Below are 46,688 nucleotides of genomic sequence, written 5' to 3'. Positions count from 1 at the left end.
CGCCGTTATGGTAAATATTCCTGCTACATTATGTCGATTTGAAGGTGTTTTGAGAGGGTTTTTGCACCGGAATCATGTGTCCCTTAAATATATTTTTATCTACTTTGGTATTCATATATAAACGGCACCTTTAAATTCTACGAACCTGAGAACAATGCTAATTTTCCAGTTTGTACAGGAGAGGTGTAGGTTATGTCGACAGGCAAAGTTATCGGTGTTAATCTTAGTGCGCGGAGAGGAATAAAGAAAATTAACGTTGGTTCAGGTTATTTGCTGGCTGATTACGGTTTGCAAGGGGACGCCCATGCGGGAACAAGCCGGCAGGTGAGCGTTTTTATGGCTGAAAGGGCTGAAGAACTGGCCGGGGCCTTAGGCCTTCCCTTTCAACCGGGTGATTTTGCCGAAAACATTACCGTCCAGGGCATTAATTTAGAGGGAGTTGGGGTAGGGGCTAGACTTTTAGTAGGAGAAGCAATGGTTGAGGTTACACAAATCGGTAAGCAGGAAGATGAACCTTCAAGCCTCTTTTTTCCGGGGCCGGCGCCTTTGAAGACCGAAGGTATTTATTGCCGGGTGATAAAAAGTGGCTGGGTAAAAGAAGGTGACCGGGTGACTTTAAACGGGGATGCGGGAGAATAAGAATTTTATGCCGACAGGCAGGAGTTTTAGAGCGCATGTTGAATATGGTTAATTAGACTTAAGGTCATAAAATAAAATATTGACATCTCCGAGCCGGACTAACCTAAGGAGCGATCTATGGTGGCCGGCCTGGGCTGCGAGGCCCACGGGGTATACCGGGAAACTGGCATACCTTCCCAGGTTTGAGTATAAGGAGGTGGCTGATTAGTGGCTGTTTATGGCTTTTATTAGCCCCACCTTCTTGCAGGTGGGGCTTTAGTTTTGAGCGGTGCCTTGCGTTATGGGCGCCTCCTACCAGATGGTAGAGCCAAATTAAGGGGGCATAGTTATGTGGGCGATCTATGATGAGTTAATCGCTGGTGTGCCGCCGGATTTGGAGGTAGAAGATTGTCTCGTCGGCCTTAACTGGGTCTTGGTCCGTTCCCGGGCTACCGGCCTGGTGATGACGCCCCTGGAGGGCCATCCGCGCATTAAGCTGGCCGGGAAAATAAAAGGGATGCCAGTGCGAGAACTAGCGGTGCACATCAAGTCTTGGAATAATTTTGAAGCCGCTCTGGGCTTGGCGGCTATAAATTCGGTTTTGAACACGCCGGAGCAAGTAGAGAGTCTTTGCGGCCGGCCTTTAAGCAGCCAGCCCCAGGTGAGCGCCTTTACCTACTTTCAGGAACAGGTTAAGGGCAAAAAGGTAACCATCATCGGCCATTTCCCCGACCTGGAACCCCTGGCGCGGAACTGCAGGTTAACTATTCTTGAACGCCGTCCCGGTCCCGGAGATTTACCCGACCCTGCCTGTGAGTATATCCTCCCGGTGCAGGATTATGTCTTTATAACTGCTACCACCCTGATCAATAAAACCTTCCCCCGCCTTGTGGAGCTCAGCCGCCAGGCGCGGGTGATCCTGGTGGGCCCCAGCACGCCTATGACTCCCGCGTTGTTTCATTACGGTATTGATACCCTGGCGGGGACCGTGGTTATGGAACCGGAGTTGATACGGCGGGTGGTGCAGGAAGGCGGCTGCCTGGAGATATTCAAGGGCGGCGGCCGCATGGTTCAGGTGAGCCGGGATGAAGGGCTTGCTGGAGCGAGGAACAGGCAGAGCCGGGAACAGGCCGTTCAGATAATGATGGGGAGGGGGTTTAGTGCGATTGGCGCTGGCTAGGAAAACTTCGCCTGATATACCCCTGGCCAGGGGGTACCGCTGGAGAGAAGTCGCTTTGCCGGCCCTACCGCTGCTGGTATTCCTGCTCTCTTTTCCCCTGGGCCGTTATGCCATATCCCCCGGGCAACTCCTAACCATCCTGGCGGCAAAGGTATTTCCGATCGAACCCACCTGGCCGGCCACAATGGCAACAGTAGTCTTCCAGGTACGCCTGCCGCGCATTATCGCTGCCATGCTGGTCGGTGCCTCCCTGGCGACCGCCGGCGCCGCTTACCAGGGGATGTTTAAAAACCCCCTGGTCTCACCGGACATCTTGGGCGCCTCGGCCGGCGCCGGTTTCGGCGCCGCCCTGGCCATCTATTTCTCCCTGGGGGTAATCGGCATCCAGGTCAGCGCCTTCCTCTGCGGCCTCCTGGCCGTATTTTTGGCTTACACCTTAAGCAGCAGGATTCGCCACGACCCTTCCCTGGTCCTGGTCCTAGCCGGTATCCTCACCGGTACCCTGTTTTCTGCCGGTACTTCCTTAATTAAGTACCTGGCTGATCCCTACGATAAATTACCAGCCATTACCTTTTGGCTCATGGGCAGCCTGGCGTCGATTTCGCCGCGGGACGTTTATGCGGCCCTGGTGCCGGTGCTGCTGGGAATAATACCCCTCTACCTCCTGCGCTGGCGCCTTAACGTCCTTTCCCTGGGGGAAGAGGAAGCCCGGGCCCTGGGCCTGGAAACCGCCAGGTTAAGGTTGATTGTCATCCTGTGCTCCACCCTGATGACCGCAGCCTGCGTCTCCATCAGCGGCATCATTGGGTGGGTGGGGTTACTGGTTCCCCATCTGGCTCGCATGGTGGTAGGGCCCAATTATAAGGTTTTATTGCCGGCCACCATCCTGATGGGGAGCGCCTACCTGCTGTTGGTTGACGACCTGGCGCGGGTGCTGGCAACGGTGGAAATCCCCCTGGGTATCCTCACTGCTTTGATTGGCGCTCCCTTTTTCCTGTATTTGTTACAGCATACCCGGAGGGGATGGTCATGAAGCTGGAGCTTAAAGGTGTGATCTGTGGCTACTGGGGCCGGGCGGTCGTCAGCGGGGTATCTATGGCGGTAGAGTCCGGGGAAATAATGTGCCTGCTGGGGCCCAACGGTTCGGGGAAGACGACACTTTTCAAAACTATCCTGGGTCTGATAAAACCTCAGGCGGGAGAGATCCTCCTCGGTGGTGAAAATATCTGCGGCTGGCCGCAGGCCCGGATAGCCAGGGTGATGGGCTATATCCCCCAGGCCCATACCCCACCCTTCCCCTTTAAAGTCCTGGATGTGGTCCTCATGGGCCGGACGGTTCACCTGGGAATTTTCGCCGCGCCATCGCCTGAGGATAAGGAGATCGTTCAAGAGGCCATGGCCGCTTTAAATATCTCCCATCTCCAGGACCGGGTTTACACCGAGATCAGCGGCGGTGAGAGGCAACTGGTACTTATCGCCCGCGCGCTAGCCCAGCAGCCTCAAGTGTTAATTATGGATGAACCCACTTCCAGTCTGGATTTTGGCAACCAGGTGATGGTCCTGAGCCACATCAAGAGGCTGGCGCAGATGGGGCTGGCCATAATCATGGCTTCCCACTTTCCCGACCACGCCCTCCTCTATGCCAGTAAAGTAATGCTTCTGAAGAAAGGTCAGGTCTATAGCCTGGGCCGGCCGGAGGAAACGTTGACCGAAGAAAGCCTGAAAAGCCTGTACGGCGTAGACGTAAAAATAATCCGGGTCGAATTACCGGGTTGCAATGAGACCCGGGTATGCATTCCGGTGAGCAAATGAATGTTACAAAAAAATTAACGGGAGGGAAAAATCATGTTGAAGCGTTTTACCTGTAAATGGGTCAGCCTGCTCCTGGCCATTCTGATCTTGACTGTCGTCCTGGCGGGTTGCGGCTCGCAAGGGAGTGGCCGGAAAGCAACCGGCCAGGCTCCTGCCGGTCAAGGAGCAGCTAATAGGTCTATAGTTGATATGGCCGGTCGCCAGGTCAGCCTTCCAACCCACGTCAACAAGGTCTTCGCCACCAGCCCGGTGGGGAGCATCATGGTTTATACCCTGGCGCCGGAGAAACTGGCGGGGTGGAATTATAACTTAAATGAGGTAGAGAGAAAGTTTATTTTACCCGGGTACCAGAAATTGCCTAACCTGGGGGGTTGGTATGCTAAAAACACGGCCAATATCGAGGAGATCTTAAAAATCCACCCCCAGGTCATCCTTTCCATGGGCTACATGGACAACACGGCCCTTTCCCAGGCAGAACAGATCCAGCAGCAGTTGCAGATACCGGTGGTGATGGTTGACGGCGAACTCACGAAGCTGGCTCAAGCCTATGAATTCATGGGCGACTTGCTGGGCGAGAAGCAACGGGCCCAGGAGTTGGCGGCTTACTGCCGGGACACTCTCAACGAAGTGGCCGCTAAAGTTAAGGCAATACCTCCGGATAGGAAGGTACGGGTTTATTACGCCGAAGGGGCTAGCGGCCTGCAGACGGATCCCGCCACTTCCCAGCATACCCAGGTACTAGACTTTGTCGGCGGCATCAACGTGGCGGCCATTCCACCCCAGCGCGGTCCGGGGGGCATGGGTATGAGCTCCGTATCCATGGAGCAAGTGCTATCCTGGAACCCTGACCTTATCCTCTCCTGGAACGTAGCCCAGGGAGGCGCTTACGAAACTATCCTTAAAGACCCTAAATGGCAGAGCCTTAGAGCTGTGCAAAACCACCGCGTTTACCAGGTCCCCCACGGGCCCTTCAACTGGTTCGACCGACCGCCTTCCGTCAACCGCCTCATTGGGGTGAAGTGGCTGGCCAACCTCCTTTACCCGGATGTCTTTAATTATGATCTGGTGGCAACGGTTAAGGATTTTTATGCCAAGTTCTACCACTACAACTTGTCCAACCAGGAAGTAGGAGCCCTTTTAGCCGGGGCCAGATAAAATTAGAAAAGGGGGCGGGGTTACCCGTCCCTTAGGTCTCCGGCCGAAACATGACGTTGCTATCGTTGCTATATGGAAAGCGGGGGTATTAAAGTGGAAATTAATATTGAAGAATTTGATCAGGTCGCCCGGGAGGTATTTGCCCCAATTTATCCCGTTATTGCTGAACAAATAAAACAAAAAACAGGCATAACCCGGGGGACCTGCCTTGATGCCGGTTGCGGTGGCGGTTATCTGGGGATTGCCCTGGCTGGTATTACCGAGTTGTTTATCTATTTATTTGACAAGTCACCTGAAATGCTGGAAATAGCGGCTCGAAATATCGCCGCTCATGGTTTGCAACAAAGAGCCAGAACGTTGCGTGGTGATATCCACGAAATCCCGTTAAAAGATCAATCAGTGGATCTTGTAATAAGTAGAGGTTCAGTGTTTTTTTGGGAAAACCAGCAAAGGGCGTTCCAAGAAATATACAGGGTGCTAGCTCCGCAAGGAGCAGCTTTTATTGGCGGGGGCTTTGGTAATGCCGAACTAAAAAAGCTAATTGACGCCAGGATGGCGCAAAAAGATAGAAACTGGCAGGAAAGAATCAACAAAAATATTGGTAAAAATGCAGTGGAAATTTTTGTGAAAACAATAGAGGCAGCGGGAATCTCTAAATTTGAAATAGATAAGGGTGAAGCCGGACTATGGATATTAATATGGAAGTAAGATCTATGAAGTGTACTATTTGCGAAAGAGCTTGCCTAATTCCAGAAGGCAAAACAGGGGCGTGCGGCCTTTATAAAAATAACGGGCAAGAAATAACGGAACTTTATCCCGATAACTATCTCGTTGTTTGTCCGATTTCGATCGAAACAATGCCTATACTGCATTTTTACCCGGGAGGTAAATTCCTCCAAATTAGCACTGCCGGGTGCAATTTTAATTGTAGTGGGTGCATTGCCACAGTCATCGCCAGAGAAATGGATCCTGCCAGCAGGGCACTGCGTAAACTAGCGCCGGAAAAAGTGGTAAACGAAGCAATAAAAAACGATTGTATCGGAATTGCTTTTCTAATGAACGATCCCCTGGCTTCATTGCCAACCTTTATTAGAGTCGCCAGAGTTGCCAAAAGCTGCGGCCTGCTGGTAGGTTGTTCTACAAACGCTTATTTCACTGAAACCTCATTAGCTCAAATAATTGATGATTTGGATTTTATCAATGTTGGTATTAAAGGCCTGTCTGACCAAGCTTATCGTGGCTGTGGCGGCAGCACGGTGAAGCCGGTTTGGCGCAACCTAAAAAAACTTTATGCAAGCGGTATTCATGTTGAGATCTCGTGTATCTATCAACACCATAATGAAGAAGAAATTTTAAATCTCGCCCGGCATATAGCGCAAATATCCAAGGATATACCCCTACAGATAATGCGCTTTATACCGTTGGAAGATGCCAATCCTAAATTGGAGCCTTCAATACGGGAGGCAGAAAAACTTTGCCAGCGCTTGCAAAAATATCTCAAACATGTATACCTTTTCAATTCTCCCGGCACTGATTACCTGAATACCTTTTGTCCCAATTGCGGGGAAATCATTTATAAGCGGGATTTTTACGGGCCAATGGGGGCCAAACTGAGATTGGCAGATATAGGTTTCAGCAGGGTCAATACGTGCCTCGGGTGTGGGCAAGAATTAAAAAGTATTAGGGGAACCTTAGCAAAAACAAAGTACCAGGAAGGTGATTTTCAGGGTGGCTATCCTTTTACCAGGGCTTTAGAAATGATGGAAGCAATATTAATTACCATGGGTGTTAGCGATAAAAAGAGAATATTACAGGTTTGGGAAGAGGTACTTGGTAATCATATGTTGGCGCAACTACATCGTGACCTGCAAAACCTGGAAACATATATGCAAACAATCAGGTATTTCGGCAGGGTAATCCGGCTAGAGAACAAAGCTGAAGAACTGGCCTCCTACCTGGAAGAAAAGGTTTCATTGGTTACAACAGGATTGCGTTTTAGCAGCAATAAACCCCGGGTCTATTACGCCATGGGCAAACCGCTTTTTTGCATTAAAGGGGAACGTTTTGAAAATCAATTAGTTGAAGCGGCGGGCGGAATTAGCGTTAATAAAGAAATAGAAGGCAACGGTAGGCCGGGCAGGAAAATTTCAGTTGAAAAACTAAATGCCCTCAACCCGCAAATTATATTTATCTCAGCATTTATATCTGCACCTGTTGAAGATTTTTATGCCGATTGTTGCGCGGCCGGTGTGGACGTCGAAGCGGTAAGAAACAAAAGAATATATAATCACCCGGCTCCGGGTTGGGATTTCGGGAGTCCCAGGTGGATATTGGGTTTGCTGTATATGGCCAATATACTTCATCCCGAAATATTTAATTTTGATGTTTTTGCCACAGCAGAAGAGTTTTATCAGAGATTTTATAAGACGAAATTCAGGATAGGCGACCTCAATCGTTCTTTTGGTAAACCAAGCACAAAATGGATGTGGCAATAGGCGGGAGCCATTAATGAGCCGCTAGTGTGGTTAACCATTCCGATAAGGTTTGGTAAAGGTGCGTTGAAGGGCGAGATAATTCGCCCTTTATTTTTGTGGCTGCAGAAATAGTAAAGGCGGAAGAAACAGTAAAGAAAGAGTTTACCCTTATGGCATGCAGGGCCATTGGTAAAAATTTTTTTATGATTGGCAGGGAAATTGAAGGCAGGAGCGTATTATATTATATGTACTTGATAGACGTAAGTACAAGTATAACCGATTTTTTAGATTTATTAAAGAGCCAGGGGCGGTTGCCGCGGGTGGTCCACGGGGATTTAAGGCGTACCAATAACTTTTCCCCTGAAGCCAAGGAAACATTGGGGTTGGTCGATGGGGAAGAAATTGATGTTTCAACGCCGCTTTTATGGTGGGAGGAGAAATGGTTGACTTTAGAGGATGAGCCTGCCTGCTACGCCAGTATTTACTTTAATCCGGGGACAACCTCCATAGCCATGGTGGTTAATCTGGTTTAGATGGGGAGGTAGAGATGGAAATTACAGTTAAATATTACAATTTAGTTGCCGCTGCCACGGGAAAAACGTCCGAGAAAATCTCATGGTCGGAGGTGGGGCGGCAAGGTGAAGGGATAACTTTAAAGGAGATCCTAAATTTTCTTACCCGGAAGTATGGTGCGGCATTGGCCAGGCTTGTTTTCCGCGCCCCGGGGGAGCTTAATACCGGCCTGCTCATCCTAGCTGACGGCCGACTTCTTACTCAGGAAGGGGGGGAGGTCCTAAACCAGGTTATTCCTGCGGGGGCGGAACTAGTTCTGCTTTTGGCTGTAGCTGGTGGTTAATCAATTGGGTTTAGTAAGTATTTAACTGAGATCTGGCCCTTTACCGGAAAGGAGGAAAAACTTTTGTACCTGGATATTAACCCGGAAGTTTGTACCGGTTGCCGTCTTTGCGAGATTTTTTGTTCTTACCGGAGAGAAAAAGCCATCTGGCCGAGTAAATCCTGCATCTCAGTCCTCAAGTATGAAGAAGAAATCCTTTATATCCCCTTTACTTGTCAGCAGTGCGAGAAAGCCGTCTGCGCTGAAGTATGCCCTGTCCAGGCCATCAAACGCAATCCTGCAACCGGGGCCTGGGAAATTGATACCGGCCGGTGCATGGGTTGCAAGATGTGCGTGGCTTCATGTCCTTTCGGCGGCGTGGCCTTTGATCCCTGGCGCGGCCAGGCGTTTAAGTGCGATCTTTGCGGCGGGGACCCGGAGTGTGTCAAGATTTGCCCGACAGGGGCCATTAAGCTGGTGCAAGGACCGGAGGCGGTCCTGGCCAAACGGCGCCGGGCGGTGGCCCATCTGGCTGAATCGCTTAAAGTTTTGCGGGAGGTGGAACAAAGTGTTTAAATACAAGGGCTATGCCGGCAACATATTACAGGTCGATCTTACCACCGCGAAGATCAAGATCATCCCTCTGGAGGAAAACCTGGCGGAAAAATATTTGGGCGGCAACGGTTTTGGCAGCCGCCTTCTATGGGAAAAGGTGCCTCCTACAGTCGACCCCCTTTCCCCTGACAATTTATTTATCCTGGCCACAGGGCCCCTGGGAGGCACCCTCATCCCGAACAGCGGCCGGGTCGAAGCCATCGCCAGGTCGCCGCTGACAAACATTTACGGTGATTCCAATGCCGGCGGTTTCCTGGGGCCGGAACTTAAATTCGCAGGCTATGATATGATAGTTTTCCAGGGGCGAGCTTCCCAACCGGTATACCTGTATATTGAAGATAATCTGGTAGAGATTCGCGACGCCTCTCATCTTTGGGGCAAAGATACCATTGAGACCGAGAAGGCCTTGAAAGCAGAAATGCGCGACCCTGATATCAAAACGGCGTGCATCGGCCCGGCAGGAGAGAACCTAGTGCGTTACGCCTGTATTCAAGTTACCCCCCAGCGTTCGTTAGGCAGGGGCGGTATGGGCGCGGTGATGGGTTCTAAGAATTTGAAAGCAGTGGTAGTCCGGGGGACTAAAGGAGTGGCTATCGCTTACCCGGCCGAGTTTTACAACCTGGCTTTGGAATTGCACCGGCGCCTGCGGGCCAATGAAATTTACCCGGCTGTCTCTAAATACGGGACGCCCGGAATTGTTTCCATAATGAATATGATCGGGCGCTTCCCCACTAAAAATTTCCAATACGGCGCCTATGAACGGGCCGACGACATCAATGCCGAGACCCTGCACCAAAAGTATTTTGTCAAGCACCTGGCCTGTTACGCTTGCCCGGTCGCCTGCGATAAATTGTTCAGGGTAAACGAGGGGACTTACCAAGGGCTGGCCGGCCGGAGTTTTGAATACGAAGCCTTGAATGGCTTTGGTGCCAATATTTTAAATAGTGATTTGGCTGCCATCCTCAAGGCCAACGATATGACAGACCGGTTGGGGCTTGATAACATTTCCGCAAGTCGGGCCATTTCGTTCGCCATGGAATTGTGGGAGAAAGGGCTTCTTACCAAAAAAGAAGTTGAAGGTCTGGATCTTTCCTGGGGTAATATGGACACTACTTTTAAGCTTTTAGAAATGATTACCTACAGGCAGGGCCTGGGCGACCTTTTGGCGGAAGGGGTAAAAAGGGCCGCCGCAAGGATAGGACGCGGCGCCGAGTATTACGCCATGCACGTCAAGGGCCAGGAGATTGCAGCCCAGGACGGGCGAGCCCAGCAGTCTATGGGATTGGCCCATGTAACTTCTAACAGGGGGGCCGATCACCTGAAGGGATTTCCCACGATAGATGAAACCGGTTATCCGGCTGAGGCCGAGCGGCGCTATGGCAAGGAGTACCTGCCGGAGATGGCTGACCCCCGCAGCATTAAATATAAGGGTTTCCTAGTGAAAGATGGCGAAGACTTCGCCGCCGTAGTGGACAGCTCCGGCAATTGTAAATCGGGTGGTACCTTTGTCCTGGCTGAGATTTACTGGGAGGATATGGCGAAGGCAATTCGTTACGCCACCGGCTTAGATCTTGATGTGCCGGAGCTGAAGAAAATCGGCGAACGCATTTACAATTTGCAGCGCTGTTATAACATCCTTTGCGGCATCTCCCGGAAAGACGATACTTTACCGCGTCGCTTCCTGGAAGAACCCAGCCCTTCGGCGGCTGCCAGGGGTCTGGTGTGCCGGCTGGAACCAATGCTAGAAGAATATTACTATCTACGCGACTGGGATGCCGGGACCGGTTATCCCACTATCACCAAGCTAAAAGAACTCGGCCTGGAAGAAGCGGTAGAAAGGATTGGGCGGGAAAAATTAATCTACTCGCGCCAGGATATAAAAACAGGACAAAGCGAGTGATGCCTGATGCGTTATCTTATCATCGGCAACAGTGCGGCCGGGGTTACAGCGGCGGAAGCAATTAGAAGCGCAGATCATTCGGGGGAAATAACCATTGTAGCGGATGAAACCCACCCGGCTTATTCCAGGATTTTTATTACCAATATAGTGGCCGGCACGGCGCGGTGGGAAGATATCCTCATGCGGCCACCGGACTTTTACCAAAGGCTTGGCATCAAGACCGTCCTGGGTCAAAGGGCGGTAGGGGCCGACCTTGAGGGACGGACGGTTTATTTAGAAAATGGAGAAGCCCTGATTTTCGACCGTTTGCTCCTGGCTACCGGGGCTTCTCCCCAGCTTCCCCGGGTGCCCGGCAGCTCCCTGGAGGGCGTAACCGGGATGCGGACCATGGCGGATGCTTTAAAGGTAATGAAAATACTGGATGAAGCTCCAGGCGCTCCTGTAGTGGTGTTGGGAGGAGGGTTGGTCAGCCTAAAATCGGCCGAGGCCATGGCCCGCCGTGGAGGTCAGGTCCTTTTAGTGGTAAAGTCGAGGCAGATACTTTCACAAATGCTGGACGAAAAGGCGGCGGCCATTATCCAAAAAAGAATGGAGCGGGCCGGTATTAAGATAACCTTTGGCTACGATGTCAGCGCCTTTACGGGCCGGGAGCGGTTAGAAGGCATTCATTTGGAGAACGGCGAAGAGATTTCTTCCCGGCTGGCCATTATTGCCAAAGGTGTAGTGCCAAATACCGACCTGGCCAAATCAATGGGTTTGCAGGTAAATAAGGGCATAGTAGTAGATGCTTACCAGCGGACCAATAGTGAAGTGGTGTACGCTGCCGGCGATGTTTGCGAGACTTACGACCCCCTAAGGCAACAGAGAGCAGTTAACGCCATGTGGCCTAATGCCGTTTTCCAGGGAGCTGCAGCGGGTGCTAATATGGCGGGCGCGCAAGAATTGGCCCATACAGGTGTCCGGGTAAACGCGGCTTCCTTTTTCGGCCTTCAGGCCGCATCTGTAGGCTGGACCCGCCCCCGGGAGGGAGACGAGGAAGTTACGGTACTGGAGAGGGAGGAAAATTATCTTAAATTTATATTCCGCCAGGAGCACCTGGTTGGAGCGGTGCTGGTTGGTGATATCAGGAATATAGGTTATTACCGATGGTTGGTGGCCGAGGAAAAACCTGCCGGTTTTTTACGGCGGGAAGGGGCTAGGAAGGTCTATAATTTTAGCACTTACCGGGCTAAAGTATGGGCAGATTTATTAAAAGCGGATAGCGCCGCACCGATTAAAGGAGGGGAAGAATAACTCGCCTTTTGATTTTCCTTTGGAGATGCTCACCCCTTTATAAAGGGATATATGCCCATAAAGGACACTTTACCGGCAAGTGCCTGAGCTATAGCCGCTTGCTTCACCAGATCTATTTCCAGGGCCAGGTCGCAGCCTTTGCGCATCGACGGCGGGGGCGCTACCAGTCTGCAATTAAACCTGGCCTTTTTAGCCACTTTTCGGCTTTCATAGCTTCTCTTACCATTGTAAAAATTATCGAGCCTTTGGCTTGAAAGAGTGCAGTTTTGGGCCCTACGATTAGGGCTTTTAATATTTATTGACATAGGCCCATAATAGGTTTATAATATTACTGAACAGATGCCCATTAACAAGAAAGTTGATTAATACATTACTTAACTTAGCTGGACGTTAGGGGGCAAGGGTAATGTATGGGGAACTTGTTCTCGATCATTTTTTAAACCCGCGTAATGTCGGCATAATTAAGGACGCGGATGGTATAGGCACTATTGGCGATCCTGGCTGCGGCGATTTCCTGTGTGTCTATATCAAAGTTCAAGATAATCGCCTAAGTGACGTTAAGTTTCAGGTACATGGGTGCCCGGCGGCTATAGCCACCAGCAGTATACTAACGGAAATCGCTAAAGGGAAAACCCTGGCGGAAGGCTTGCAGATTACTGATGCTGATGTGGCGGCAGCCATTGGCGGCTTGCCGGAAATTAAACTGCACTGCTCCAACCTGGGCGCCAGCGCCCTGCATGAAGCCATTCGTAACTACCAAGCTAAATTGAAAGCAGGTGGCTAGAAAAATGTCTGCAATGGTAGTTTTCGATGTAGAGAAATTTCGCCAGAGCGAGCGGCGTTTAACGCCCCAGCGCCAGGCGGTACTTAAAGCTTTCCTGGAATTATCCCGGGAACACCCCACAGCAGAATCTATTTACCAGGCGGCGCGCCGCTATTGCCCGACGGTAGGGGTAGCCACTGTCTACCGCTCATTAGATCTCTTTGTCCAGATGGGCCTTATTCAAAAGGCACCGACCCTGAATGGAACGGCCCGTTATGAGACTCAAAAAGTGCCGCATAATCATTTTGTCTGCCTCAAGTGTGGCCGTATTTTCGAGTTTCATAAAGAGCAAAGGCCGACAGTAGATGAAGAGATAGAAAAAAAGGGTTTTCAGGTCCTTAATGCCTCGACGATCTTCTTTGGTTATTGCCCCGCCTGCCGGGAATAAAATGAGCAAGAATGGCCAGCATTAGAAAAGTCTAATCGAGCCTTAATGCCCCTTTAATAGAGGCGGCTTATTATATCCTTGTCGGGCGATAAACCCGATAAAATCCAGCCCGGAAAGGGGTAATGTTCGATGAACAAAAAGTTGCTGGCCTCAGTAGGAACGGGTGTCATGCTGCTCGGTTCGGTAATCGGCATTAGCACGGCCTACAGCCAGGCAGCCAAGGCGGCACCTACCACTCCACCACCGGCGATAGTCCAACCGGCTCAGGTCCAGCCGGCCCAGACACCGGAGGAAAAAGCTGTTGGGACCGTCGACAAGGACAATTTACAGGTGCAACAGGGTTCACAACTCCAGGATACCAAGGGTACGGATACGGAAAAGGGTACCGCTGCCGAAGAAGCAAAGGGTAAAGAAGTAAAGACCAAAGAAGAGGCCAACGAGAATTTGCCTGGTGGCGGTCACAGCGACCCCCAGGGGGCCAATGTTGACCATCAGTTCAATGGTGTGGAGTAAGCTGGAACATACAGCAATATCTAGCAGGTAGCAAAAAGAAGCAGGGCGGTATAGTTACCGCTCTGCTTGTCTATTTCTTTATTGCGGAGGACAACCTGGAGCAAGCTTTTACTCCAATGACCGCCCGGACGTCAGGGCCGGGGTCCCGGCCAGAAGGAGGGAGATTCTTTTACGGTTAAAGATAATTTTACTGGCAGGAACTTTCCTTGTTGTGCCGAACATTATTATAAAGATAAAGCAAAAGTAAATCCGATGGGTGTCAGGGAAGCCGGTGCAAAACCGGCGCGGTGCCGCCACTGTGAGGGGGAGCACCTGCTAATGGGGCCACCGGGACCGCATTCAGCCGGTTTTAATCCACCGCTAAGGATTTTTTATATTTAAGAGTTTAGCGATGGGTATTTCCTGCTGAATGTTGGCCCGGGAAGGCAGCAGGAAGCGTTGAACCTGAGCCAGGAGACCTGCCCGTGGGATTTCACCGTTAAGCCACGGCCATGGTGAAGGTGAGGTGGGGGAAAGTTTGCCCCAGCTACGCCGGCGTGGCTGGGGTATTAATTTTGGTCGGCGAAAGGGGATTGATTAAACTATGATACCCAGGAAGATCATTAAGCGCGACGGCCGGGTGGTGGACTTTGCCGAAGAGAGAATTATCAACGCTATTTATAAGGCGGCAGTAGCCGTAGGTGGGCAGGACCGCCGCCTGGCCAGCCGGTTGGCCAACCAAGTAACGGCCTTACTGGCGGAAAGATTTGTCAATAAGTTGCCTACCGTGGAAGATGTCCAGGACCTGGTAGAAAAGGTCTTGATTGAGAACGGCCACGCCCGGACGGCCAAGGCCTATATCCTTTACCGGCAACAGCACGCCGAGTGGCGGGATTTTCGCCGCCTTATGGTCAACGTCCAGGAAATGGTCCAGGGCTACCTGGACGGCCGGGATTGGCGCATTAACGAGAACAGCAATATGAATTACTCCCTGCAAGGATTAAACAACCATATAATTGCCGCCGTCAGTTCCAGATACTGGTTGGAAAGGGTTTACCCGCCGGCTATTCGCGAAGCCCATGAAAAGGGCGAGATACATATCCATGACCTGGGATTGCTGGCGCCTTATTGCTGCGGCTGGGACCTGGTCGATTTGCTGGAAAGTGGGTTTGCCGGCGTGGGACAAAAGGTGGAAAGCGCGCCGCCAAGGCATTTCCGCACCGTCCTGGGGCAGGTTGCCAATTTCTTTTATACTTTACAGGGAGAAGCTGCCGGGGCCCAGGCTTTTTCCAGTTTTGATACTTACCTGGCGCCTTTTATCCGTTACGACGGCCTTGATTACCGGGAAGTCAAGCAGGCCCTGCAGGAGTTTATTTTCAACCTCAATGTACCTACCAGGGTGGGTTTCCAGACGCCCTTTGTCAACCTGACTATGGATGTAGTAGTGCCGCAGATGATGGCCAGCGAGCCGGTGATCATCGGCGGTGAGCGCCGGAAGGAGTGTTACGGTGACTTCCAGCAGGAGATGGACTGGCTGAATATGGCCTTTTGCGAGGTCATGACGGCGGGGGACGCCAGGGGCCGCATTTTTACCTTCCCCATACCCACTTACAACATCACGTCCGGTTTTCCCTGGGATAGCCCGGTGGCGGACAAGATCATGGCCATGACGGCCAGATACGGCATCCCCTACTTCGCCAACTTTATCAACTCCGATTTAAAGCCCGAGGACGTCCGCAGCATGTGTCTCTTCCCGGAAGAAGATATTTTGATTAGAGAAAATGGGACCATCCGGAAATTAACTATTGGAGAGCTTTTTGAACAAAACAAAGGACAGCAGCTTGACCATGAGTGGTTTGAGGTAGATAACCATGTTGAGTCTCTTTCCCTAAACCCTAAGTCAGGTAAATTAGAGTGGGTGGAAATTAAAAGATTGCTTAAGGTTACTGATCGAGCTGTTGTTCATATTCGAACCAAAGATGGTAAAACTATGAGCGTCTCTCCAGACCATTTAGTGGCCGTATATACAAAAGATGGCATTACAACAAAGAAAGCCTGTGATATTGCTACCGGCGATTTTCTTTTGGTGATGCGTGATGGCTCAAGGGCTCTAAATCAAGAGACAGAATTTGTCTCCAAAGAATTAGCTTGGTTTATGGGGTTATTTGTGGCTGATGGTAATTATTTATATGACTCACGGGAACATTGGAAAAAACGGCATAGAGGAGTCCAGATTAATTTTAATGAAAAGGAACAAGCACTAATTGAAAAGACCAAAACTGTTGTTCGTCGGCTTTTGAATTATGATATGAAGTTTATTCAAGACCCTCGCTATGAGAACTCTCTAAGAGGATATATATATAACAGCGAGTTTGCTCGTACATTAGAAGAAAAGTATCAGGTTCATAAATATGGTAGTCTTCCTAAATGGATTTGGTCTGTATCTCCAGAAATAATCTTATCTTTCATTGAAGGGTTCTTCGATGGTGATGGCTATACCGATGGAAAGGAGATTCATATTAATGACCAACGGCTGGCAGAAGAACTAAATCTGCTTCTGCAATTAGTAGGGATTAGTACAACCTATATAGTAAAACAAAACTCCCAGGTAATTCGAATACAACACGTTTTAGGGCGCGGAGCAAGGGGAGACAGGGTAATGCGAGACAAGCTGCACAATAATATACCTGAATTTCTGGTGGAACAGAAATATATACGTTCTGAAGACGGTGCAATGCTTTATCAAAGTTACGGATGTAAAACTGTAGGATTTTCCACAATAGATAGATGGGGTATTACTACCGAGACGATAGAATGGCTTCGCAATGCAGATTTTGCAGTAGTAGAAGTAGCCGATTCAACCATAGAACAGCTTGATTATGAACAGGTTTTTTATGATATAGAATTGGGCAAGAATCACTATTTTGTTCACTCGCAGGGTAATATTACGCACAACTGCTGCCGCCTGCGCCTGGATAATCGGGAACTCAAGAAACGCGGCGGCGGTCTTTTCGGCGCCAATCCCCTTACGGGGTCATGCGGCGTGGTGACCATAAATTTGCCGCGCCTCGGTTACCTTTCCGCAACTAAAGAAGAATTCTTCAGCGGCTTAAAGGGCAGGATGGACCTGGCCAAAGAGAGCCTGCTTTTGAAGCGTAACATCCTGGAAAAGCTGACGGAGCAGGGGCTTTATCCTTACTCCCGGTTCTACCTGCGGCGGGTTAAAGAACGCTTCGGCAGGTACTGGGAGAACCATTTCAATACCATTGGTATCGTGGGCATGCACGAGGCCCTCTTAAACTTCATGGGGCAAGGCATCGAAACCCGGGCGGGGAGGAGCCTGGCCTTAGAAATACTGGACTTTATGCGCTCCGTCTTAACCACCTACCAGACAGAGACCGGCCAGCTCTTCAACCTGGAGGCCACACCAGCGGAGGGTACTTCTTACCGCCTGGCCCGGCTGGACAGGCGCTTTTATCCCGATATTATCACTTCCGGTGCCAACGAACCGTATTACACCAATTCCACCCATTTGCCGGTCGGCTACACCGACGACGTTTTTACCGCCTTGGAGCATCAGGACGAGTTGCAGCTCAAATATACCGGCGGCACGGTCTTGCACGCCTACCTGGGGGAAAGGGTGACTGATACCGCCACCTGCCGCCGCTTTTTACAGACGGTGATGGATAACTTCCGCCTGCCCTATTTCACCATTACGCCCACCTTCAGCATCTGCCCCGAGCACGGCTATCTTTCCGGCGAGCAGTGGACATGCCCGGAATGCGGCCGGGAAACGGAGGTCTGGAGCCGTATTGTCGGCTATTACCGGCCAGTGAAGAACTGGAATAAAGGGAAGCAGGAGGAGTTCCGGGAACGGCAGAGCTTCCGGCCTGTCACCGGCGGCGAACAACCCGGCCGCTAGGTGGTCCAGGAAACGCCGGGCAGGAGGGATCCCGGCACAGCCCTGTGAAAAATTATGCTGGCCTGCTGTTGCCCGGCTGGAAACAGGCGGGTCCACCAGGCCTGGCAGGTAAAAATTACCGGGTAACCCGTATAGCCGCCAGGCATTCATTAAGCTGCAGGGCCGGAGCAGAGTGCCGGGAATAGCCCGGGAGACTGTTTTAAGGGGGGGCGGTACCCATAACCATTAGAGGCATCCAGCCAACAAGCCTAGTGGACTTTCCCGGCGAGGTTTGCACCACCCTTTTCCTGAGCGGATGTAATTTCCGCTGTCCCTGGTGCCATAACGCCGACCTGGTGCTACGCCCGTCTACCTTACCGGAAATAAGCGTTGAGGAGATCTTCGGCTTCCTCAACCGGCGCCGCTCCTGGGTGCAGGCCGTTTGTATCACTGGAGGTGAGCCAAGCCTGGCGCCGGGGCTGGAGGAATTCATTCGCTCCCTGAAATCCAGCGGTTTTAAAGTCAAATTGGATACTAACGGCACCCAGCCTGGCGTTATCGCTAGGCTGCTGGCGGGGGACCTCCTGGACTATGTGGCCATGGACGTGAAAGCTCCGCTGGCGAAGTACGACCTTTTAACCGGCACCAGGGTAGACCTTGAAGCGATCAAGGAAAGCATCGCCCTCCTCAAAAACAGCCAAATTGCTTGCGAACTCCGTACTACGGCAGTTCCCGGCCTGTTACTGGAAGAAGATTTTTCGGCCATAGGCCAAATGCTGGCCGGGGCTCGGTACTATGTATTGCAACAATTCCGGCCCGCTGGAAACCTATTGAACCCCGGCTTACGCGAACTCATTCCTTACCCGGAAATAACTTTAAGAAATATTGTTACTAAATTACAACCTTTTTTTGCCAAGGTGGAAATCAGAAGCTAGAGGTTCCGCAAAAAATTTGCGGGAGCGGCGCCACCAGGTTTCCAATTAAAAAAGAAGGGCGGCTCTGATTGCACCGCAAGAAAATTTATTAGGAGGGGGCAGGAGTTTTTGAACCAGTGCCGAATATAACTAACTAGAAAATTAGCTGGCAGGGAGCCAGGATAAGGAGCCAGCCTTAATTTGTAGGAAGAGAACCATGGAGGTTCTGCGCCGGCGCGGAGCAGTTTCCATGGTTTTTTGTTTGCCGGCAAAGTCGGGGCCATTTATTTAAAGAAATGGGGGTTAGATGTCATGTTTTCTGTAAGGACTAGAAGACCAAGGGGCCGTTTAGTGACTGGTATCGTTTTATTGATCCTGGCGCTATTTATTGCTACCGGTTGTGATTCCCAACAACCGGGCAGCAAATTTAAAGTGGTAACCGGGACCACCCTCTTAATGACGGCCGTCCAGGAAGTGGGTGGGGATAGGGTGGAGGTAAAAAATATTATTCCGCCGGGTATTTGCCCGGGTCATTTTGACATCAAACCTTCGGACGTGGCCATGCTCGGCCAGGCCAGGGTTTTTTTGATGCATGACTGGCAGGGCCAGCTTTTCACTAAAGAACTAGTCGCCTCGGCAAAAAATCCCGGCTTAGAAGTGGTGTCAGTAGCAATCAAGGGTAACTGGATGGCGCCGCCGGTCTGGCAGGAGGCCTTGCGAAACGTGGCCGGCATCCTCGGGGAGAAAGACCCGGGAAATAAAGATTATTACCAGACTAACGCCCAAAAAGCAGTTGACCAGACGGCTAAAGTAGCCCGGGAAATGCAGGGCCGCCTGCAGGCGGCAGGTGCCGGTAAGGTTACAGTTCTCTGCTCTAACCAGCAGGAGGGTTTTGTCCGCTGGGCCGGTTTGCAGGTTGCCGGTACTTACGGCCGTCCCGAAGAACTAACACCGCAGCGGGTGCGAGAACTGGTGGACAAGGGCCGCCAGGCGGGAGTGAAGTTGATCATTGATAACCTTCAAAGCGGGCCGGAGGCCGGCGCGGGCATTGCTAAAGAGCTGGGAGTCCGCCGGGTTACCCTCTCCAATTTCCCCGGCGGCCTGCCCGGGACCGATAAATGGGAGCAGGCTGTGCAAAAGAACGTAGAATTGCTCCTGGCGGCCTTCCCCAAATAGGGGCAACAGGTCTATGGCAGCGGTGATTATTAGCATTAAAAACGCCGTCGTATCCTATCGTGAGGATGTGGCCCTGCGGGGCGTGTCCCTGGAAATCAGGGAGGGAGAATTAATAGGGGTCATCGGCCCCAATGGCGCCGGGAAAACGACGTTGCTGACGCTGATCAATGGTTTGGGGCACCTGCTCCGGGGGCAGGTTTGGGTTTTAGGCCGCGACATAACCCGCGGTTGCCCGGCAGACCTGCGGAGCAGGATCGGTTATGTGCCCCAGTTGCCGGCCATTGATCCCCGGATGCCGGTGACAGCCAGGGAGGTAGTTATGATGGGCCGCTACGGCCGTCTGGGGTTTTTCCGCCGGCCCGGCCCCCGTGACTGGCGCAGGGTTGACGACCTTTTGCAATGGGTGGGCATGGAACACCTGGCCGGGCGGCCCATCGGCCACCTTTCCGGCGGCGAACAGCAGCGGGTGGCCATCGCCCGCGCCCTGGCCCAGGAACCAGAAATCCTGCTCCTGGATGAACCCACCGCATCCCTGGACCGGAAGGGGCAGCAGCAAATATTGGCCCTGGTCCAGCGTGTCCACAGGGAACGGCAATTAACTACTTTAATGGTCACCCATTCCCTGGCGGGGCTGGACGGCCTGTGCGACCGCCTGGTACTCATGAAAGAGGGTCGCATCTGGCAAACAGGAACGCCGGAGGCTCTCCTCCAGGAAAAGGTGCTGGAACTGCTTTTTTAAGGGTAAGGCGCGATCATATCCTGGCATAAGGGTTGGCGAGGAGTATAAAATGTCGATACTGAGCTACAGGTTTATGCAGGACGCCCTGCTGGCCGGGTTGCTGGCCGGTGCGGCCTGCTCCCTGATGGGGGTTTTTGTTGTCACCATGCACCTTTCCTTTATCGGCGTCTCCCTTGCCCACGCCGCCTTCGCCGGGGCCCTGTTTGCCGCCTGGCTGGGGTTTGCGCCCCTGGGGGGCGCCATCCTCTTTAGCCTCACAGGAGCGGCTGTCATCGGGCCCCTGGCCGACCGGGGGGAGTTTAACCTCGATACCCCCATTGGTATTCTTTTTTCTGTCACCATGGGGCTGGCTTTTCTCTTCATGGGTTTATTACCCGGCCCTAAAACCCAGGCTTTGGAACTTCTCTGGGGGAGCATCTTGACCGTCACCGGAAGCGATATCCGGCTTCTAGCAGTGATAGCTGCCGTAATTACCGGGCTAGCCGCTTTATTTTTTAAGGAGATCCAGGCGGTTGTTTTTCACCGCGAAATGGCCCGGGCGGTAGGTATACCGGCCGACTTTATCTTTTACAGCATTCTCTTTCTTACCGGGGTGACGGTAACAGCATCATTGCGTAGCATTGGCGGTTTATTGATCTTTAATTTGATCTTAAACCCGGCCGCTGCTGCTTACCAGCTCACCTATAGCTTAAAGAAGATGTTTTTTCTGGCAGCGTTTTTCGGTGTTATTTCCTGCTGGGCCGGATTAGGCATTTCTTATCTCCTTGACGTTCCCAGCGGTGCGACCATCGTCCTGGCCTCGGCCGTTATTTTTATCCTGGCAACTATTTTCTCCCCGAAGCGCAAAGTGAAGCAGTGGCAAGAAGGATGAATGATGATCAAGGTCGCAGCCTGAGGTAAACTGCAACAGGATGAGTCTTATGATGAAAATGAGATATTACAGGGGGAGCGATCGCGAGTGCTTACCCATCGGGAGTATTTTAACAGCAAGGCGGCTATCTGGGATAGCCTGGCTACACCGGAAGAGCGGGCTAAACTGGAAACAATTGTTAAAGGTTTGCACCTGGCACCGGGCGGCACGATATTAGATGTAGGTTGCGGTACGGGCATTCTCATTCCCTATTTACTGGCGGCCATAGGTCCCGCCGGCCGGGTGGTGGCCCTGGATATAGCTGAAACTATGCTTAAACAGGCGAAAAATAAAGGCTTCCCCGACAATGTAGAGTTTATTTGTGCCGACGTAATGGCGATTCCCTTTCCGGCGGCTACCTTTGACGAGGTTATCTGTAACTCCGCTTTTCCCCATTTCCCCCGAAAACTAGAGGCGCTCAAAGAGATGGCCCGGGTGACTAAACCGGGCGGGCGGGTGATTATCTGCCATCCGGCGGCCCGGGAAACCATAAATCATCTGCATTGTTCCATTGGGGGCGTTGTGGCCGGGGACCAGATCCCGCACCGTACGGAAATGGTAGCCTTGCTGGTAGTGGCGGGACTGGCAAATATCGAGGTTGACGGAGGAGCAGATCATTACCTGGCGCTGGGGGTTAAAGTATAACTGTAACTTGATTGCACTAAGCAGGAATTTTAGGATATATGGAGATTAGATAGAGAACCGGGAGATTGTTAAGCAATATGTGGAAAATATGGGCTTCCAGTTAGAAGAAGGTTCGGCTTAGAATTACCGCCCCCCGATGACCCTACTCTCCTGTAGGTTTTAGCTCTCTGAAAGTACTCCACAGGAAAAGGATTAAGCTCGCCAATATGGCGGAATTGGCAGCCTGCTTCAGCGAGATACCATCAAATATAGCAATATAATGGCAATATAATTGTTATGATTTTAAAATGGCCGGCCAAAGATAGCAGGGGCCGGCTTATGTATTGATGGCTTGACTTTGGTCTCCTTTTTTATGCGTGGAGATTTTTTTATGTAACCTTAAGGGGATAAAAGTGCACCTTTTATATAACCAAGTGGAATACAGGTTATGCAGGAGATTATGAACAGGTGCAGAATATCCATCAGTAATAAATGGCAGGGGGTGGAAAACCTCTTAGCAACCCTTATTTATCATTTATTTAACAACAACCGGAGGTGTTTAAATGAGCAGGATCCTTTCCCCCAAAAACTTTATGCTGCTAGCCGGGTTCGTTTTTGGTGCCATAGCAGCCTTCATGACTCGCCTTGGCAATCCGGCTAATATGGGCATATGTATCGCCTGTTTCTACCGGGATATTGCCGGCGCTTTGGGTTTACACCGGGCAGCGATAGTCCAGTATTTACGGCCGGAAATTATGGGGATCGCTTTCGGGGCCTTTTTGTCTGCCCTTTTTTACGGCGAGTTTCGCGCGCGCGGCGGCTCGGCGCCCTTGGTGCGGTTCTTTTTAGGCGTCTTTTTTATGATCGGAGCTTTAGTCTTTTTAGGATGCCCGGTAAGGGCTGTGTTACGCCTGGCCGGTGGCGATTTGAACGCCATCGCCGGCCTTGCCGGGGTAATAGCAGGGGCCTTACTTGGCATCTATTTTCTTAAAAACGGTTTTAACCTGGGCCGCTGGCAATCCACCTATCCTGCGGCCGGTTGGTTGATGCCGCTCTTCATGCTGGGTTTGCTTTTGCTGGCTATTGGCCGGCCTGCTTTTATTTTCTTCAGCAAGGAAGGCCCCGGCGCCAGTCACGCCCTGTTGGGAGTTTCCTTGGCGGCCGGGTTAATTATTGGTTTTTTAGCCCAGAGAACCAGGATGTGTTTTGTCGGCGGCTGGCGCGATCTTTTCCTGGTTAAGGACACCTATCTCTTTAGCGGCATAGCAGCTTTCTTTGTAGGGGCCCTAATTGTTAATGCTATCCTGGGCAATATTAAGATTGGTTTTATGGGCCAGCCCGTCGCCCATACCAATCAATTGTGGAGCTTCCTGGGGATGACCCTGGCGGGACTTACCGCTACCCTGCTGGGCGGCTGCCCCTTGCGGCAGACTGTTCTCGCCGGTGAAGGTGATACCGATGCCGGCGTGACTATCATAGGTATGCTGGTGGGGGCCGCCCTGGCCCATAATTTTCAACTCGCCTCCAGCCCCCAGGGCCCTGGGCCCTTCGGGCCCGCAGCCGTAATCATCGGGCTAATTTTTGCCGCCGGAGTCGGTTTCTTGATGCGGGAGAGTTTAGATTAACTTAAGTAAGCGGGGTATGCCGGATGGTCTTAGGCTGGCTGAAAAATAGAACGGTCAACCCACGGGTCGGAACTGCTGACGCCAGGGGTCTGGTGATTTTTACCACGGTGGCCGAGGCCATGCATGCCGAAAAGGTATTGCAAAAAGCCGGCCTAAACTGTCACCTGGTAGCGCCCCCGCCCGCTTTGCGCCGAGGCTGCGATCTGGCCCTGGAAATCAACCTGGTCGAGCAAACGGCCGTAGAACGGGCCCTTACCGGCAAGGTAGCCTTCGTGGGCATTTATCCCTCCAGGGGCGAAATAGAACCTCTGCAGATAGAAAAGGTAACCCCGTTTTCCGAATACGTTATGGTCAAGTCGGGCAATATGAAACTTGTTTTTGCTCAAAAGACCGGTTTGATAGTTAATATATCCGGCGGCGGTTGCCCGGATATCCCCTATCTCTACGCCAGGCTGGTAGGCACCCGCCTGGACAAGGCTCCCCGGCCCCGGGAGGCGGGCCGTACCCTGTGCGCCCTGATGCTCGACCGCGCCCTGGAAAAGGCTTTAGAAATTTGGAAGGAGGCAGCGTCTACGTGATGCTCATTGCCGGGACCGTCCCGGTAACCGACATGCCCCTGACCTTTGGCAGGGTGGAACAATTAGATAATAAAGGTGATACCTTGCGCGTCGACGGCCATTATTTGCCTTGTACCCAGGGGACAATGGCCATGGTAAGCGCGGCCCTGGCCACTACCCGTCACCTCGGGCTGGAACCGCCCCAGGTATTGCTGGCCGGCGATATTGGCACCGGAAAGGGAAGCAGGTTGGTTTACCAGTATCTGATAGATCATATAGAGGAACTGGCGCCCCGGGTCCTGGCTCTCCATTACTGTTTACCTATCGTTACCTTAATGCAAAGGCTTTCTGCCGTAGTAGAAAAATGCCGCCCCAAGCCACTGTTGATTGCCGATGCCGGTTCCATGTACGCGGCCAAGGCGGCCGGGGTAGCCTCCTATTTTGATATTTTCACCCCGGACCCCAGTGAAATTGCTTTCCTGGCCGACCCGGAGGCCATCCACCCGGCTTATATCAGCCGCCATTTATTTGAGGATGCTTTTAGCCGTATACCCGAACTAATTCAACGCGCTTATGCCTGCAGGGGAGCGGCCCGATGCCTCCTGATCAAAGGTGCTGTCGACTATATAGTAAAAGATGGAGTTATCGTTGAGAAAATTGCAGAACCAGATGTTCCCCAAATGGAATGCATCGGCGGCACGGGCGACACCATCACCGGTATGGTTGCTGCTTTTGCTTATGCCGAACTGGATCTGGACCAGGCGGCCAGCATCAGCGCTAAAGCCAACCGGGCGGCAGGCCAGAGGGCAAGCCCGACGCCAGCCACCCGGGTTGGCGAAATTATCGACCAGTTGCCCGAAGTTTTCCGGGAAAACCTCTGTAGGTGGAGCGGTATCTGCACCAGATAATTTTAGGTTTAAGATAAAGGGGGAAAAATTTCATGGTGGAAGTCGATGTGCGCGGGTTTTCCTGCCCCATACCTGTAGTAAAGACGAAAAAGGCTATGGAACAAAATCCCGGCCAACCACTGGCAGTCTTAACCGATAATGATACCTCCAAAGAAAACGTATCCCGGTTGGCAGAAAACCGGGGCTACCAGATTCGGGTGGAAAAGGTGGCTGGTGGCTACCGGCTAGTGTTGACCCCCAATAAAAGCTAAATGGGCTGCTATATGAAGCCCCCGGTTATATAGGTACTAGAGGTTATTTTTTACTGTTATGGGGGTTTACTAACTATTGCCAGCCGGCCTATCCTAGTAGCCCTCGGCCTTTTTTAGCCGAGTCACTGCTTGGAAGATCGTTTTTAGGGGAGAAAAGTAGGGGATTTGTGGCAGTACTATAAAATAAAGACTGTCGGCAGGAATTTGGTTTCTTACAGCGAATACTATTTATAAAGAACATATGCTAGGATATTATATCCTCCGAGCCATCTTTGCCTAAAGGGGTAACCTATGGCAGGGTGGCCTGGACCACCGGTCCACGGGGTATACCGGGAAACGGGTATGCCTTCCCAGGTTTTGAAAAGGAGGGGGTTGGCTGTAGCTAGAACTATGGCTTTTAGGCAAGCCCCGCCTCGTGGAGAGACGGGGTTTTTAGTTTTATGTTATAAAGAAAGGGGTTATGTTGAAATGCCACTTTTGGAGGGCATCAAGGAAAAATTTAGCCAACTGATAGAAGCCTGGCATCTAACTGGCGAGGAAGAGGTGCAGGTGGTTAGCGCCCGGCCCCTAACCCCTGAAGAGGCTATTGGCCGGCCGGAACGTCAAGATTTTCCTTTATTAAAGGGTAAAGAAGTGATGCTGCAGGCCACCTTTAAAGATGCTGTTGGGCAGGCGTTCACTGATATGCCGGGAAATTACCAGGGCACCGTAAAAGGAGTCCTGGCCCTGCCGTTACGTAACAACTACGAGCGGGCCATATTTATCGCCACCTTGAACGCCGTTATGCGGCATTTAAAGCTGGTAGACAAAACCATCCACTGCCGCGATCAAGAACCGGGCCGGTGCGCCGCCTCCCTGGTGGAATACGTCCGGGAGCGTTTCGGCAACCCCCGGATTGCCTTTATCTGCCTGCAGCCGGCTATGGTGGCCAGCCTGGCCGGTCATTTTCCTATCCGAGTAACCGACCTGGACCCGGATAATGTCGGGCAGCGCAAAGGCGGGGTTATGATAGAAGACGCCCGGCATACAGGAGAAATAATCGATTGGAGCGATTTGGTCCTGGCGACCGGTACGACAGCAGTAAATGACACCCTGGCGGCTATAGTGGGCCGGAAGCCGGTTGTCTTTTACGGGGTGACAATTGCTGGTATTGCCCACCTGGCTGGCTACGAGCAGTATTGTTTTTGCGGTCATTAATTGTAAAAAGATGGGAGCAACTAACAATGAAGGGATTAAAATCAACGGGGTTTTTATTAGGCCTGTTATTATTTGGCCTACTGGTACTGACCGGGTGCGGTAACGTTCCGGGGCAGCAAGGCCAGGCGGGACCGAAGAATAATCAGACGGAGAATATAGCTTCGCCATCCCTTTTAATTTATAGCGGCGCCGGCCTGAAAAAGCCAGTGGAAGAGATCGGCGCCGCTTTTCAGGCTAAAACCGGGTTCAAGGTTACCTATACCTTCGGCGGGGCGGCCCAGCTGAATAGCCAGATCCTGTTGAGTCAGCAAGGCGACCTTTACTTGCCGGGTGATATAGCGGAATTAAAGCCGGTTAAAGAAAAGAACCTGGTAGCATGGGAAAAGAATGTTGTTTATCACATCCCCGTCCTTGCTGTTCCAAAAGGGAATCCGGCCGGCATTCATAAATTAGCCGATCTGGGACGGCCGGGAGTGAAGGTAGCTTTGGGCGATCCCCAGGCCAATCCCATCGGCAAGCTGGCCGACCAGCTCCTGCAAAAGTATGGCCTCCTGGAGACTGTCAATAAAAATGTGGTGGTCAGGACGCCGACGGCAAACGAGCTGGTGGTCTATTTAAGCACCAAGCAAACTGATGCCGCCGTGATTTGGGAAGAAAATTACCAGGGGGCAAAAGATAAGCTTGAGCTGATCTCAGTGCCTGAACTAAAGGATTACGTCAAAACGGTGCCGGTGGCAGTTTTGAACTGTTCTAAGGAAAAAGAGCTGGCTCGGCAACTGGCCGAATTTTTTACCTCGCCGGCGGCCTACCAGGTCTGGCAAAAATGGGGTTACAAGCCGGTTGCCCGGTAGAGGGGAGGAGGTAAAACTTGGGTTCGAGGCTTTTTAAAACCTTTAACGTACTGGTAACATTCCTGGTACTGCTCTTTGTTGTAACGGCCGTCACTACCGTGCTGGTAAGGGGTCTTCCTTACATTCCTACCTCCCTGAAGGCACCGGAATTGATTTTTGCCATCAAGCTCAGCCTGATAACCTCGATCGTCTCAACAGCTGCCTGCCTGCTGACAGCTATGCCGGTGGCTTATACGCTGGCCCGTTACAACCTGCCGGGCCAGGGTGTGGCAGCCAACCTTCTCCGCATCCCGTTAACCTTGCCGCCCGTTGTTTCCGGCGTTTGCTTGCTCCTGCTTTTTGGCACGACAACCTTTGGCGCAACCCTAGCCAGGATGGGCTTGCGTTTCGTGTTTACCGTACCCGGGATCATCCTGGCCCAGTTCTTCGTCAATCTTCCCTTCCTGATTACCGTCCTGAAAGCGGCCATTGAGTCCGTGGATATCCGCCTGGAATACGTGGCCCGGACCCTAGGTTGTACACCGGCCCGGGCCTTCCGGAAAGTGACTTTACCGTTAATACGAAACAATATCCTTGCCGGCCTGGTTCTGACCTGGGGGAAGGCCCTAGGGGAATTTGGCGCCGTCCTCATGCTGGCCGGGGCCACCAGGTTTAAAACGGAAACCCTGCCCATCTCCCTTTACTTAAATATGGCTACCGGCGATATGGAGGCCCTGATGGCCTCGGCGGCCATCCTGATAATGATTGCCGTGCTTTCCCTGGCCGTTTTTGAACGTGCGGGAGTAAAGCCGTACGAGCGGGTGCCGGGTCTGTGAGGGAAGGATTGCCGGCGCCCTCGCTGCGGCTATCCCGGATTAGTAAAAAGATGGGCGAGTTTCAACTTCGAGATATCTCCCTGGAGATTTCCACAGGGGAGTATTTCGTTATCCTGGGGCCCACGGGTGCCGGCAAAACTATTCTTCTGGAGGTTATTGCCGGTATGCACGCGCCGGATGCCGGCGGGATATGGCTGGGGGAAGAGAATATTACCGCCTGGCCGCCGGAAAAGAGATGTTTCGGTTTTGTTTACCAGGATTATGCCTTATTCCCCCACTTAAACGCCAGGGAAAACATTGTCTTCGGGCTCAAAAATAAAAAACTCCCTCCGGGCGAGATAAACAGGGAATTAGAAGCCGTAGTGTCCTTGCTCGGTATTGACCACCTTCTCCGGCGTCTTCCCCATACCTTAAGCGGCGGCGAACAGCAGCGGGTGGCCTTGGCCCGGGCGCTCATAATGCGTCCCGGAGTTCTTTTGCTGGATGAACCCTTAGCGGCCTTGGACCCTCGTACAAAAGAAGCGCTTCAGCAGGAGCTGAAGCGCCTGCACCGGCTTATCGGCACCCTGATTATTCATGTAACCCATGATTTTGAAGAAGCCTTATACCTGGGCGACCGCGTCGGGGTCATGATGGGAGGTGGCTTGCTCCAGGTGGGTTCGCCGGAGGAGATCTTTACCCGGCCGCGGACGGCGGCGGTAGCCCGCTTTATCGGGGCGGAAAATATTTATCCCAGCGAGATTATCCTGCACGGCGGCCGGAAATGCGTCTCCCTGGGAGGGGTGCTGCTGCAGGTAGAGACGGATTTAACTGGCCGGATAGGTTTTTCCGTCAGACCGGAGCATATACTGGTGAGCAATTTGCCGCAGCCAGGAAACTGCCTGCCGGGAAAGGTGCTTGCGGTTTACCCCCGAGGTTTATTGGCCAGGGTAATAATCGATGCCGGCGAAAGGCTCGTCGCCCAGGTTGTTACCAGGGGAGATAGAGGGTTTTCCTTAGCGCCGGGCAGCACAGTTTACTGCTCCATCCCACCGGCCGCCATTAATGTTTTTCCGCCAGTTGAAAAAAGCTGAGCAAGGATGTAAGAGTTTCAATTTCCCAATCTCACTGGCCATGATATAATACATAGTGGATAAGCGTATGGCTGCTGGACTATTTAGCGGTGCTAGATGGGGTTTAAGGTTGAGGAATTGTCAGCCAGGATAAAATGGAGCAAGGGGAGAGATTTAGTTCCTTATGGACGATAGTCGTGAAGAGATAGTAAAACGCTTGCAGATTGTCCAGGGGCATGTGGCCGGACTGGTGCGCATGGTAGAGAGGGGAGAAGCTTGTCCTACCGTATTGCACCAACTCGCAGCCATTCGCTCGGCTGTGTATAAAATTACGGAAATGGTACTAGTAATTTACGCGGATGATTGCCTGGATAAGCTTCCCCAAGAAAAAGAAGGCACTGGTTCCAGTGCTCGGGAACTGGTTAAACTTTTATGCCAGTTTTTAAAGTAGGTCCGTTCTTAGAACGGTTTTCTAGACAGGGGAAAGAGGGGAAAGGCCTGGAAGCAGTAATCAGGTCTTTTTTATTTTTCAATGATGATAATGATGGTAAAAGGCAATAAAGAACACTTGACAAAAACTTGCGATAGTGGGTAGAATAGAATTAGCTAATGACCCCTCCCCGGGGGGTGGGGGAGTCTCGCTTACCGAAGGGGGCTCCTGTTGTATTTAAGTTCAAAAACCCACAAATTACATGGAAAGGGGCGGCTGGTTTGAAGGGTACGGATGTACTAGTTATCGGCGGGAGTGCGGCGGGCCTTACGGCAGCTATTACTGCTAAAAGGTATTTTAAGGATAAAAAGGTAACTGTGGTACGTAAAGAAGAAAAGGTTTTGGTACCCTGCGGCATCCCTTACATTTTCGGAACTGTGGGGAGCCCCGATAAGAACCTCATCCCGGACGCCACGCTGGTTAATAACGGCATAGAACTGCTGCTCGATGAAGTTATAGAGATTGATCGCCAAAGCAAGGCTGTTTCTACGGTGAAATCTGGTAGCATTATCTATGACAAACTCGTCTTGGCTACCGGATCGTCTCCTGTTGTTCCACCGGTAAAAGGGGCTGACCTGGAAGGCGTTTTCGTCGTCAAAAAAGACGTAGCCTATCTTGAGAATCTCAAAAGTGCCCTGGATAAAGCGAAAAATCTGGTTATCGTCGGCGGCGGGTTTATAGGGGTTGAGTTTGCCGATGAATGCCGGAAAGGGCGCGAAGTGAATGTTACCATTGTTGAACTTTTACCCCATTGCCTGGCCCTGGCCTTTGATGATGAGATCTGCTCCCTGGCGGAGGACAAGCTCCGCTCTCAGGGGCTAAACATTATCACCGGGACTAAAGTAGAAGAATTTCTGGGTAACGGCAGAGTGGAAAAAGTAAGGCTTTCTAATGGCGAAATCTTACCTGCTGACGTTGTTATCTTTGGCATTGGCGTGGCGCCCAATATTGAACTGGCCCAAAAGGCAGGCTTGAAAGTTGACAATCGTTTCGGTATATGGGTTGATGATTATATGCGCACCAGTGACGCCAGTATCTTCGCTATTGGCGATTGCGCCGAAAAAAGCTCGTTTTTCGGTCACGGACCGTCGCTTATTAAACTGGCGTCCGTAGCCACTCATGAAGCCCGGGTGGCCGGCGCCAACTTATTTGGTCTTAGGCGAGCGAGAGGTGCAGCAGTGGGAGTATTTTCAACGATTGTCGGCGACCTGGCCCTGGGATCGGTAGGACTGACGGAAAGGGCGGCCCGGGAAGCTGGTATCGAGGTCGTAACAGGTAACGCGAAGGCGCCGGACAGACATCCGGGTAGTATGCCGGGGGCCAGAGAGTTGGGCGTAAAATTAATTTTTACCAAAGATACCGGGGTTATTGTAGGCGGGCAGGCCTATGGCGGCGCTGCAGTGGGCGAGCTGACCAACCTGCTGGCGGCTGCCGTACAGCATAAGATGCAGGCCGACGAACTGGAAACCCTGCAGGTCGGGACCCACCCGGCCCTTACCGCTTCACCTATCGCCTATCAGGTGACCAATGCCGCCGAAGATGCCGTGCTTAAATTAAGAAACTAATTACCATCCTAGCCAGCTGTCTTAAATAAGGAGGTAATTCTTTCGTCGTGAGCCCCTCTTATATAATATATAAGAGGGGCTTTTTGCATTGTTATATTGACGTATGTTCTTTATGGCTTTATACTAGAGGTAGGCGGAGGTGATTAGCAAATGCCGGAATTTGAATTCAGATGCAGCGAGTGCGGGGCTATAAGTACTTTTACCAAGCGGGAGGATGCTGATAGCTGCCCTAACTGCGGCAGCACGAGATTAGTAAGGATATTCTCGGCACCGCATTTAGTAAAAAGCCGCCCCGAGGCCGGCGGGAAAACACTTTGTTGCGGGAGGGATTCCCGACCGGATAGCTGCCCGCCCGGCGGGTGCTGCCACGATTAGAAAGGCATATATAGTTTTAATGAACCAGCAGGAATTTGGGCATGCATGGCGAAAAAATAATAAGCAACCGAGAAGGTTGGCTGATGTAACCACGAAGGGTACTGAAACCCCACGGAGGGGTACCTAACGTGGTTATTTTATATTTCCAGAAGGAGTTGATAGAAATGAATTCCTTGCCAGAGGATTGGGAAAGGGCGGTGGCCTTTCATGGGCATACCTGCCCCGGTTTGGCTATCGGTTACCGGGTCGCTAAAATCGCCCTGCGGGAATTGACGAGCGACCGGGCTAGTGATGAAGAGCTGGTTGCTATTGTTGAAACCGACGCCTGCGGCGTCGATGCCATCCAGGTCCTGACCGGCTGCACCCTGGGTAAAGGCAATCTTATCTACCGGGATTATGGGAAGCACGTCTTTACCATTGGCAATAGGAAATCGGGTGCCGCTGTCAGGGTGGCCTTCAAAGATGGCGCCTGGCGGGAAGACGAAGAGTATAAGAACTTGCGGGCCAGGGTTTTTAGAGGCCAGGCAACCGTCGCCGAAAGGGAGGCCTATGGCCGCTGCCAGGAACAGCGGCGGCAACAAATCCTGACGGCGCCGGAAGGGGAATTATTTAAGGTGGAGCAGGTTGAGCTGGACCTGCCACCCCGGGCCCGCCTTTTTCATTCCGTAACCTGCGCTTATTGCGGTGAACCGGTGGCGGAAATACGGGCCAGGGTCAGGGAGGGCCGCCTGGCCTGCATCCCCTGTGCGGAGCAATACAGCCGCGGCTGGGGCGTTATATCACCTGCCTGATTCTTCTTTACGCGGGTGGCGAGGGATCAAGCACTAATCAGGAGGTAACAGCGGTGCCGCCCAGCGCGTTAAAGCGTTAACCCGGGGAATTAAATTTCCCCGATAAGAAAGGATGGAGAATTTCCCGGTGTGCCAGCGACGGGGGCAGGATGAATCTGAAAGTCTAACCCTACCGGCTGTAGACGACAACACCGGGTGGAGGAGGATGGCAATATTGAAGAAGTTATTTTACCTGTCTCTAACCCTGTTGCTGGTCTTACTTCTTTTGGCAGGTTGCGGGCCTAAAACCCTTGCGCCGGAAGCAGGGGTTCCTAAAACAAAGATAACCGACCTGGCCGGCCGAACGGTGGAGGTTCCCATCCCGGCCAAGAGGGTTGTAGCCATTGGCCCGGGCGCCTTAAGGCTGGTTTGTTATGTCAATGGTGCCGGCAAAGTGGTGGGCGTCGAAAACCTGGAAAAGCAAAAATCCGCCGCGCGGCCGTACATTTTAGCCCACCCCGAATTGCAAGATCAGCCTGTAATCGGCCAGGGCGGGCCCGACTCGACCCCGGACGCGGAAAAATTGATCAGCGTTCAACCCGACGTGATTTTTGTGGCCTACCTAGTGGACCGCTCCCGGGCCGATGAGCTCCAGGCCCGGACGAAAATCCCGGTAGTGGTGCTGAGTTACGGCCAGCTGGCCACTTTTGACGAGGATGTCTATGAATCGCTGCAGTTGATTGGCCGGATTACCGGCAACGAAGGGCGGGCCGGAGAAGTGGTCAAGTTTCTCAAAGACTGCCAGCAGGACTTAAAGGGGCGGACTAAAAATATCCCGACGGATAAGAAGCCCCGGGTTTACGTGGGCGCCCTGGGCATGAAGGGAGCCCACGGCATCGAGAGCACCCAGGCCGGGTATCCTCCTTTTAGCGCCGTCAACGCCCGGAACGTAGTCGACGAGACGGGTAAGACGGGCAGCGTCATGATCGACAAGGAAAAACTCTTAGCCTGGGACCCCGATATCATCTTTATCGACGAGGGCGGCTTAAACCTGGTACGGGAAGATTACCGGAAGAACCCTCAATTCTACCATTCCCTCACCGCCTGCCGCCAGGGCCGGGTTTACGGCCAGATACCCTACAACAACTACACTACCAACATCGATACCGCCCTGGCCGACGCCTATTACGCCGGCAAGGTAATCTTTCCTGAAAGTTTTAGGGACATCGATCCAGCGCAAAAAGCCGACGCCATCTACCAGTTCCTTTTAGGCCGGCCTTTATATGCCCAGGTAGCCGGGGCCTACGGTGGATTTAAGAAGCTGGACCTGCTTAAGCCTTAAAGATACTGACGGTTATGAAATTCCTGTGCCTCCCACGCTCCAGGGCAAGAGGCAAACAACCATGGCAGAACTTGCGAAGAGCCATTCATGGTGGCACGATGTCAAGGGAGACAGCATTATGCGCCAGGCTGTAATGGTCGATATAGCACAAAGCTACCAGAGATATACCCGCAGGAAAGTCTTGATCATTGCCCTTCTGACCCTGTTGAGCGTTTTACTTGGCGTTTACGCTATCAACGCCGGTTCAGCCGAGCTGACCCCGGGCCAGGTGCTGCTGACCCTCCTAGGCCAGGTAGAAGGCCGGTCCCAGGTGATTATTTGGCATATCCGGCTGCCCCGGGTGCTGGCGGCCTTAACCGCCGGGGCGGGCCTGGCCGTAGCCGGCTGCGTGATGCAAAACATCCTTCGCAACCCCCTGGCCTCGCCATTTACCCTGGGGGTTTCCCAGGGGGCGGCTTTCGGCGCCGCCGTGGCCATCCTGACCCTGGGGGCGGGCAGCACCAGCCGTACCGGCGCCGACGCGGTGCTCATCAACAATCCTTACCTGGTGACTTCCTTCGCCTTCCAGGGCGCCCTGGCGGCCACCCTGGTCATCCTTTTGCTATCCCGCTATAAAGGGGTATCGCCGGAAGCCATGGTCCTGGCCGGGGTGGCCCTGGGCTCCCTTTTTTCCGCCGGAACCATCATCCTGCAGTATTTTGCCAGTGACGTGCAGGTAGCGGCCATGGTCTTCTGGACCTTTGGTGATATCGGCAGAGCCTCCTGGCGCGACCTGGGGATCATGGCCGCGGTGACCGGTGCCGGCCTGCTCTACTTTATGGCTAACCGGTGGAATTACAACGCTCTGGACAGCGGCGCGGAAACGGCGAAGGGGTTAGGCGTCAGCGTGGCAAGGATCAGGTTGACGGGGATGTTCGTTGCCTCTTTAATCACCGCCGCCCTGGTTGCCTTCCTGGGCATCATCGGTTTTATCGGCCTGGTCGGCCCCCATCTGATGCGGCGGGTTATCGGCGACGACCACCGCTTTTTAATCCCGGCGGCCGGCGTCATGGGCGGGCTGTTGCTCCTGGCCGCCGATACCCTGGCCCGGACTGTTATGAAGCCGGTGGTACTGCCGGTGGGCGCTATTACCTCCTTTATGGGCGCCCCTCTCTTCCTCTATCTTCTCTCCAGGGGGGACAACCGGCGATGATCCTGGCCATAGACGGGGTGGAATTCAGCTATAACAGTCACGCTGTTTTGCAGGACATAGAATTTACCCTCGCCCGGGGCGAGTTTCTGGCCATCCTGGGCAACAACGGCGCCGGCAAATCCACCCTCCTCAAATGCCTGAATAAGATCCTGAAACCCCGGCGGGGGACGATCCTGATTGCCGGAGAGAACATCTTGAAGCTCAACCAGTTAGAAGTGGCCCGCCGGATAGGATACGTGGCCCAGCGGTACGAAAGCGGCCGGGTTACCGTCTTTGACGCCGTGCTTTTAGGCCGCAAACCCCATATTAAATGGGATGTCACCCCTGCGGATTTGGAAATTGTATACCGTATTTTACATCTTTTGGGTCTAGAGGAATTTTCTTTACGCTATCTTGATGAACTGAGCGGTGGGGAGCAGCAAAAGGTGATTATCGCCCGGGCCCTGGCCCAGGAACCGGGGGTTCTGCTCCTGGATGAACCCACCAGCAACCTGGACTTAAAAAACCAGTTGGAGGTTTTACGCACTGTCCAAAACGCCGTCAGGGAACAAAACCTGGCGGCCGTGGTGGTCATGCACGACATCAACCTGGCCTTACGTTTCGCCGATAAGTTTTTGCTCTTGAAAAACAGCACTATCTTCGCCTGCGGGGGGCTGGAGGTCATGACGCCGGCGAACCTGGCCGCTGTTTACGGTGTACCGGTCGTCGTGGCCAGAATGCAAGGTGTCCCGGTGGTTGTGCCGCTGTAAAAAAATTAATTCTGTCTGGCAATCAAAAGGATGCAATCTTAGATGTTCTTGAGTGTTAAGGATACTAAAAGTGGCGCTGTGCTAGCGCCACTTTTTTAGCGGGCAGGTTTTCTGCGGATTGGCCAGGTTTCGTCAGGCCAGGACCAGCTCGGCGAAAGGTGTTTGCTGCTGGATGGCGGTTGCCAGGTAGTCCATGGTTTCCCGCACCCGGACCTGGGGTTGGCCCTGAACCAGGGCTCCCAGGGTTATCCCGTTTTCCCGGCCATAAGCCACCCGGACCGTCAGGTCACCGGTCACTACAGTGGAGATAGAAGCAAATGGCGGCTCCACCATCCTGGCCTCCAGGGCCAGGTCTTTCACCAGGCCCACGGCACCCAGGGCCAGGTCCCCGATGGCGACGGCGAACCTGGCGACAGCGTTCTCCCAGCGGCGCTGGAGGGTAAAGAGGTTGGCGGCAGCCACCCGCGCTTCCTGGCCGGCCATGCGGGCCTGCCGGGGAAGGGGAACACCTGGAACTGCCAGGGAACGGGGAGCGGCGCAGTCACCGGCAGCAAAGATGGCGGCATCACTGGTCCGCAGATAGTCATCCACCAGGATACCGGCCTGGGCGTCCATTTCCAGGCCAGCCTGCCGGGCTAAATCGGTACGGGGTAGAGCACCGTTAGCCAGGATAACAACATCAGCGGGTAAAGTCAGGCCGTTGCTGAGCTTTACCTGTTCCACCCTGTCACGTCCCAGAAATTCGGCCACGCCGGCAGCGGTGATAATCTCCACGCCCTGCTGGCGAAGTTTTTCTTCTGCCAGCTCGCAAAACTCATGGTTGAAGACCCGGGCCAGGCAACGTGGTAGCAGCTCCACCAGGGTAATACGCTGTTGGGGCCTGGCGCTACAGGCTAGGGCCATTTCAACGCCGTTGAGGCCTCCACCGACAATGACCAGGTTTCTGGCCTCGGCTAGGCGCTGCTGCATTTCTTTAAGGTGGGGCAATTCTTTTTTAAGGACAAAAATACCCGGCAGGTGGGCCCCTTTAAGGGGAAGGGGGGACGGAGAGGAACCGGTTGCCAGGATCATTTTTTCATAGCTTATTTCTTCCCCGCAGGCTGTTGTGACGCACTGGTTCCGGCGGTCAATGGCTACCACGCCATCGATTACCAGATTAACACTCGCCTGATGGAGCCACGCGTCGCTTAAGACATATCTATCCAGCGTTCCGGCGGCACTGGCGTAAGCCAGGCCCCAGGGGATCAGCGCCCGGACCTCTCTGCGCACCAGGGTAACCTTTTTATCATAGTAATATCGTCGGGCGGCCAGGGCCGCCGTATGGCCGGCAATACCCCCACCGACAACCAGGATATCCGTACGTTGCATACCAGTACACCCCTTTCTGCTTTTTAAAAAGCCTTAAAGTCGCCCATCCAGTTTACAGATTCTTCACTAGGGTTTTCCTCTCACCCTGGATCTTGTTAACGTGGTCTGGGAGGGTGGCAAAAGTTAAAGGAGGTTTGCTGCCGTCTTACCCTCCATCTTTGTTAACCCCCGGCGGCCACAGGCGTAGCCGGGGCGGTGATTTATACGTTAACCCTGAACGCAGAAGAACCAATAGAAGATAAGAAATTATGCTGTATGGTGGCAATTCTGGGGCTCGTATTGAATCCCGGTTTTTACAAAGCTTTCCCTGCCGGGCAGATGATCGGTATCCGTCCCTGGTCGGGGATAGGGGGAGGGAGGCGTAAAATCTTGATCATGCCGGCGTCAAAACCGATTTCGTCCAGTATCTGCCGGGCCCGGCGCCAGGCCTGCTCCTGGCACGGCATGGGGTCGGGGTGAGAGGGCTTGCTACCATAGTTCCGGGCCGGCCGGAAGTGGCACTGGCCCTCGACACAGCCCGTCAATACGATTTGCCTGGCCCCGGCCTCGACAGCCTGCAGTACCTCCAGAGTACCGATCCGGCTTAAACAGGGTACCTGCAATACGGAGACGTCATCTTGGCAGTCAATCCCGGCGGCATTTTCAAAGTTGGCATAAGCGCAGTAACTACAGGTGAAGATAACGGTACCCGCCTCCTCAGGCGTCCTGTTTAGGGTTTGGAGTGCGGCAGCTACTTCGGCCTGGCTATAGCTCGCCAGGGTAATGGCCCCGGCTGGGCAGGCGACTACGCAGGCACCGCAGCCCTGGCAGAGGAGGGGGTCGATATGGGAACGGTGATCCTTGATGGCCGGGGCGCCGTGGGGGCATACGCGCACGCAGGTGAGGCAGGCGGCGCAGGCGCCTTCGACCCTGGCGACCGGGTGGGTAACTGTGTAGCTCTCCCGGGCCAGGATGGCCGCCTTGCCGGCTGCGGCCCGGGCCGAGGCTATGGTTTCCTCCAGGTTCTTGGGCCCTGCCGCCAGGCCGCAGGTCAAGACGCCGGGTACCGGCGTTTCCACGGGTTTTAATTTGGGGTTGCTGGTGGCAAAAAAGCCATGATCATCCAGGGGCACCTGGAACAGGGAGGCCAGCTGCGCAGTGTCCGCCCGTGGTTCCATGCCGGTGGCCAAGACCAGCAGGTCGGCGTTTATAATAACTTCCTCACCAAGGATAGAATCATAGGCCCGTACCTGCACCTTGCGCCTGGTTCCCGTGCCTGCCGCGGTAGCAGTTACCCGAGGCGGGTTTTCCGGCTGGTAGCGCAGAAAGAGGACGCCTTGGGAACGGGCGGCCGTGTACCACTCTTCCTGAAGACCGTAGGTCATGATATCCCGGTTGAGGACGTAGATTTGGACCGCCGGGTTGATCTTCTTGAGTTCCAGGGCGTTTTTAATAGTCTCACTGCAACAGGTACGGCTGCAATAGGGGTGATCGGCATCGCGGGAATGGACACACTGGATGAATACCACCTGCTCCAGGCCGGCCAGCCTGGCGGGGTTTTTAAGCAGGTCTTCCAACTCCAATCCGGTCACTACAGCCGGGTGCTGGTCGTAAAGGTACTGCTGCGGCTTCTTTTCCCCGGCGCCTGTCGCCAGGATGGTAACGCCGTGGCCGATGATTTCCCTCCTTTCACCGGCAATCTCAATCTCCGTCCGGAAGCCGCCCGGGTGGCCGGCCGTGGTTATGATTTTAGCGTCGAGGTGGAGATGGATATAGGGGTGTTGCGTAAGGCGCCGGTCGAGCCCTTTCAGGTAGGCCTGTACATCGGCGCCGGTCAGGGTATGACCCAAACGACGGCCGTGGCCGCCCAGCCGTCTTTCTTTTTCTACCAGGTGTACCTCATAACCCAGGTCGCCCAGGGTAAGGGCGGCAACCATGCCGGCTATCCCGCCGCCGATTACCAGGGCGGCCGGTGTTAACGTGAGCTTTTCTTCTCCCTGCGAAGTAGCAACGTTTAAACTAGCTAGCGCCATGCGTACCAGGTCCCGGGCCTTTCGGGTGGCAAGTTCGGGATGGCTGGTGTAAAGCCGGACTGCATGATCCAGGAGGTTAACTACCTTATAAATAGACATCTCGGCAAGACCCGCCCGGACCAGGTATCCCCTGAGGACCGGTTCCAGGGCGCGGGCGCTACAAGCCGCCACTACCACGCGGTTCACCCCGGAGGCGGTAATAGCCCGTCGCAGTTCCGCATCGGCGTCCGGGCCGCAGAGGGATAACTTCTGTACCCTGGCTACGCCAGGCAGAGTACGGCAGTATTCCTCCAACTCATCTAAGTCCAGGCCGGCGGCCAGCTGGTCGCAGGTGCAGATAAATATACCTACCCGGATACTAGAGGTTGGAGGTGAGGGGTTGGATGTGGAAAGCTGGTAAGAACCGGCCAAAGCCAGTTCCCGATTAGAACCTAACGTACTGCCCTTTGCATCCTCTGTTGGTTTCCCTAGCGTGGTATAAAGGTTTGCCTTGGGAGACGATTCTTTGTCTTGCAGCCAGGCAGCACAGGTGGCGGCTGCCGCTGAACCCTGGGTGACGGCGTCGATAACATCGCAGGGGCCGTTGAAGGCGCCGGCGACGAAGATGCCGGGACGCGACGTAGAAGCCGGGACCAGGGCGGGCGTCAAACAGAAGCCGGCCGGGTCCAGTTCAATCCCCAGGGCGGCGGCCAGTTCCTGGGCGCCATCAGGAGGTCTTAAGCCCGTAGCCAGCACCGCCAGGTCAAACTCCTCCACCCTGGCCGGGCCGTCTTCCAGAGCGTAACGAATGGTAAGGCGAGGATTTGCCGGCGTCTGGATAATACTATGAATGCGGGAGCGGACCAGTTGCAGGCCATACTCCTGCCGCGCCCGGGACAAGTAATCCTCGTAAGCCTGGCCGTAAGTACGCAGGTCCATATAGAAAAGGGTTATTTCCGGCAGGGGTAGATTCTGGGCGGCTGCCGCTTCATAGAGCATCAAGGCTTCCTTGAGGGCATACATGCAGCAGACGGCCGAACAATAAGCCACCCCGTGGGCCGGGTCGCGGGAGCCGGCGCACTGGATAAAAGCCACCCGCTGCACCGGGGTGTTGTCTCCCGGGCGCTGCGGGTAGCCGCTGGCCGCCAGGCGCTGCTCCAGTTCCAGGCCGGTCACTACACCCGGGTAGCGCCCGTAACCATAGCGATCAGGGAGGCTGGGGGGCAGGAATTCTTCGTAGCCGGGGCAGAGGATAATTGCTGCAATTTTTAACTCTTCCTCCCGGCCCTCCCGGAAAAGGTGCAGGGTGAAACCTCCGGCCTCCCCCGTTAACTTTCGTACTTCAACGTCGGTAAGAAGGGTAATGTTATCCTCCCTGGCCTGCTTGATGAAATGTGGCGAACGGATGCAAAAGAAGCTGTCCGGCGGCGTTATAGCGCAGGCACTGCAATCATTCGTGGGAAACGTCTTGGGTAGGAGAGATAGTTTGCCCCCCGGCCGGATGGCGCGTTCCAAAAGGAACACCCGGTGGCCTAGGCGGGTTAGATCCAGGGCCGCCTGGACCCCGGCGATACCGGCTCCCAGCACTGCTACAGGCAATGTTGTGTTTAGCATTATGAAGCTGTCACTCCTTACCCTCGATAACTAAAGCATCAGCAACCAGTTCGACCAGATTCTTAATTTTAACCTTGAGATGGTAGTGAAGGCAGAGGTCGTTTAGCTGATCATAGCAGTTATGGCAGGGGGTGGCGACGATGGCGGCCCCGGTGCGTTGGATCTGCTCAACCTTAACTTGGCCTTTAGCCATCCTTTCCTGGCCGAATTCGCTTAAAGAGAGCATGCCGCCACCGCCGCCGCAGCAGTAATTGTTCTCGCGGTTGGGCGTCATTTCGACAAAATTGGCTACTGCTGCCCGCAGTACCCGGCGCGGCTCTTCAAAGATGCCCTCTTTCCGGCCCAGGTTGCAGGGGTCATGATAGGTTACCAGTTCGCTGTTGCGGGAAGGGTCCAGGTGGATGCGGCCGGAAGCCAGGTACTCATCCATCAGTTGGACTATACTGCGGACGGGGAAGGGTAGTTTATGTCCAAGCCATTGTTCCGGCCCCCAGCGGATGGAGCGGAAGGCGTGGCCGCACTCGGTCATGATCAGCTCCTGACATCCCAGGCGTTCAACTTCATCCGCCAGGCGTTGCACCAGGATACCCCCGGCTTTATCGTCGCCGGAAAAAAGGGCATAGTTGGTCGCGTCCCAGGACCGGCTGGAGAAGGTCCAGCTCTCGCCGGCAGCGTGGAATACTTTAGCCGCCGCCAGGATGCAAAGGGGGAAGAACTTCACTTCCCGCGGGTTGAGGACGTACATTACCCGGGCGCCTTTTTGGTCGACTGGTATCCTGGCTTCTGGGCCAAACTCCGCCTGGAGTTCTTCCTGCATCCAGTCCAGGGTGTCCAGGTAATCCTCCTGGCTGATGCCCATATTGTTGCCGGATTCGATAGCCAGGTCGACCACCTTTTGCAGGTTTTCCGGCACCCGGCCTTCTTCCGCCAGTTGGGTACGCAGGGCCCGGACCAGGTCGCCCATGTTCACACCCGCCGGACAATAAATGGTACAGCGGCCGCACATGGTGCAGAGCCAGAGCATATCCGCCCCTAAGACTTTATCCTCCATCCCCCACAAGAGCTGGCGGACAATCTTGCGGGGGTCGACGGGGGCGCCGATAGCACCGGTAGGGCAGCCGCCGCTACAGACGCCGCAGGAGAGGCAGGATTGTAAAGTGGCTTCTCCCAGGGCGCTAACTATTTTTTCTTGTAATTTTTGATAATAGGGCGACAGGGCAGGTACTTCCATGGGCAGCGAAACGGACATAAGAGGTTCCTCCTGTATGAGATAGATGTGATGGAGAGTGGGAAGTAATATTGTCAATCAACCATCACGACGGACGGCAATATTTGTTTTTTCTTTGCCAGCAGGGGCGCCCCTCCGGCGGTTCCACGGCCACGGGACCCCCACCCCGGCATTCTCCGTCCTGCCAGCAGGGGTAAAGGTTCAGGTGATTCGGGAGGGAGGTGAGGGTACAGGTCCGGTTATCCAGAAGACGTTTAATAAACATCAAGCGTTGCAGATCCAGTTCCGAGTAGCAACGGCGGCCGTTTTTGCGTTTGGGAACGACCAGGCCTCTTTCTTCCCAGCGTCGCAGGCGGCCGGGTGAAATATTTAAAACTTGGATAACCATACCGATGGGATACATTGGCCACCCTTCACTCCACTTAATATTGTTTTCACTTACATCATAATTCCTACACCATATGATGTCAATAAACATGTAAAAAATTTTACAAGAAACCTATATGATTCTATGAAGGCATGTTCTTAAGGAAAATCAGCAAAACCTTGATGTTCCATGACAGGATAACGTAAAATGATAACGTCAAATAAAAATCATGACGGACGTATTAGTAAGTTAAATACCTAGCCCCACAGGGTGGCACTAGCAAAAAATAAAAGCAGAAGCGATGGCCATTTAGTCCAGCACTAACTCAAAAGGCCATAATTGGCTATATGAAACCTTTAAACCTTTTTCAAGGCAGGCGATTTTCCGTGACGGAACAAATGTTATATCCTATCAGCGTTGTCGCCGATTTATTGGGCATCCAGCCGAGTACTTTGCGGGTCTGGGAGCGGCATAAGCTAATCCAGCCCGCCCGTAAAAATGGGCGTCGCCTATACTCCAACAATGACCTGAAGCGCTTACGCTTTATTCAAAAACTCATTGATAAAGGTTTCAATTTAAATTCCCTGAAACACTACCTGGCCTTTTATCCCTGCTGGCTTTACGAGGATTGCCCGGCCTGTTCCCATAAAACCGAGCGTATCGGCTGCGCCAAGCCCTGCTGGAAGGAAGAGGGGACTTACTGCCAGATCTCCTTTGACGATCCCTCCCTTTGTTACAAATGCCCCTACAGGGAGGGGGAAAAAAATAAGCTTCACCGGCGAATATCTGTAAGGCTCGATAACATACCCGTCGGCTATGTTCACTACTCACTACTATCAGTCAAATTATAACAAAAAGGAATATGAAATATAAAGGATATTCCCGGTTCGTCGCGAACATCTAATTATTTGGGAGAGGCTACCCCCGGTAGGCCGTTTATTATCACCAGCCATAGAGCGGGAATGCCTCGTATATCTAATATGCAAAGGAGTTGATCCCCTTGAGCGACGCGTACCGGGAAATGTGGCGGGAACTGGATATGGATTTGGAGAAACACGATATTTTCCTGGGAGCCCTGCCGGCGGCCTTTAGTGAGGTTTTCCTGCAGCAGGAGAATCGGCCGGCTGGGATGGCCTATTTCGATAATACCCTCGCCGAGGCCCACGGCGGCCGCATCCAGGAAATCATGGCCGGGAAAAAGGCTGGACGGCTGGTGGCCGGAACCTTCTGTGTCTTTGCACCGGAGGAGCTGGTCCTGGCCGTGGACGGTATCAGCATTGGCCTCTGCGGCGGCGCCCAGTTTACCGTTCCTACCGGGGAGCAGGTATTGCCCCGCAACCTGTGCCCGCTGATCAAATCGGCTATGGGCTTTAAGCTGGATCGTATCTGCCCATATTTCCAGGCCGTCGACTTTCTCATCGGCGAGACTACCTGCGACGGCAAAAAGAAGACCTGGGAAATCCTCAATGAGTATGTACCGACCTATGTTATGGAGCTACCCCAGAAAAAAGGTGCGGCTGACCTGGCCCTCTGGGAAGGAGAGATTAACCGCCTTAAGGAAGAGATCGAGCGTCGCTCCGGCCAGGAAATCACCGCGGCCAGGTTAGCGGTCGGGATTAAAAAGGCCAACGCCCGCCGGGCTGCCCTGGCGCGTCTCTACCGGGCCCGCCAGGCCGATCCAGCCCCTATCAGCGGAAAGGACGCCCTGCTTATCTCCCAGTTAGCTTTTTTTGACGACCCGGATCGCTTTACCGCCCAAGTAAATGCCCTCTGTGACGAGCTGGAGGAACATATTGCCAGGGGTGAGGGTATTGCCAGGAAAGGGGCGCCGCGCCTTCTGGTCACCGGTACGCCCATGGCCTTGCCTTACTGGAAGCTGCACCACCTGGTCGAGACGGCCGGAGCGGTGATCGTCGGCGAAGAAACCTGCACCGGAACCCGGTATTTCGCCGGCCCGGTGGCGGAAGATGGCCAGTCCGTAGAGGCACAGGTGCAAAACCTGGCCCGGCGGCTGACAGCCATCAACTGCGCCTGCTTCACGCCCAACAAAGATCGGGTGGAGGATATCCTGCGCCTGGCAAGGGAAGCCAGGGCCGACGGGGTGATCTATTTCTCCCTCCAGTTCTGCCAGCCCTTTGGCGTTGAAGGCCGGCTGGTGGAAAAGGCCCTCCAGGAAGCGGGTGTGCCGGTACTGCGCCTGGAAAGCGACTACAGCGAAGAAGACGCGGCCCAGCTCAAGACCCGGCTGGAAGCTTTCCTGGAGATGATCACAGCGTAAATGCCAGCAGCGCCGGGAGACGTTGCCACCTGTTGCAGGCAGCGTCATCCCGGCTTCTCCTATGAAGCGCCATCTTAAATATAGGTCCGGGCCGTTAATGCGGCCTATTCCTTGCCCCTGAGCAAGGTGAGGGCGAGGTTCCGTCTCCAGGGCGCTTTTAAAATTGTTCTACCCACACAAGCCAGCTAAGTACCAACCTTTTTGGTAGGATAAATTCAGGCGCAGATAAAAGGGGTGCCAGGTTATGTTAGTAGCAGGCATTGATGTTGGTTCTACTTCGGCGAAAGCCGTACTTTACGATGGCGAGGTTAAAGGTTATACCATCCGACCCACCGGCTGGAGCCCCAGACAGGCGGGGGAGGAAGTACTGGCTGCGGCCCTGGAGCAGATGGACTTCAACCGCCAAGATGTGGCTTATATTATCGGTACCGGCTACGGACGAGTGGCCTTAAACTTTAGCGACCAGGCCGTCACGGAGATTACCTGCCAGGCGCGGGGGATTTATTACCTGATCGGCAGGCCCGGGACCATCATCGATATTGGCGGCCAGGATACCAAGGCGATAACTGTTAATGATCAGGGTAAAGTGGTCGATTTTGTGATGAACGACAAGTGCGCCGCCGGCACCGGCCGCTTCCTGGAAGTAATGGCCACGGCCCTGGGGATGGATGTGGGCGAACTGGGCCGCCTACACGATAGCTCCAGCCCGGTCAATATCAGCAGTATGTGCACCGTTTTTGCCGAATCCGAGGTCATCAGCCTCCTGGCGGCCGGAGCCGCCAGGGAAGAGATTGTCGCCGGCCTGCACCGGGCCGTAGCCCGCCGGGTAAAGTCCATGCTTAAAAATGGAGCTCTGGCGCCAGTGGTTTTTACCGGTGGCGGAGCGAAGAACGAGGGCCTACGCCGCGCCCTTGAGGCCGAGCTGGGGGTAGAGGTGATGGTGCCGGCGGAACCCCGGATTACCGGGGCCCTGGGGGCGGCTCTTATTGCCTGGGAGAGAAGCGGTGGCGCGGGCACGGGTACCTGTTGTTAGCTAAAACGCGATAATTGAAGCTCTCCGGGCTGGCTCCCTGGCCGGGCAGGGTATAGACCTGGAAGCTGGAACGAGTATTGGGGGCCAAAGCTTAGCGGGTACCCTGAACCTGGTTAGGAAGGTAATTCCTAACCGGTATTTTTTTAAATGCGATGTTGACTTATGACCAAAATGGTTTTATACTAATAATGAACATAGGACTGAAAGGAGGGAAGACAAATGCCACGAGGTGATCGGACTGGTCCTTGGGGATTGGGACCACGGAGCGGTCGTGGGGCCGGTTATTGCAACGGTTTCCCTGTACCAGGCTTTTTGAATCCAGCTGTTGGCTTCGGACTGGGCCGGGGCTTAGGTCTGGGTAGGGGCCGCGGTTGGGGTATAGGCCGCATGGTCGGCTATGGCGCTTTCCCACCGGCCGCCGGTTATGGCCCGCTGCCGCCAGCCGGCTGGTGGGGAGCACCCTATGCTGGTGCTGCGCCCTTTCCTGGCGCAGTTCCGCCCCAGGCCGGGGCGCCTGATGTGGAGGCCTTGAAGCAGCAGGCCGCCATACTGGAAAACCAGCTTAAGGCCATCAAGGAGCAATTGAAGACCCGGCGGCAGGATGACCGGGGTCAGGATGCTGCCGGACAGGAAGAAGAAGATCTGTAAGAAACAGGCCGCAAGCCGGGGCCGGGGTGCTTGACCCCGGTCTTTTTTTGGCTGAAAACGGGAAGATTAGCGGAGGGTAAGGATTCATCGGAGGGAACTGAACTGCTGCCTGGATAGGCTAGCGGTAGGAATTTCACTCTGCAAGGCGAAAGAGGATAATCAGGGGGGATTGGTTGGATGGCCGAATATTTTATTGACGCCCTGGGCGAGATGTGCCCGGTGCCCAATATTAAGATCCGGGAGAAGTTAAAGGATCTGGAGGTGGGCGATGCCATTGTCCTGGAAACCGATCATAGCTGTGCCTGCACGACCATTATTAATGAGATGCGCCGCAAAGGTTATAAAACTTCCGTTAAAGAAATCGACAACGGCATCTGGCAATTAACTGTACGGCGGGTGAAATAGGTAGCCGTTGGTCCGAAAGAGGTGGCCTTATTAACAGAAACCCCGGTTGGGGGAACGCAGGAAGTTAATAAAGGCTTTGCCCAGCCTGGACTGGACCCTTTCGCGGTTATAGGCCAGGATTATTTTTTGTTCCAGGGTCAGTTCCTCCAGTTCCAGGGCCAGCAGGGT

The 46,688-nt window shown here is 53.6% G+C and carries 46 protein-coding genes and 3 riboswitches; of the genes, 41 read left to right on the top strand and 5 right to left on the bottom strand.

Annotated features, from left to right (window positions below):
- Nucleotides 1-192: 192 nt before the first annotated feature.
- From SDD30_RS14160 to SDD30_RS14105, 12 genes are all read left to right on the top strand, one after another.
- Nucleotides 193-639 (top strand): MOSC domain-containing protein, encoded by a 447-nt coding sequence (locus SDD30_RS14160; RefSeq protein WP_434075579.1) that lies wholly within the window; start codon nt 193-195, stop codon nt 637-639.
- A 74-nt stretch (nt 640-713) separates the two neighbouring features.
- Nucleotides 714-851, top strand: a riboswitch (molybdenum cofactor riboswitch).
- Between the two features lie 116 nt (nt 852-967).
- Nucleotides 968-1,798, top strand: a complete 831-nt coding sequence (locus SDD30_RS14155; RefSeq protein ID WP_434075578.1) for a Rossmann-like domain-containing protein — start codon at nt 968-970, stop codon at nt 1,796-1,798.
- A complete protein-coding gene (locus SDD30_RS14150; protein WP_434075577.1) occupies nt 1,779-2,831 on the top strand; it encodes a FecCD family ABC transporter permease in 1,053 nt (350 codons plus the stop codon). Before SDD30_RS14155 ends, SDD30_RS14150 begins: the two co-directional genes overlap by 20 nt.
- Nucleotides 2,828-3,610 carry an ABC transporter ATP-binding protein gene (locus tag SDD30_RS14145; protein WP_434075576.1) on the top strand — a complete coding sequence of 261 codons (783 nt, stop codon included), beginning with the start codon at nt 2,828-2,830 and terminating at the stop codon, nt 3,608-3,610. The genes SDD30_RS14150 and SDD30_RS14145 overlap by 4 nt, the downstream gene beginning before the upstream one ends.
- A 33-nt stretch (nt 3,611-3,643) precedes the next feature.
- Nucleotides 3,644-4,765, top strand: a complete 1,122-nt coding sequence (locus tag SDD30_RS14140; RefSeq protein ID WP_434075575.1) for an ABC transporter substrate-binding protein — start codon at nt 3,644-3,646, stop codon at nt 4,763-4,765.
- 93 nt (nt 4,766-4,858) lie between these two features.
- Complete coding sequence (locus SDD30_RS14135) at nt 4,859-5,473, top strand: class I SAM-dependent methyltransferase (protein ID WP_434075574.1); 615 nt, start codon at nt 4,859-4,861, stop codon at nt 5,471-5,473.
- A 5-nt stretch (nt 5,474-5,478) separates the two neighbouring features.
- Nucleotides 5,479-7,260, top strand: a complete 1,782-nt coding sequence (locus SDD30_RS14130) for a radical SAM protein (RefSeq protein WP_434075573.1) — start codon at nt 5,479-5,481, stop codon at nt 7,258-7,260.
- Nucleotides 7,261-7,484: 224 nt separating this feature from the next.
- The gene (locus tag SDD30_RS14125; protein WP_434075572.1) at nt 7,485-7,772 is read left to right on the top strand and encodes a hypothetical protein; all 288 of its coding nucleotides are present in this window, start codon (nt 7,485-7,487) and stop codon (nt 7,770-7,772) included.
- Nucleotides 7,773-7,786: 14 nt separating this feature from the next.
- Nucleotides 7,787-8,095, top strand: coding sequence for a MoaD/ThiS family protein (locus tag SDD30_RS14120; protein WP_434075571.1), 309 nt, complete (start codon nt 7,787-7,789; stop codon nt 8,093-8,095).
- A 63-nt stretch (nt 8,096-8,158) separates the two neighbouring features.
- Nucleotides 8,159-8,650: a 4Fe-4S dicluster domain-containing protein gene (locus SDD30_RS14115; protein ID WP_434075570.1), complete on the top strand. Its 492-nt coding sequence runs from the start codon at nt 8,159-8,161 to the stop codon at nt 8,648-8,650.
- Nucleotides 8,643-10,589 carry an aldehyde ferredoxin oxidoreductase family protein gene (locus SDD30_RS14110; RefSeq protein ID WP_434075569.1) on the top strand — a complete coding sequence of 649 codons (1,947 nt, stop codon included), beginning with the start codon at nt 8,643-8,645 and terminating at the stop codon, nt 10,587-10,589. Before SDD30_RS14115 ends, SDD30_RS14110 begins: the two co-directional genes overlap by 8 nt.
- Before the next feature lie 6 nt (nt 10,590-10,595).
- Nucleotides 10,596-11,882 (top strand): NAD(P)/FAD-dependent oxidoreductase, encoded by a 1,287-nt coding sequence (locus tag SDD30_RS14105; RefSeq protein ID WP_434075568.1) that lies wholly within the window; start codon nt 10,596-10,598, stop codon nt 11,880-11,882.
- Between the two features lie 29 nt (nt 11,883-11,911).
- On the opposite strand, the gene SDD30_RS14100 is transcribed toward SDD30_RS14105, so the two are convergent.
- On the bottom strand, nt 11,912-12,187 hold the full coding sequence (locus tag SDD30_RS14100; RefSeq protein WP_434075567.1) for a putative Se/S carrier-like protein: 276 nt from the start codon (nt 12,185-12,187) through the stop codon (nt 11,912-11,914).
- Nucleotides 12,188-12,288: 101 nt separating this feature from the next.
- On the opposite strand from SDD30_RS14100, the gene SDD30_RS14095 reads away from it, so the two are divergent.
- The 24 genes from SDD30_RS14095 to SDD30_RS13980 all read left to right on the top strand — a co-directional run bounded on the left by SDD30_RS14095 (nt 12,289) and on the right by SDD30_RS13980 (nt 35,588).
- Complete coding sequence (locus tag SDD30_RS14095) at nt 12,289-12,666, top strand: iron-sulfur cluster assembly scaffold protein (protein ID WP_434075566.1); 378 nt, start codon at nt 12,289-12,291, stop codon at nt 12,664-12,666.
- Nucleotides 12,667-12,670: 4 nt separating this feature from the next.
- Nucleotides 12,671-13,093: a Fur family transcriptional regulator gene (locus tag SDD30_RS14090; RefSeq protein WP_434075565.1), complete on the top strand. Its 423-nt coding sequence runs from the start codon at nt 12,671-12,673 to the stop codon at nt 13,091-13,093.
- Between the two features lie 129 nt (nt 13,094-13,222).
- Entirely contained in the window at nt 13,223-13,606 is a 384-nt protein-coding gene (locus tag SDD30_RS14085; RefSeq protein ID WP_434075564.1) for a hypothetical protein, read from the top strand.
- 237 nt (nt 13,607-13,843) lie between these two features.
- Nucleotides 13,844-14,086: riboswitch (cobalamin riboswitch) on the top strand.
- 103 nt (nt 14,087-14,189) lie between these two features.
- Entirely contained in the window at nt 14,190-17,507 is a 3,318-nt protein-coding gene (locus SDD30_RS14080; RefSeq protein WP_434075563.1) for a ribonucleoside triphosphate reductase, read from the top strand.
- A 218-nt stretch (nt 17,508-17,725) separates the two neighbouring features.
- A complete protein-coding gene (locus SDD30_RS14075; protein WP_434075584.1) occupies nt 17,726-18,421 on the top strand; it encodes an anaerobic ribonucleoside-triphosphate reductase activating protein in 696 nt (231 codons plus the stop codon).
- Between the two features lie 330 nt (nt 18,422-18,751).
- Nucleotides 18,752-19,576, top strand: coding sequence for a metal ABC transporter substrate-binding protein (locus tag SDD30_RS14070; protein ID WP_434075562.1), 825 nt, complete (start codon nt 18,752-18,754; stop codon nt 19,574-19,576).
- Nucleotides 19,577-19,589: 13 nt separating this feature from the next.
- Entirely contained in the window at nt 19,590-20,315 is a 726-nt protein-coding gene (locus tag SDD30_RS14065) for a metal ABC transporter ATP-binding protein (protein ID WP_434075561.1), read from the top strand.
- A 49-nt stretch (nt 20,316-20,364) separates the two neighbouring features.
- Complete coding sequence (locus SDD30_RS14060; protein WP_434075560.1) at nt 20,365-21,186, top strand: metal ABC transporter permease; 822 nt, start codon at nt 20,365-20,367, stop codon at nt 21,184-21,186.
- Between the two features lie 87 nt (nt 21,187-21,273).
- Entirely contained in the window at nt 21,274-21,870 is a 597-nt protein-coding gene (locus tag SDD30_RS14055) for a class I SAM-dependent methyltransferase (protein WP_434075559.1), read from the top strand.
- A gap of 542 nt (nt 21,871-22,412) precedes the next feature.
- Nucleotides 22,413-23,474 carry a YedE family putative selenium transporter gene (gene yedE / locus SDD30_RS14050; RefSeq protein WP_434075558.1) on the top strand — a complete coding sequence of 354 codons (1,062 nt, stop codon included), beginning with the start codon at nt 22,413-22,415 and terminating at the stop codon, nt 23,472-23,474.
- A 23-nt stretch (nt 23,475-23,497) separates the two neighbouring features.
- A complete protein-coding gene (locus SDD30_RS14045; protein ID WP_434075557.1) occupies nt 23,498-24,052 on the top strand; it encodes a putative Se/S carrier protein in 555 nt (184 codons plus the stop codon).
- Nucleotides 24,052-24,939 (top strand): NAD(P)H-hydrate dehydratase, encoded by an 888-nt coding sequence (locus SDD30_RS14040; RefSeq protein ID WP_434075583.1) that lies wholly within the window; start codon nt 24,052-24,054, stop codon nt 24,937-24,939. Before SDD30_RS14045 ends, SDD30_RS14040 begins: the two co-directional genes overlap by 1 nt.
- A gap of 32 nt (nt 24,940-24,971) precedes the next feature.
- Nucleotides 24,972-25,190, top strand: a complete 219-nt coding sequence (locus SDD30_RS14035; protein WP_434075556.1) for a sulfurtransferase TusA family protein — start codon at nt 24,972-24,974, stop codon at nt 25,188-25,190.
- A 247-nt stretch (nt 25,191-25,437) separates the two neighbouring features.
- Nucleotides 25,438-25,574, top strand: a riboswitch (molybdenum cofactor riboswitch).
- 84 nt (nt 25,575-25,658) lie between these two features.
- Nucleotides 25,659-26,387, top strand: a complete 729-nt coding sequence (locus SDD30_RS14030; RefSeq protein ID WP_434075555.1) for a Rossmann-like domain-containing protein — start codon at nt 25,659-25,661, stop codon at nt 26,385-26,387.
- Nucleotides 26,388-26,413: 26 nt separating this feature from the next.
- Nucleotides 26,414-27,238, top strand: a complete 825-nt coding sequence (gene modA / locus SDD30_RS14025) for a molybdate ABC transporter substrate-binding protein (protein WP_434075554.1) — start codon at nt 26,414-26,416, stop codon at nt 27,236-27,238.
- A 17-nt stretch (nt 27,239-27,255) separates the two neighbouring features.
- A complete protein-coding gene (locus SDD30_RS14020; RefSeq protein ID WP_434075553.1) occupies nt 27,256-28,053 on the top strand; it encodes an ABC transporter permease in 798 nt (265 codons plus the stop codon).
- Nucleotides 28,050-29,126 carry an ABC transporter ATP-binding protein gene (locus SDD30_RS14015; RefSeq protein WP_434075552.1) on the top strand — a complete coding sequence of 359 codons (1,077 nt, stop codon included), beginning with the start codon at nt 28,050-28,052 and terminating at the stop codon, nt 29,124-29,126. The genes SDD30_RS14020 and SDD30_RS14015 overlap by 4 nt, the downstream gene beginning before the upstream one ends.
- Nucleotides 29,127-29,289: 163 nt before the next feature.
- Nucleotides 29,290-29,556, top strand: coding sequence for a metal-sensitive transcriptional regulator (locus SDD30_RS14010; protein WP_434075551.1), 267 nt, complete (start codon nt 29,290-29,292; stop codon nt 29,554-29,556).
- 260 nt (nt 29,557-29,816) lie between these two features.
- Complete coding sequence (locus SDD30_RS14005) at nt 29,817-31,160, top strand: NAD(P)/FAD-dependent oxidoreductase (protein WP_434075550.1); 1,344 nt, start codon at nt 29,817-29,819, stop codon at nt 31,158-31,160.
- A 150-nt stretch (nt 31,161-31,310) separates the two neighbouring features.
- On the top strand, nt 31,311-31,535 hold the full coding sequence (locus SDD30_RS14000) for an FmdB family zinc ribbon protein (RefSeq protein ID WP_434075549.1): 225 nt from the start codon (nt 31,311-31,313) through the stop codon (nt 31,533-31,535).
- A 164-nt stretch (nt 31,536-31,699) separates the two neighbouring features.
- Entirely contained in the window at nt 31,700-32,326 is a 627-nt protein-coding gene (locus tag SDD30_RS13995; RefSeq protein WP_434075582.1) for an FmdE family protein, read from the top strand.
- A 205-nt stretch (nt 32,327-32,531) separates the two neighbouring features.
- Nucleotides 32,532-33,647, top strand: coding sequence for an iron ABC transporter substrate-binding protein (locus SDD30_RS13990; RefSeq protein ID WP_434075548.1), 1,116 nt, complete (start codon nt 32,532-32,534; stop codon nt 33,645-33,647).
- 118 nt (nt 33,648-33,765) lie between these two features.
- Complete coding sequence (locus SDD30_RS13985) at nt 33,766-34,839, top strand: FecCD family ABC transporter permease (RefSeq protein ID WP_434075581.1); 1,074 nt, start codon at nt 33,766-33,768, stop codon at nt 34,837-34,839.
- A complete protein-coding gene (locus SDD30_RS13980; protein ID WP_434075547.1) occupies nt 34,836-35,588 on the top strand; it encodes an ABC transporter ATP-binding protein in 753 nt (250 codons plus the stop codon). Before SDD30_RS13985 ends, SDD30_RS13980 begins: the two co-directional genes overlap by 4 nt.
- 132 nt (nt 35,589-35,720) lie before the next feature.
- Here the strand turns inward: SDD30_RS13980 and SDD30_RS13975 are convergent, their stop codons facing one another.
- From SDD30_RS13975 to SDD30_RS13960, 4 genes are all read right to left on the bottom strand, one after another.
- Entirely contained in the window at nt 35,721-36,956 is a 1,236-nt protein-coding gene (locus SDD30_RS13975; RefSeq protein ID WP_434075546.1) for an NAD(P)/FAD-dependent oxidoreductase, read from the bottom strand.
- A gap of 293 nt (nt 36,957-37,249) precedes the next feature.
- Nucleotides 37,250-40,561, bottom strand: a complete 3,312-nt coding sequence (locus tag SDD30_RS13970) for an FAD-dependent oxidoreductase (protein WP_434075545.1) — start codon at nt 40,559-40,561, stop codon at nt 37,250-37,252.
- Between the two features lie 10 nt (nt 40,562-40,571).
- A complete protein-coding gene (locus SDD30_RS13965; RefSeq protein WP_434075544.1) occupies nt 40,572-41,810 on the bottom strand; it encodes a (Fe-S)-binding protein in 1,239 nt (412 codons plus the stop codon).
- Nucleotides 41,811-41,874: 64 nt separating this feature from the next.
- Nucleotides 41,875-42,192 (bottom strand): MerR family transcriptional regulator, encoded by a 318-nt coding sequence (locus SDD30_RS13960; protein WP_434075543.1) that lies wholly within the window; start codon nt 42,190-42,192, stop codon nt 41,875-41,877.
- 350 nt (nt 42,193-42,542) lie between these two features.
- On the opposite strand from SDD30_RS13960, the gene SDD30_RS13955 reads away from it, so the two are divergent.
- The 5 genes from SDD30_RS13955 to SDD30_RS13935 all read left to right on the top strand — a co-directional run bounded on the left by SDD30_RS13955 (nt 42,543) and on the right by SDD30_RS13935 (nt 46,520).
- Nucleotides 42,543-43,007, top strand: a complete 465-nt coding sequence (locus tag SDD30_RS13955) for a MerR family transcriptional regulator (RefSeq protein WP_434075542.1) — start codon at nt 42,543-42,545, stop codon at nt 43,005-43,007.
- Between the two features lie 170 nt (nt 43,008-43,177).
- A complete protein-coding gene (locus tag SDD30_RS13950; protein ID WP_434075580.1) occupies nt 43,178-44,434 on the top strand; it encodes a double-cubane-cluster-containing anaerobic reductase in 1,257 nt (418 codons plus the stop codon).
- Nucleotides 44,435-44,678: 244 nt separating this feature from the next.
- Nucleotides 44,679-45,467 (top strand): acyl-CoA dehydratase activase, encoded by a 789-nt coding sequence (locus tag SDD30_RS13945; protein ID WP_434075541.1) that lies wholly within the window; start codon nt 44,679-44,681, stop codon nt 45,465-45,467.
- Between the two features lie 219 nt (nt 45,468-45,686).
- Nucleotides 45,687-46,115 carry a DUF5320 domain-containing protein gene (locus SDD30_RS13940; RefSeq protein WP_434075540.1) on the top strand — a complete coding sequence of 143 codons (429 nt, stop codon included), beginning with the start codon at nt 45,687-45,689 and terminating at the stop codon, nt 46,113-46,115.
- 177 nt (nt 46,116-46,292) lie between these two features.
- Complete coding sequence (locus tag SDD30_RS13935) at nt 46,293-46,520, top strand: sulfurtransferase TusA family protein (protein WP_434075539.1); 228 nt, start codon at nt 46,293-46,295, stop codon at nt 46,518-46,520.
- Nucleotides 46,521-46,688 lie beyond the last annotated feature (168 nt).

This window comes from Moorella naiadis (nom. illeg.) (genome assembly GCF_051020825.1).
Lineage (GTDB): Bacteria > Bacillota > DSM-521 > Neomoorellales > Neomoorellaceae > Neomoorella > Neomoorella naiadis.
The sequence above is the reverse complement of the archived record's forward strand: the minus strand, read 5'-3'. Positions and strand labels throughout refer to the sequence as shown.

Coding starts and splice junctions, on each gene's coding strand:
- SDD30_RS13980 (WP_434075547.1), top strand. CDS start 34,836: ATGATCCTGGCCATAGACGGGGTGGAATTCAGCTATAACAGTCACGCT.
- SDD30_RS14085 (WP_434075564.1), top strand. CDS start 13,223: ATGAACAAAAAGTTGCTGGCCTCAGTAGGAACGGGTGTCATGCTGCTC.
- SDD30_RS14145 (WP_434075576.1), top strand. CDS start 2,828: ATGAAGCTGGAGCTTAAAGGTGTGATCTGTGGCTACTGGGGCCGGGCG.
- SDD30_RS13940 (WP_434075540.1), top strand. CDS start 45,687: ATGCCACGAGGTGATCGGACTGGTCCTTGGGGATTGGGACCACGGAGC.
- SDD30_RS14095 (WP_434075566.1), top strand. CDS start 12,289: ATGTATGGGGAACTTGTTCTCGATCATTTTTTAAACCCGCGTAATGTC.
- SDD30_RS14160 (WP_434075579.1), top strand. CDS start 193: ATGTCGACAGGCAAAGTTATCGGTGTTAATCTTAGTGCGCGGAGAGGA.
- SDD30_RS14130 (WP_434075573.1), top strand. CDS start 5,479: ATGAAGTGTACTATTTGCGAAAGAGCTTGCCTAATTCCAGAAGGCAAA.
- SDD30_RS14060 (WP_434075560.1), top strand. CDS start 20,365: ATGTCGATACTGAGCTACAGGTTTATGCAGGACGCCCTGCTGGCCGGG.
- SDD30_RS14035 (WP_434075556.1), top strand. CDS start 24,972: ATGGTGGAAGTCGATGTGCGCGGGTTTTCCTGCCCCATACCTGTAGTA.
- SDD30_RS14105 (WP_434075568.1), top strand. CDS start 10,596: ATGCGTTATCTTATCATCGGCAACAGTGCGGCCGGGGTTACAGCGGCG.
- SDD30_RS14140 (WP_434075575.1), top strand. CDS start 3,644: ATGTTGAAGCGTTTTACCTGTAAATGGGTCAGCCTGCTCCTGGCCATT.
- SDD30_RS13950 (WP_434075580.1), top strand. CDS start 43,178: ATGTGGCGGGAACTGGATATGGATTTGGAGAAACACGATATTTTCCTG.
- SDD30_RS14080 (WP_434075563.1), top strand. CDS start 14,190: ATGATACCCAGGAAGATCATTAAGCGCGACGGCCGGGTGGTGGACTTT.
- SDD30_RS14030 (WP_434075555.1), top strand. CDS start 25,659: ATGCCACTTTTGGAGGGCATCAAGGAAAAATTTAGCCAACTGATAGAA.
- SDD30_RS14120 (WP_434075571.1), top strand. CDS start 7,787: ATGGAAATTACAGTTAAATATTACAATTTAGTTGCCGCTGCCACGGGA.
- SDD30_RS13975 (WP_434075546.1), bottom strand. CDS start 36,956: ATGCAACGTACGGATATCCTGGTTGTCGGTGGGGGTATTGCCGGCCAT.
- SDD30_RS13960 (WP_434075543.1), bottom strand. CDS start 42,192: ATGTATCCCATCGGTATGGTTATCCAAGTTTTAAATATTTCACCCGGC.
- SDD30_RS14000 (WP_434075549.1), top strand. CDS start 31,311: ATGCCGGAATTTGAATTCAGATGCAGCGAGTGCGGGGCTATAAGTACT.
- SDD30_RS14065 (WP_434075561.1), top strand. CDS start 19,590: ATGGCAGCGGTGATTATTAGCATTAAAAACGCCGTCGTATCCTATCGT.
- SDD30_RS14100 (WP_434075567.1), bottom strand. CDS start 12,187: ATGTCAATAAATATTAAAAGCCCTAATCGTAGGGCCCAAAACTGCACT.
- modA (WP_434075554.1), top strand. CDS start 26,414: ATGAAGGGATTAAAATCAACGGGGTTTTTATTAGGCCTGTTATTATTT.
- SDD30_RS14045 (WP_434075557.1), top strand. CDS start 23,498: ATGGTCTTAGGCTGGCTGAAAAATAGAACGGTCAACCCACGGGTCGGA.
- SDD30_RS14010 (WP_434075551.1), top strand. CDS start 29,290: ATGGACGATAGTCGTGAAGAGATAGTAAAACGCTTGCAGATTGTCCAG.
- SDD30_RS14155 (WP_434075578.1), top strand. CDS start 968: ATGTGGGCGATCTATGATGAGTTAATCGCTGGTGTGCCGCCGGATTTG.
- SDD30_RS13985 (WP_434075581.1), top strand. CDS start 33,766: ATGCGCCAGGCTGTAATGGTCGATATAGCACAAAGCTACCAGAGATAT.
- SDD30_RS13945 (WP_434075541.1), top strand. CDS start 44,679: ATGTTAGTAGCAGGCATTGATGTTGGTTCTACTTCGGCGAAAGCCGTA.
- SDD30_RS14040 (WP_434075583.1), top strand. CDS start 24,052: ATGCTCATTGCCGGGACCGTCCCGGTAACCGACATGCCCCTGACCTTT.
- SDD30_RS14125 (WP_434075572.1), top strand. CDS start 7,485: ATGTACTTGATAGACGTAAGTACAAGTATAACCGATTTTTTAGATTTA.
- SDD30_RS13965 (WP_434075544.1), bottom strand. CDS start 41,810: ATGTCCGTTTCGCTGCCCATGGAAGTACCTGCCCTGTCGCCCTATTAT.
- SDD30_RS13935 (WP_434075539.1), top strand. CDS start 46,293: ATGGCCGAATATTTTATTGACGCCCTGGGCGAGATGTGCCCGGTGCCC.
- SDD30_RS13995 (WP_434075582.1), top strand. CDS start 31,700: ATGAATTCCTTGCCAGAGGATTGGGAAAGGGCGGTGGCCTTTCATGGG.
- SDD30_RS14090 (WP_434075565.1), top strand. CDS start 12,671: ATGTCTGCAATGGTAGTTTTCGATGTAGAGAAATTTCGCCAGAGCGAG.
- SDD30_RS13990 (WP_434075548.1), top strand. CDS start 32,532: ATGGCAATATTGAAGAAGTTATTTTACCTGTCTCTAACCCTGTTGCTG.
- SDD30_RS13970 (WP_434075545.1), bottom strand. CDS start 40,561: ATGCTAAACACAACATTGCCTGTAGCAGTGCTGGGAGCCGGTATCGCC.
- yedE (WP_434075558.1), top strand. CDS start 22,413: ATGAGCAGGATCCTTTCCCCCAAAAACTTTATGCTGCTAGCCGGGTTC.